53 protein-coding genes (1 of these 53 only partly in view) are annotated in these 54,684 nt (G+C 73.0%); 17 read left to right on the top strand and 36 right to left on the bottom strand.

Annotated elements, in window-relative coordinates; all coding sequences use genetic code 11:
* The 8 genes in view from ACZ4V1_RS31105 to ACZ4V1_RS31070 are tightly spaced (at most 5 nt apart) and all read right to left on the bottom strand, a layout consistent with a single transcriptional unit that may run on beyond the window.
* Positions 1-200, bottom strand: partial view of a pyridoxamine 5'-phosphate oxidase family protein gene (locus ACZ4V1_RS31105; RefSeq protein ID WP_468342828.1) — the 5' portion only. Its footprint begins 259 nt before the window's first position; 200 of the gene's 459 nt are visible here — the first part of the coding sequence; the start codon lies at positions 198-200; the stop codon falls past the left edge of the window.
* Entirely contained in the window at positions 197-1,315 is a 1,119-nt protein-coding gene (locus tag ACZ4V1_RS31100) for a threonine aldolase family protein (protein WP_468342825.1), read from the bottom strand. Before ACZ4V1_RS31100 ends, ACZ4V1_RS31105 begins: the two co-directional genes overlap by 4 nt.
* A 5-nt stretch (positions 1,316-1,320) precedes the next feature.
* Complete coding sequence (locus tag ACZ4V1_RS31095) at positions 1,321-2,724, bottom strand: aldehyde dehydrogenase family protein (protein ID WP_468342822.1); 1,404 nt, start codon at positions 2,722-2,724, stop codon at positions 1,321-1,323.
* Complete coding sequence (locus ACZ4V1_RS31090; protein WP_468342819.1) at positions 2,721-3,821, bottom strand: hypothetical protein; 1,101 nt, start codon at positions 3,819-3,821, stop codon at positions 2,721-2,723. The genes ACZ4V1_RS31095 and ACZ4V1_RS31090 overlap by 4 nt, the downstream gene beginning before the upstream one ends.
* Positions 3,760-5,604 (bottom strand): asparagine synthetase B family protein, encoded by a 1,845-nt coding sequence (locus ACZ4V1_RS31085; RefSeq protein WP_468342816.1) that lies wholly within the window; start codon positions 5,602-5,604, stop codon positions 3,760-3,762. Before ACZ4V1_RS31085 ends, ACZ4V1_RS31090 begins: the two co-directional genes overlap by 62 nt.
* A complete protein-coding gene (locus ACZ4V1_RS31080; RefSeq protein ID WP_468342813.1) occupies positions 5,592-6,590 on the bottom strand; it encodes an alpha/beta hydrolase-fold protein in 999 nt (332 codons plus the stop codon). Before ACZ4V1_RS31080 ends, ACZ4V1_RS31085 begins: the two co-directional genes overlap by 13 nt.
* Complete coding sequence (locus ACZ4V1_RS31075) at positions 6,587-7,993, bottom strand: MBL fold metallo-hydrolase (protein WP_468342810.1); 1,407 nt, start codon at positions 7,991-7,993, stop codon at positions 6,587-6,589. The genes ACZ4V1_RS31080 and ACZ4V1_RS31075 overlap by 4 nt, the downstream gene beginning before the upstream one ends.
* Positions 7,993-9,360 carry a formylglycine-generating enzyme family protein gene (locus tag ACZ4V1_RS31070; protein WP_468342807.1) on the bottom strand — a complete coding sequence of 456 codons (1,368 nt, stop codon included), beginning with the start codon at positions 9,358-9,360 and terminating at the stop codon, positions 7,993-7,995. The genes ACZ4V1_RS31075 and ACZ4V1_RS31070 overlap by 1 nt, the downstream gene beginning before the upstream one ends.
* A 311-nt stretch (positions 9,361-9,671) precedes the next feature.
* Here ACZ4V1_RS31070 and ACZ4V1_RS31065 point away from each other — a divergent pair, with 311 nt between their 5' ends.
* Entirely contained in the window at positions 9,672-10,472 is an 801-nt protein-coding gene (locus ACZ4V1_RS31065) for a phytanoyl-CoA dioxygenase family protein (RefSeq protein ID WP_468342804.1), read from the top strand.
* 37 nt (positions 10,473-10,509) lie between these two features.
* On the opposite strand, the gene ACZ4V1_RS31060 is transcribed toward ACZ4V1_RS31065, so the two are convergent.
* A complete protein-coding gene (locus ACZ4V1_RS31060) occupies positions 10,510-11,787 on the bottom strand; it encodes an ATP-grasp domain-containing protein (protein ID WP_468342801.1) in 1,278 nt (425 codons plus the stop codon).
* A gap of 77 nt (positions 11,788-11,864) precedes the next feature.
* Here ACZ4V1_RS31060 and ACZ4V1_RS31055 point away from each other — a divergent pair, with 77 nt between their 5' ends.
* Positions 11,865-13,064 (top strand): MFS transporter, encoded by a 1,200-nt coding sequence (locus ACZ4V1_RS31055; RefSeq protein WP_468342798.1) that lies wholly within the window; start codon positions 11,865-11,867, stop codon positions 13,062-13,064.
* Positions 13,065-13,151: 87 nt separating this feature from the next.
* Positions 13,152-14,477, top strand: coding sequence for a nucleotide disphospho-sugar-binding domain-containing protein (locus ACZ4V1_RS31050; RefSeq protein ID WP_468342795.1), 1,326 nt, complete (start codon positions 13,152-13,154; stop codon positions 14,475-14,477).
* 61 nt (positions 14,478-14,538) lie between these two features.
* Here ACZ4V1_RS31050 and ACZ4V1_RS31045 read toward each other — a convergent pair whose 3' ends face one another.
* A complete protein-coding gene (locus tag ACZ4V1_RS31045; protein WP_468342792.1) occupies positions 14,539-16,074 on the bottom strand; it encodes an alpha/beta fold hydrolase in 1,536 nt (511 codons plus the stop codon).
* Between the two features lie 178 nt (positions 16,075-16,252).
* Between ACZ4V1_RS31045 and ACZ4V1_RS31040 the strand changes: the two genes are divergently transcribed.
* The 3 genes from ACZ4V1_RS31040 (at position 16,253) to ACZ4V1_RS31030 (ending at position 19,136) form a co-directional block, all read left to right on the top strand.
* Positions 16,253-16,600 (top strand): VOC family protein, encoded by a 348-nt coding sequence (locus tag ACZ4V1_RS31040; RefSeq protein ID WP_468342789.1) that lies wholly within the window; start codon positions 16,253-16,255, stop codon positions 16,598-16,600.
* 176 nt (positions 16,601-16,776) lie between these two features.
* Positions 16,777-17,757, top strand: a complete 981-nt coding sequence (gene rfbB / locus ACZ4V1_RS31035) for a dTDP-glucose 4,6-dehydratase (protein WP_468342786.1) — start codon at positions 16,777-16,779, stop codon at positions 17,755-17,757.
* Positions 17,754-19,136 (top strand): NDP-hexose 2,3-dehydratase family protein, encoded by a 1,383-nt coding sequence (locus ACZ4V1_RS31030; RefSeq protein ID WP_468342783.1) that lies wholly within the window; start codon positions 17,754-17,756, stop codon positions 19,134-19,136. The genes rfbB and ACZ4V1_RS31030 overlap by 4 nt, the downstream gene beginning before the upstream one ends.
* Positions 19,137-19,210: 74 nt before the next feature.
* On the opposite strand, the gene ACZ4V1_RS31025 is transcribed toward ACZ4V1_RS31030, so the two are convergent.
* Together ACZ4V1_RS31025 and ACZ4V1_RS31020 are read right to left on the bottom strand one after the other, a co-directional pair.
* Positions 19,211-19,717 (bottom strand): carboxymuconolactone decarboxylase family protein, encoded by a 507-nt coding sequence (locus ACZ4V1_RS31025; protein ID WP_468342780.1) that lies wholly within the window; start codon positions 19,715-19,717, stop codon positions 19,211-19,213.
* Positions 19,718-19,770: 53 nt separating this feature from the next.
* A complete protein-coding gene (locus ACZ4V1_RS31020) occupies positions 19,771-20,541 on the bottom strand; it encodes a gamma-glutamyl-gamma-aminobutyrate hydrolase family protein (RefSeq protein ID WP_468342777.1) in 771 nt (256 codons plus the stop codon).
* Between the two features lie 227 nt (positions 20,542-20,768).
* On the opposite strand from ACZ4V1_RS31020, the gene ACZ4V1_RS31015 reads away from it, so the two are divergent.
* The 3 genes from ACZ4V1_RS31015 (at position 20,769) to ACZ4V1_RS31005 (ending at position 23,855) form a co-directional block, all read left to right on the top strand.
* Positions 20,769-21,695: an ABC transporter ATP-binding protein gene (locus tag ACZ4V1_RS31015; protein WP_468342774.1), complete on the top strand. Its 927-nt coding sequence runs from the start codon at positions 20,769-20,771 to the stop codon at positions 21,693-21,695.
* Complete coding sequence (locus ACZ4V1_RS31010; protein WP_468342771.1) at positions 21,692-22,531, top strand: ABC transporter permease; 840 nt, start codon at positions 21,692-21,694, stop codon at positions 22,529-22,531. Before ACZ4V1_RS31015 ends, ACZ4V1_RS31010 begins: the two co-directional genes overlap by 4 nt.
* Positions 22,532-22,724: 193 nt before the next feature.
* A complete protein-coding gene (locus ACZ4V1_RS31005; RefSeq protein WP_468342768.1) occupies positions 22,725-23,855 on the top strand; it encodes a nuclease in 1,131 nt (376 codons plus the stop codon).
* Here ACZ4V1_RS31005 and ACZ4V1_RS31000 read toward each other — a convergent pair.
* Positions 23,844-24,686, bottom strand: a complete 843-nt coding sequence (locus tag ACZ4V1_RS31000; RefSeq protein WP_468342765.1) for a helix-turn-helix domain-containing protein — start codon at positions 24,684-24,686, stop codon at positions 23,844-23,846. The two genes, ACZ4V1_RS31005 and ACZ4V1_RS31000, sit on opposite strands and share 12 nt — an antisense overlap.
* A 151-nt stretch (positions 24,687-24,837) precedes the next feature.
* Between ACZ4V1_RS31000 and ACZ4V1_RS30995 the strand changes: the two genes are divergently transcribed.
* The 3 genes from ACZ4V1_RS30995 to ACZ4V1_RS30985 are packed head-to-tail and all read left to right on the top strand — an operon-like array spanning position 24,838 to position 26,375.
* Positions 24,838-25,260 (top strand): VOC family protein, encoded by a 423-nt coding sequence (locus tag ACZ4V1_RS30995; protein ID WP_468342762.1) that lies wholly within the window; start codon positions 24,838-24,840, stop codon positions 25,258-25,260.
* Between the two features lie 39 nt (positions 25,261-25,299).
* On the top strand, positions 25,300-25,737 hold the full coding sequence (locus ACZ4V1_RS30990; RefSeq protein ID WP_468342759.1) for a helix-turn-helix transcriptional regulator: 438 nt from the start codon (positions 25,300-25,302) through the stop codon (positions 25,735-25,737).
* 5 nt (positions 25,738-25,742) lie between these two features.
* A complete protein-coding gene (locus ACZ4V1_RS30985; RefSeq protein ID WP_468342756.1) occupies positions 25,743-26,375 on the top strand; it encodes a glyoxalase in 633 nt (210 codons plus the stop codon).
* 87 nt (positions 26,376-26,462) lie between these two features.
* On the opposite strand, the gene ACZ4V1_RS30980 is transcribed toward ACZ4V1_RS30985, so the two are convergent.
* The 8 genes from ACZ4V1_RS30980 to ACZ4V1_RS30945 all read right to left on the bottom strand — a co-directional run bounded on the left by ACZ4V1_RS30980 (position 26,463) and on the right by ACZ4V1_RS30945 (position 34,929).
* Entirely contained in the window at positions 26,463-26,879 is a 417-nt protein-coding gene (locus ACZ4V1_RS30980; protein ID WP_468342753.1) for an enediyne antibiotic chromoprotein, read from the bottom strand.
* Positions 26,880-27,000: 121 nt separating this feature from the next.
* Positions 27,001-27,789 carry a response regulator transcription factor gene (locus ACZ4V1_RS30975; protein ID WP_468342750.1) on the bottom strand — a complete coding sequence of 263 codons (789 nt, stop codon included), beginning with the start codon at positions 27,787-27,789 and terminating at the stop codon, positions 27,001-27,003.
* Between the two features lie 156 nt (positions 27,790-27,945).
* On the bottom strand, positions 27,946-28,350 hold the full coding sequence (locus ACZ4V1_RS30970) for a GNAT family N-acetyltransferase (RefSeq protein ID WP_468342747.1): 405 nt from the start codon (positions 28,348-28,350) through the stop codon (positions 27,946-27,948).
* Complete coding sequence (gene purB / locus ACZ4V1_RS30965; RefSeq protein ID WP_468342744.1) at positions 28,334-29,620, bottom strand: adenylosuccinate lyase; 1,287 nt, start codon at positions 29,618-29,620, stop codon at positions 28,334-28,336. The genes ACZ4V1_RS30970 and purB overlap by 17 nt, the downstream gene beginning before the upstream one ends.
* 56 nt (positions 29,621-29,676) lie before the next feature.
* Positions 29,677-31,188: a glutamine synthetase family protein gene (locus tag ACZ4V1_RS30960; protein WP_468342741.1), complete on the bottom strand. Its 1,512-nt coding sequence runs from the start codon at positions 31,186-31,188 to the stop codon at positions 29,677-29,679.
* Positions 31,189-31,214: 26 nt separating this feature from the next.
* Entirely contained in the window at positions 31,215-32,603 is a 1,389-nt protein-coding gene (locus ACZ4V1_RS30955; protein ID WP_468342738.1) for an amidase, read from the bottom strand.
* A gap of 11 nt (positions 32,604-32,614) precedes the next feature.
* Positions 32,615-34,603, bottom strand: coding sequence for a hypothetical protein (locus tag ACZ4V1_RS30950; protein WP_468342735.1), 1,989 nt, complete (start codon positions 34,601-34,603; stop codon positions 32,615-32,617).
* Positions 34,600-34,929 carry a 4Fe-4S dicluster domain-containing protein gene (locus ACZ4V1_RS30945; protein WP_468342732.1) on the bottom strand — a complete coding sequence of 110 codons (330 nt, stop codon included), beginning with the start codon at positions 34,927-34,929 and terminating at the stop codon, positions 34,600-34,602. Before ACZ4V1_RS30945 ends, ACZ4V1_RS30950 begins: the two co-directional genes overlap by 4 nt.
* 267 nt (positions 34,930-35,196) lie before the next feature.
* On the opposite strand from ACZ4V1_RS30945, the gene ACZ4V1_RS30940 reads away from it, so the two are divergent.
* Positions 35,197-36,279: a methyltransferase gene (locus tag ACZ4V1_RS30940; protein WP_468342729.1), complete on the top strand. Its 1,083-nt coding sequence runs from the start codon at positions 35,197-35,199 to the stop codon at positions 36,277-36,279.
* 62 nt (positions 36,280-36,341) lie between these two features.
* On the opposite strand, the gene ACZ4V1_RS30935 is transcribed toward ACZ4V1_RS30940, so the two are convergent.
* From ACZ4V1_RS30935 to ACZ4V1_RS30900, 8 genes are all read right to left on the bottom strand, one after another.
* The gene (locus ACZ4V1_RS30935) at positions 36,342-37,859 is read right to left on the bottom strand and encodes an FAD-dependent monooxygenase (RefSeq protein WP_468342893.1); all 1,518 of its coding nucleotides are present in this window, start codon (positions 37,857-37,859) and stop codon (positions 36,342-36,344) included.
* A gap of 123 nt (positions 37,860-37,982) precedes the next feature.
* Complete coding sequence (locus tag ACZ4V1_RS30930) at positions 37,983-39,488, bottom strand: FAD-dependent oxidoreductase (protein WP_468342726.1); 1,506 nt, start codon at positions 39,486-39,488, stop codon at positions 37,983-37,985.
* Position 39,489: 1 nt separating this feature from the next.
* Positions 39,490-40,434, bottom strand: coding sequence for an aromatase/cyclase (locus tag ACZ4V1_RS30925; RefSeq protein WP_468342723.1), 945 nt, complete (start codon positions 40,432-40,434; stop codon positions 39,490-39,492).
* Between the two features lie 68 nt (positions 40,435-40,502).
* Complete coding sequence (gene fabG / locus ACZ4V1_RS30920) at positions 40,503-41,288, bottom strand: 3-oxoacyl-ACP reductase FabG (RefSeq protein WP_468342720.1); 786 nt, start codon at positions 41,286-41,288, stop codon at positions 40,503-40,505.
* A gap of 12 nt (positions 41,289-41,300) precedes the next feature.
* Positions 41,301-41,576, bottom strand: coding sequence for a phosphopantetheine-binding protein (locus ACZ4V1_RS30915; protein WP_468342717.1), 276 nt, complete (start codon positions 41,574-41,576; stop codon positions 41,301-41,303).
* A gap of 92 nt (positions 41,577-41,668) precedes the next feature.
* Positions 41,669-41,998 (bottom strand): TcmI family type II polyketide cyclase, encoded by a 330-nt coding sequence (locus ACZ4V1_RS30910; RefSeq protein WP_329468943.1) that lies wholly within the window; start codon positions 41,996-41,998, stop codon positions 41,669-41,671.
* Between the two features lie 102 nt (positions 41,999-42,100).
* Positions 42,101-42,796, bottom strand: a complete 696-nt coding sequence (locus ACZ4V1_RS30905; protein WP_468342714.1) for an antibiotic biosynthesis monooxygenase family protein — start codon at positions 42,794-42,796, stop codon at positions 42,101-42,103.
* A 47-nt stretch (positions 42,797-42,843) separates the two neighbouring features.
* Entirely contained in the window at positions 42,844-44,331 is a 1,488-nt protein-coding gene (locus ACZ4V1_RS30900; protein ID WP_468342712.1) for an FAD-dependent monooxygenase, read from the bottom strand.
* Between the two features lie 165 nt (positions 44,332-44,496).
* Between ACZ4V1_RS30900 and ACZ4V1_RS30895 the strand changes: the two genes are divergently transcribed.
* The gene (locus tag ACZ4V1_RS30895) at positions 44,497-44,964 is read left to right on the top strand and encodes a nuclear transport factor 2 family protein (protein WP_468342709.1); all 468 of its coding nucleotides are present in this window, start codon (positions 44,497-44,499) and stop codon (positions 44,962-44,964) included.
* Between the two features lie 11 nt (positions 44,965-44,975).
* On the opposite strand, the gene ACZ4V1_RS30890 is transcribed toward ACZ4V1_RS30895, so the two are convergent.
* The 3 genes from ACZ4V1_RS30890 to ACZ4V1_RS30880 form a co-directional block, all read right to left on the bottom strand.
* On the bottom strand, positions 44,976-45,920 hold the full coding sequence (locus ACZ4V1_RS30890; RefSeq protein ID WP_468342706.1) for a 4'-phosphopantetheinyl transferase family protein: 945 nt from the start codon (positions 45,918-45,920) through the stop codon (positions 44,976-44,978).
* 110 nt (positions 45,921-46,030) lie between these two features.
* Positions 46,031-47,842 (bottom strand): acyl-CoA dehydrogenase, encoded by a 1,812-nt coding sequence (locus tag ACZ4V1_RS30885; protein ID WP_468342703.1) that lies wholly within the window; start codon positions 47,840-47,842, stop codon positions 46,031-46,033.
* Between the two features lie 186 nt (positions 47,843-48,028).
* A complete protein-coding gene (locus ACZ4V1_RS30880; protein ID WP_468342700.1) occupies positions 48,029-48,982 on the bottom strand; it encodes an aromatase/cyclase in 954 nt (317 codons plus the stop codon).
* 592 nt (positions 48,983-49,574) lie between these two features.
* On the opposite strand from ACZ4V1_RS30880, the gene ACZ4V1_RS30875 reads away from it, so the two are divergent.
* Positions 49,575-49,799 carry a DUF6059 family protein gene (locus tag ACZ4V1_RS30875; protein WP_468342698.1) on the top strand — a complete coding sequence of 75 codons (225 nt, stop codon included), beginning with the start codon at positions 49,575-49,577 and terminating at the stop codon, positions 49,797-49,799.
* A gap of 32 nt (positions 49,800-49,831) precedes the next feature.
* Here the strand turns inward: ACZ4V1_RS30875 and ACZ4V1_RS30870 are convergent, their stop codons facing one another.
* Complete coding sequence (locus tag ACZ4V1_RS30870) at positions 49,832-50,653, bottom strand: AfsR/SARP family transcriptional regulator (RefSeq protein ID WP_468342695.1); 822 nt, start codon at positions 50,651-50,653, stop codon at positions 49,832-49,834.
* 305 nt (positions 50,654-50,958) lie between these two features.
* Here ACZ4V1_RS30870 and ACZ4V1_RS30865 point away from each other — a divergent pair, with 305 nt between their 5' ends.
* Together ACZ4V1_RS30865 and ACZ4V1_RS30860 are read left to right on the top strand one after the other, a co-directional pair.
* Positions 50,959-51,210: a hypothetical protein gene (locus ACZ4V1_RS30865; protein WP_468342692.1), complete on the top strand. Its 252-nt coding sequence runs from the start codon at positions 50,959-50,961 to the stop codon at positions 51,208-51,210.
* A gap of 142 nt (positions 51,211-51,352) precedes the next feature.
* Entirely contained in the window at positions 51,353-52,453 is a 1,101-nt protein-coding gene (locus tag ACZ4V1_RS30860) for an AfsR/SARP family transcriptional regulator (protein ID WP_468342689.1), read from the top strand.
* 37 nt (positions 52,454-52,490) lie between these two features.
* On the opposite strand, the gene ACZ4V1_RS30855 is transcribed toward ACZ4V1_RS30860, so the two are convergent.
* From ACZ4V1_RS30855 to ACZ4V1_RS30845, 3 genes are all read right to left on the bottom strand, one after another.
* The gene (locus ACZ4V1_RS30855; RefSeq protein ID WP_468342686.1) at positions 52,491-53,321 is read right to left on the bottom strand and encodes an AfsR/SARP family transcriptional regulator; all 831 of its coding nucleotides are present in this window, start codon (positions 53,319-53,321) and stop codon (positions 52,491-52,493) included.
* Between the two features lie 448 nt (positions 53,322-53,769).
* Entirely contained in the window at positions 53,770-54,387 is a 618-nt protein-coding gene (locus ACZ4V1_RS30850) for a ScbR family autoregulator-binding transcription factor (RefSeq protein WP_468342683.1), read from the bottom strand.
* A gap of 14 nt (positions 54,388-54,401) precedes the next feature.
* Positions 54,402-54,684 (bottom strand): carboxyl transferase domain-containing protein (locus tag ACZ4V1_RS30845; RefSeq protein WP_468342680.1); only part of this gene is annotated, 283 nt, incomplete at its 5' end.

Raw genomic sequence — 54,684 nt, 5'->3', positions numbered from 1 at the left:
AGCAGGTTGCGGCCGGTGACCGAGTCACGGGGCGTCGAGACGAGGACGGCCGTCCCGTCCCAGAAGTAGGACAGGGGCACGAGGTGGACGCCGCGCGAGGCGCCCGCGGTCGCCACCCACAGATCGACGTCGTTCTCGAGCCGTGCCCGAGTGTCCCGCAGCCGCGCCTCGAGTCCACGCGCCTCGGTTTTCGCTGTCATGCTTCCTCCGTTCGGGACGGGACGTCTTCCCGTCCGGGTGGGTTCGGCCGGGCGCGGGCCGCGCCCCGGGCGCCGGCCGCCACGGCCTCCAGCGCGCCGGCGGCCTCGCGCACCCCGATCATGTCGTGCGCCCGGTGGGTCACGAAGCGCACGTATCCGTTCGGCAGCGGCAGGACGCCGACCCCGTGTTCGGCCAGGCGCGCCGCGCACTCCTGGGCGGGCATCCCGGCGAGCCGCGCCAGGACGATGTTGGTCGGCCGCGGTGGGCTCATCAGCTCGGCGCCGGGCACCGAGGCCAGCGCGCGGGCGAGCGCGGCGGCCCGGTCGTGGTCGGCGGCCAGGTCGGGCAGCCGGCCCAGCGCGACCAGTGCGGGAGCCGCGAGGACCCCCGCCTGGTGCAGGGAGCCGCCCAGCCACCCCCGCAGCTCGCGGGCGCGCGCGACGTACTCGCGTGTTCCGCACAGCAGTCCGCCGGCCGGGGCACCGAGCCCCTTGGAGACGCAGAAGGCGACGCTGTCCGCCGGACCGGCCAGCTCCGCGGGAGGCACCCCGAGCGCCACGGCCGCGTTCGCGAGCCGGGCACCGTCGAGGTGGAGGTGGGCACCGTGCCGGCGGGCCGGCGCGGCCACCGTGCGCGTCGCCCCGGCGTCCAGGGCGTTGCCGCCGCGCATCATGGCGGTGTTCTCGACACAGACCACGGTCGGCGCGCCCGCCCCGGCGGCGAGCAGCGCGGCCAGGGCGCCGGGGTCGGGCAGGCCGTCGGGGCGCTGCGCCACCGGCACCAGCTCGACCCCGCCGAACCGGCGCAGCCCGTCCGCCTCGAGGAACGCCATGTGGGTGTCCACGCCGGCGATCACCCGCGGCGCGGGGGTGCCCCGCCCGCCGGTCGCGGCGAGCGGGGCGAGCAGGTTCGCCATCGTGCCGGTCGGGGTGAACAGCGCGGCCTCGGTGCCGAGCAGCGCGGCCACCCGCTCCTCCAGCAGGACGACCGTCGGGTCGTCGCCGTAGACGTCGTCGCCGACCTCGGCCGCGGCCATCGCCGCGCGCATCCGTTCGTCCGGCGACGTGCGGGTGTCGCTGCGGAAGTCGAGCCGCGGGGAGCCGGTCCACGCCATGGGGCCTACCGTCCCGGCCGGTGGGCGATCCAGACGGCACGGGGCCGGGTGTAGCCCTCCACCGCGTGGATGCCCAGCTCACGGCCGTACCCGGACTGGCCCAGGCCCGAGACGCTGACCGTCTCCTCGGTGTCGCCCCAGGTGTTGACCCAGACCATGCCGGCCCGCAGCGCCCGGGCGAAGCGTTCGGCCCGGTCGGCGTCCGAGGTCCAGACCGAGGCCGACAGGCCGTACGCGGTGTCGTGCGCGAGGGCCAGGGCCTCCTCGTCCGTGCCGAACGACGCGACGGACAGCACGGGGGCGAAGACCTCCTCCCGCCAGGCGCGGCTGTCCAGGGGAACGCGGTCCACGATCGCCGGGTGGACGAAGAACCCGCCGTCCAGGCCGTGGGGAACCTCGGAGCGGCCGGGCGGGAGGATCAGCTCCGCGCCTCGTGCCACCGCCTCCCCGACCACGTCGGCGGTACGGTCCACGGCGGCCCGGCTGATCAGCGGGCCGAGGTCGGTGGCGGGATCGTCCGGCGGGCCGACCGCGAGGTCCGCGGCCAGTTCGGCCACCCGGCCGACGAACTCCGCGTGCACGGCCCGGTCCACGACCAGACGGGAACCCGCCACGCAGACCTGTCCGGTGTTGCCGGTGAAACCGGTGACCACCGCCCGCGCGGCCGCGTCGAGGTCGGCGTCCCGGAAGACCACGACGGGGCTCTTGCCGCCCAGCTCCAGGGAGACGGGCTTGAGGCCGTCCGCACAGCGCCGCGCCACCTCGCGCCCCGCCGCCGTCGAGCCGGTGAAGGAGACCATGCCGACAGCCGGCTGGGCGCACAGCAGCCGGCCGGTCCCGGCGCCGCCGTGGACGGCGGTGAGTACGCCCTCGGGAAGCACCTCACCGGCCCGGGCGACCAGGTGGCGGACCGACAGCGGGGTCTCGGGCGCCGGTTTCACGACCACCGTGTTGCCGTACGCGAGCGCCGCGGCGATCTTCCAGACGGCGAGCAGCAGCGGGTAGTTGTTCGGGACGACGGCCGCGCACACCCCGACCGGCACCCGGTCGGTGTAGGTGCGCATGCCGGGGCCGGCCGGGTGGGTCTCCCCCACCGGGTACCGGGCCGCCGCCGCGAACCAGTCGGCCACCTCGGCCGCGAAGTCCACCTCGCCCAGAGCACGCCGGGTGGGTTTGCCCGCGTTCAGCCGCTCCAGCGCGGCGAGTTCGTCGCGGTCCTCGCGCAGGAGCCGGGCGAGTTCGCGCAGCAGGCCGCCGCGGCGGGCCGGTGAGGTGCCGGCCCAGACCTCGTGGAACGCCGCCTCGGCCCGGGCCACCGCGTCGGCGACGCCGGACGCGCCGGTGTCCGGCACATGGGCGACGGTGCGGCCGGTGGCGGGGTCGAGGACCGGCCGGCCCGCGGCGCTCACCCCAGGGCCCCGGCGTTGCCCGCGAGCCGCAGGGCGCCGTCGATCTCGGCGACCAGGCCGAGGAACGCCTCCCGTCCCAGGCCCGCCCCGGCGCTGCCGAGCAGCCGGAGGTCGTATCCGTCGGGGTGCTGCCACCAGGCGTCGCAGGCCCCGAACTCGGCGCTGAGGTGGCCGAGCCGGACCGGGCGTCCGCCGAGGTCGCGTTCCTCGGTGGCGGCGGGGTGCTCGTCCTGCTCCGGCGGGAACTCGAGCCGTCCGCCACCGGTCCGCTGGGCGGTGAGGCGCAGCTCCGCGCCGGCCGGCGAGGAGTAGACGACGTCCAGTTCCCGTACGGCGCCGCCGTCGCCGAACGTGGCGGCGCTCTCGGCGCGGAACTCCCCCGCGGCCACCGGCACCCCCTGGGCGGTGAGGAAGTCCTCGACCTGCTCCGAGGGGACCCACTCGCCCTCGTGCTCACGCCCGCGGCGGTGGAAGCGGAAGACACCGGTGGGCACCGAGACCATGTCGGCCGGGTGCCTGGCCCAGTAGCTCAGCTCGGCGAAGGGGGTGGCCAGCACCCTCGCCACCGCCTCCGGCACCGCCGGGCGCAGCGCGGCGTACAGCGCGACGATCTCCTCGTCGGAGAACTCGCCCTCCAGTACCGAGAGTTCGACCGTGGTGCGGGCCATCCGAGCGCTGGCGCCCCGGTGGCCCAGGTAGTCGGTCCCGAGCCAGACCACCCGTCCCTCGCCGATCTCCGCCGGACGGGTCTCGCCGCCCCACAGGCACGGGTGGTCGGCGGCCGGAAAGGCCCAGTCGTACAGGAACTGCTTGAGACGCAGCCGCCGGCCCCCGCCGGAGATCTCGGTGCGGTAGCCGGACGGGTTCGCGTCGCTCCACGGGGTTCGCCCCTGCGCCTCGACCCGTCCGGGGGGTGCCTCGCGGCGCAGGGTTCCGACGCTGGTGCCGCACCCCTCGGGCAGCCGGGACGGCCGCCACAGCACGAAGTTGCACCAGTCCTGGGCGCGCGCCTCGTCGATCGCCGGGGGTGCCGGGTCAAGACCGGCCGCGTGGTCCAGGCACTGCCAGCGCCACAGGGGTACGGGACTGCTCACCATGACTCCTCGGGTCGGTGCGGAGCTCCGCGAGGTGGCCGAGCCATGCGGAGGTGGAAGCAAGGAACATCCATTCGCCCACGCCCAGTTCGTCCCGCAGCGCGGCCGGGAGCGGCGGCAGGGAGAACGGGCTGCCGAGTTCGTCGGCGAGAGAGGCGAGCTGCCGGACGTACCGGGGGTCGGTGGGGGTGGGGAAGCCCTGCTTGGGGCGGTGGCGCACCGAGTCCGGCAGCAGGTCGGCGAGCGCCTCCTTGAGCAGGCCCTTGTGGCTGCTGCCCGGCTCGCCGGAGTTCTTCAGGTGCTCGGGGCAGCGGAAGGCCAGTTCGGCGAGGGCGACGTCCTGGAAGACGGGCCGGTCCTCCAGGGTGAAGGTCGCCGACGTGGCGTCCACCATGTCGTTGACGTAGACCAGGAAGCGCCGCAGCAGGTGGTGCCGGCCGCGCTTGAGCGGGGACGCCGTCTTGATCGCCCGGTACTCGTCCATGGTGCGCTCCCACACCAGGTCGGTGACCGCCGCCATGTCGACGCCGAGTTCGCGCGCCATCCACGTCACGAGCTTCGCCCACACCGGCCGTTCGTCGGAGTAGAGCTGGTGGGTCAGGTAGTGGCGCCCGTGGATGTAGGTGGGCGCGTAGGGGTCGACGACGGGGAAGTAGCGCCCTGCCTGGTAGCCCCACAGCTCGTCCGCCCCGTGGCCCGAGTACACGACCACGTTGCGGTCGCGGGCGATGGCGCCGTAGAGGTGGTGCATCGCCAGTTCGGCGCCGTGCAGCAGCGGCCGCATCAGCCGGGTGGGCAGGACGGGCACGAGTTCGGCGGCGCGGTGCCGGTCCAGGTCGCACACGGTCAGCGGCACGCCGAGGCGCTCGGCGGCCTCGGCCGCGTGCACGACGTCGTCGCCCGAGCCGCCGATGCCGTCCTGGTAGCGCAGGACGTATCCCTCGACGGGCACGCCCAGCGCGGTCAGGCCCGCGACGGCCGCGGTGCTGTCGACACCGCCGCTGAGCACCGCCGCCCGCGGGACGTCGGACGCGGCCCGCTGGGCGATCGCCCCGTCGAAGGCGGCCCTGATCTCCTCCGGGCTGACCAGCCCGTCCACCGGGGTGGGGAGCCAGTAGCGGTGGGTGCTGGTGCCGGGGCGGTCGACCGACAGGTACTCGGCGGGCTGCAGGGCGCGTACGCCGCGCAGCCAGGTGTGGTCGTCGGCCGCGTCCATCCTGATCCAGGAGCGCAGGACGTACTCCTCGGGATCCACCTCGGGGCTCACCAGGCCGGTGCGCAGCAGCACTCCCGCCTCGGACGCGAAGAGCAGCCCGCCGTGCGTGTAGGCGTAGAACAGCGGTTTGACGCCGAAGTGGTCGCGGGCGAGGACCACGCGGCCGGTCCAGGTGTCGTGCCAGGCGAGGGCGAACATGCCCGACAGCGGCCGCAGGGCGGACGCCGGATCGTCCTCGCGGCACACCTGCTGGAGCACGTACTCGGTGTCGCAGGTGGTGCGGCGGGGCCACAGCGGCGGGGCGGGTGAACGGGAGCCGTAGACCTCGCCGTTGTGCACCAGGACGACCCGTCCGGTGGGGTCGGTCATCGGCTGGTCGCCCGCCTCGGTGCGGTCGCGGACCGCCAGGCGCGTCGCACACAGCATCACCGTGCCGCAGGCCGAGACGTACGGGGCGCGGGCCCCCTCGCCCCGGTGTGCCATGGCGCCGGTCATCGTCCGGCCGAGCGCGTCCATCCAGTCGGTGTCGCGCCGTCCCTCGAAGCTGATGAATCCGGCTATGCCGCACATGCGCCGTCCTCCCGCCACAGTTCCCACAACCGGGCCAGCGCCCCGGTGAACACGTGCTCGATGCCGTGGTGCCCTCCCTCGTGCTCCCGGTAGCCGTGGGGAACGCCGTGCGCGTCGAGGGCCGCGTGCAGCGCACGGGCCCCCCAGTGCATGCCGTAGTCGTCGCGTTCGCCGACGGTGACGTGGAGCAGCCCGAGCGCGGCGAGCCGGCCGGCGTGGCCGGGGAGCATCCGCACCGGGTCGTGGCGGAGCCACCGCCGCCACACCTCGTCGCGGAACAGACCGGTGGCGGGGTCGCACGGCAGCGCGTCGCCGGGGGTGGTCCCCGGGGTGTCGGCGTAGCACATGCCCATGGCCACGATGCTCATCGCGACCATGAAGGGGACGTCGTGCGGGCCGGTGCCCCGGCGGGCCAGCAGCTCCTCGACGCCGCCGGCCGCCCGGACGGTGTCGAGCGCGGCGGGCAGCAGTGGCAGGTAGCAGTGCTCGAACCCGGCGTCGGGCGAGAAGGCGAGCACCGCCGCGAACAGCCCGGACGTCATGCCCGCCACCAGCGCGCCGTAGCCGCCGCTGGACTTGCCGGCCACGGCGCGCCCCGTGGGCTCGGCCAGCGTCGCGAAGCTCCGGTCGACTTCGGCGACGACCTCGGCGAGGTGGCCGGCGTACCGGCCGCAGGCGGCGGAGTCGATGTACTGCGAGCCGCCGTAGGCGGTCGTGCAGTCGGGCACCACGAGCAGTGCGGGGGGCACCACGCCGTCCGTCATCGCCCGGCGCAGCCGGTCGGCGACGGACCCGCCGAAGGCGAGCGCCCGGTTGCCGAGGCTCGGGTGGGCACCGAACCCGGGCAGCCAGTACACGACCGGGAACCGCCGTACACCGTCGTACCCGGGCGGCAGGTGCACCTCGATCCGGCGGCGGTACGGGTCGCCCAGCGGGTTGCCGCGCAGGCAGGTGCTCGCGTGCTCCAGCACGAGCGGTTCGCTCATGCCCCGCTCGCCTCCCGCTGGGCGCGCTCCACGTGGCGTGTGTAGAACGACGGGTGATGGAAGACCGCGGAGAGCAGCACGCCGTCGCTGGCCCACAGGCCGAAGGAGCTGCCGAACAGCAGGTCGGCGCCGAGCATCGCCTCCAGCGTGGAGGCCGCGATCTCGGTCCAGCCCTCACCGCCGGCGAGATGGCCGCGGGCCGGTCCCGGTCCGAGCCGGGTCACCCTGCCCGCCACCGGGTCGAGCAGGAAGGAGGTCTCGGTGCCGTCGTCCTCGTACAGCGAGACGACGTGGCGTCCGGCGCCGTGGTCCAGCGCCCGGTACCAGTAGTCGGTCGCCACCAGCCGGTCCAGCAGCTCGCCCAGCATGCCCTCGCAGTCACGGGTCTGCCGCCCGTACCGGTCGAGGGAGGCGTCGAACGGCGGCACGGGGGTGTCCGGGTCGAGGGTGACCGCCGCGTACACCTCGTCGAAGTCGTATCCGCCGGGCGGGACCGGGCCGTCGGCCGGGGAGACCTTTCCGCCCTCGATCTCGATCACCTGTCCCGGGCCCCACAGCAGGCCGTCGCGGTCGCGCTCGCCGAGGCGGCGCAGGGCTTCGGCCGGGGTGAAGGGGAAGATCGCGCGGTTGCACCAGTCGTAGTCCCGTTCCCCGTCGCCGCTGATCCGCCATCCGAAGGAGGAGGGGACGGTCACGGACGCGGGGAGCGCGTCGACGTACCGGTCGAAGTTGGCGACGGCGCGTGCGCGCACCGCGTCCGGGTCGGTCAGCGGCCGGCGTTCGGTGAGCACACCGGGCGGGGAGATGCTGTGCGCCGGCACGAACAGCGCGTCGAGCCGCGGTGCGTCAGAGCGGCGGAAGGCGGCCACGGTGTCCTCGTGCAGGAGCGCGTCGCCGCACAGCATGACGGCCGCGTCGCCGGTCTGCACCAGCACGCTCATCTCGGGGAAGGACACGGCCGAGGGGAACGTCCGCAGGGTCGCTCCTCCCAGGGTCACCGTGTCGCCCGGCGTCACCGGCTGGAGGTTCTCGTAGCCGAAGCGGCGCAGCGTCCAGGCGATCGCCTGGTGTCCGAGCCCCGACGCGGTCAGCTGCGGCGGCACGGGGCCCGCCGGGTAGATGCAGGTGACCCCGGAGCTCTGGCGCGGGCTGTCGTCGAAGTCCACGTCGGCGCCGTCGACCAGTCGCAGCAGTGAGGGGAAGTGGTGGTGGTCGAAGTGGTGGTGGCTGAGCACCACGTAGTCGATCCCCTCGTCGAGCACCTCGCGGACCAGCTGGTCCGGCAGCGGCGGGTGGTGTTCCCAGAAGCGGTCCAGGCGCTGGGTGAGCCACGGGTCGAAGAGGATGCGCTCCGTCCCCGTATCGACGAGGACGGCCGCGTGGCCGAGGGAGGTCAGTCGCATCACAGGCTCGCTTCGTACACGCAGCGGAAGCCGACCTCGTTGTGCCGGTCGGTGATCAGGTCCTTGCCCCGGTAGAACGTGGTCAGGCAGGAGGGCGGGGAGGTCCAGGTGCCGCCGCGCAGCACGTGGAAGGCCTCCTTGCGGTTCATGAAGTCCAGCGGGTGGCGGCCCTTGAAGAAGGGGTCCATGTCCTCGCCGGTGTAGAAGTTGGTCCGCGTCAGCTCCCAGACGTTGCCCGACATCTGCAGGACGCCGTAGGGGCTGGCGCCCTGCGGGAGGGCGTCGGCGGGCAGTACCGGGTGGGCGGGGTTGTCGCCCTGCGAGACGGTGACCAGCAGAGCCTCCAGGGAGTCGAGGTCGGCCACTTCCTCGCCGAACGACCGCTCGACGTAGTTCACCCGGTCCGGGTCCCACTCCTCGCCCCACGGGAAGCGGCGGCCGTCGACGCCGCGTGCGGCCTTCTCCCACTGGTCCTCGCCGGGCAGCTCGCCGCCCGCCCACTTCGCGAAGGCGTACGCGTCGTACCAGTCGACGCCGACGACGGGCAGGCCGGGTGCGTTGAAGCGCGGGTCGTGCCAGTGCACCGGGCGGTGCGACCGCTGGAGCGGCTGGTCCGGGTGGTCGAACTCGCCGCTGTCGCCCACCTCGTCGAGGAACTCGCGGTAGCGCGCGTTGGTCACCGTCGTCCGGTCGATGAGGAACGCGGGCAGGTCCACGGCGCGCAGCGTGCTGTCGTCCTGCGCCATGCGGAAGGCGTCGGGCTGCTCGTTGGCGCCGATGACGGCCGGGCCACCGGGCACCAGGACGACGTCGGTGGTGCGCCGGGGGCGCTTGCGCGCGGCTTCGAGCCGGGTCCGCATGTCCGAGAAGTACTCGTCCTCCAGGCGGCGGAGCTCGGCGGGGTCACGGGTGCCGAAGACGGCGATGAGAGCCCGCTTGGTGAGCGCCGCGCCGCAGCCGACGGGCTTGCGCGTCCAGTCGGGCCGGGTGAAGTTGCTGGGCCAGCCGGAGATGCGGATGAGGTCGGGGACGGCGGCGGAGATCCGGTGCTCCGCTATGACCTTGAGTGCCGTGAACGCGACCCAGTCGACGACGTCGTGGGTGGCCGCGGCCACGGCGGAGTCGGCGGCCGGGTCGCCCGCGTGGTGCCGGGCCAGCAGGCGCACCACGCCGGCCCGCACCGGCCATTCGGGGTGGGAGACCGCGACAGACGCCAGCAGCGGTACCCCGTCGGCGGCCCGCCCCCGGTCCTCGGCCAGCGCGACGACGCGTTCCACCGACGCCCAGTACCGGTCGTCGGAGGAGTCGTCGGTCGCCAGCAGATCGGCGGGAATGTCGATGACTTCTGAAACGCGATTTCCTACCATCTCAGCCTCTCTCGGACGACGCGCCGCCCGTACGGATTGAGTTCCATACGGGCGGCGCGTTTCGCTGGTCAGGGGATTACCACTTGCTGGTCTCCTGATCAGCGTCACGGGTCTCGATGAAGTCGCGGTCGCTCATTTTTCTCTCCCTCCGCCGTATCGAGTTCTGTGGGCCAATCCTCACGGCCCGGAAGCATAGGGAAAGCCCGGAAGGCACGGCAACGGCCCTTGAAGAACGGGAGTTGAACATGAACATTCCCGTGATATGTGCCGGTAGGTTCGCGACGGTCCGACGTGTGGAGAGGGAGAGCGAAATGGGCGACACCCATGACCGTGAACTGCGGGAGAACGGATTCGTGCGCCTGTCCGGGGTGGCGGCGGGCGACGCGCTCGCCCGGCTCCGGAGCGCGGTGGCGCGGCTGGAGGAGATCGCCCGCGACCGTACGGTCTCGAGCGACGACTTCATCCTGGAGGCACCCGGCATCGGCGGCTGGGCGGCCTGGCAGCAGGACTCCGAGGCCCTGACGGGTGTGCTCCGCTCGGCCGACCGCATCCACGAGCACGTCCCCGAGTTCGACTCCGTGCAGCGGTCGCTGGACCTGGCCTACGGGCCGGTCGCGGGTGCCGCCGGGAGCCCCGGGGCCCTGGTCAACGCCTTCCTGTGGGCCAAGCCGCCCGTGGTGGGTTCGGCCAAGCCCTGGCATCAGGACATCGCGTTCGCGCCGCCCTCCTTCGGATCCGAGGAGAACGGCATCGTGACGGTCTGGATCGCTCTGGAACCCGCCACCCGGGACAACGGCTGCCTGGAGTTCATCCCCGGCTCGCACCTGCTCGGGCTCTTCCCGCACACCGGGGACCGCGAGCGGCTGCCGGGTGATCCGCCGCTGACGGGGGCGGTGGAGCCGCACGTCGCGGACCGGCACCTGCCGCGTGCGGCCGAACCGGTCGCCGTGCCCCTGGAGCCCGGTTCGGCCGTCATGTTCGACGGCATGGTGCTGCACCGCTCGGCACCCAACACGACGGCGGCGCAGCCGCGTACGGCCGTGAGTTTCGTCTACCGGGTGCCGCGGCCGTCCTGGACGCGGATGGAGCCCGCCGCCGTCGCCCGGCTGTGATGTTCGACCGCGGCAGGTCGGCAGTCGAACGGCGTGCTCAGGGGCTCGCCGCGTGGTCCAGGGCGTAGAACGCGGCGCCGTCGAGATGGCGGATCGTGTTCAGGTCCCGCTGCACGACCTCCTCGAGGTCGTGCAGCAGCGTCACGATGACCGGGTAGGTGAGGTCGTCGACCGTCCGGGAGATCTGCTGACCCGGTTTCACCAGGGTCGCCAGGCCGTGGAAGCTCTCCAGCCGCTCGATCTCCTCGATGCCCCGGTACTCGCCGAGCACCCCCTCGGCCGGTGAGACCATGCCGGCGATCGCGCTGTAGCGCCGCACCCGGTACGGCGTTCCGGCCCTGGCGTGGAACCGGTCGGGGCGCAGGTAGGCGTCGACGGTCCACTCCAGCTGCGATTCGCCGATGCCGAGCCCCGCGCAGGCCGGGATGCCACCGCCGGCGACCCGGGCCCCGACCTCCACCAGACACGGCCCCGCCGGAGTCATCCGGATCTCCAGGTGCGCCGGGCCGTGACGGATCCCGAGGGCGTCCAGCACCTCGAAGGCGTACTCCCGCAGGGGCTCCACCACCCGGCTCGCGGAGTCGATCAGCATCAGGGCGTCGCACAGGTCGACGACACCGTTCGCGCTGAGCCGGCCGGTCCGCCAGACGTCGCACAGGTGGTGGCGCCCGTCCCGGCTGACGGTGTTCACCATGTACTCGGTGCCCGGCAGGTACTCCTGGGCCACGGCCCCGTCGTTGGGCCGGGAGAAGACGTCGTCGGCACCGGCGAGGGACTCGAAGGCCGCGACCGACTCGTCGGGCGTGTCGCAGAAGAAGACTCCCTGGCTGCCCGCGCTGCGGGGCGGCTTGACGACGACACGAGAGCCGAGCCGGCGGTGCCAGGCGGCGAGTTCGTCCCCGTCCGTGGCCCGCAGCTGCCGGGCGGCGCGCAGTCCCGCGGCGCGCACCGCCTCGACCATGAGGTGCTTGTCCCGCCGCGCGGCGCTCAGCTCGGTCCCGTTCCCGGGAAGGCCCAGACGCTCCGCGAGCAGGTCGGCGAACTCGACCCCGCTCTCGCCGCCCGAGACCACCGCGACCGGCTCGTACGCCGCGACGGCCGCGACGGTGGCGTCCAGATCGCCGTCGTGCACGATGTCGGCGATGAAGTCGTCGGGAACGAACGGGGCCGTGCGGTAGACGTAGGGGACTTCACGAGTGCTCTGCACGCGGACGATGGAGCATCCCTGCTCCAGGAATGTCAAAACAAGTGAACGGACCGCGGCGTAGGCGTCGACCATTACGATGCACGGACGGCCCTCGATGGGTGCTGTCATGTGTTCAAAGTAGAGAGACCGTCGTCTCGCGGAAAGCCGTTCAACTCTGCGATCCTCCCCCTTCGGAGGAATACCTGATGACGTCCCTTTCCGCGAATTTCCGCTCGCCGCACTGCACTCCGGTACTGCTTTTCGTCAACACCTGTGGAAGCTTTCTGGTCCTGGTGAGCCTTTCCACGCACGTGGGGTCGGCCACCGGGTCGGGGCTGCTGGCCGGGGCCGTGCTGAGTGCGCCGTGGCTGCCCGCGCTGCTGCTGGCCGGCCCGCTCAACCGGCTGCTCGCGCGGCACGCTCCGCAGCGCCTCGTCCGGCTGGCCGAGGCGACGAGCCTGGTGCTGACGGCGGCCGCCCTCCTCGCGCCGGGGCGCTCGCTGCTCGCGGTCGCCGTCGTGCTGCTCCTGGGCCGCGGGTACTTCGAGGCGGTGACCCGCGCGGCCACGGCGGTCGTCCTGCGCGACACGGTCCCGCCGGACCGGCTGGACCGGGCCAACACCGTCGCGGAGATAGGCAAGCTGACCGGGCTCAGCGTCGGTGCCGCGCTGGCGGGTCCGGCCGCGTCCGCCCTGTCGCTGCGGGGACTGCTCGCGGTGAACGCGGCGACGCTGGTGGTCTCCGCGCTGCTCGCCTGGGCGCTGCCGGCGGCTTCGAAGCCGGCCTGCGCGGGCACCCCGGACGGAGCCCGGGCCGCGGCACCCGCGCGCCCGCGCGTCGACGACCCGGTGCTGCGCAGACTGTTCGCCCGTTTCCTGCTGGTGTCCTTCTGGCAGGGCTTCCACACGGTGGCCGTCACCGTCGTCCCGGTCCAGTTGCTCGGCGGCGGCACCCGCCTGGTGGGCGTGTTCGTCGCCGTCTCCTCGGTGGCCCTGTTCGCCGGTTCCCTCGCCGCCCTGCCGGCCCAGCGGTACCTCGACCGGGTGCCCTCGGCCGCGTGGGCCGTGCTCCCCATGCCGCCCCTGCTGGCGGCGATGCTGGCCGGCGGCACGGCCCCCACGCTCGCGCTGTACGCGCTCTTCCTGGTCCTGTTCGAGATGGCCTACGTCCACTACAACAACCGGCTGCTGGCCACGGCCTCCGACGCGCAACTGCCGTCGGTGGTGACGTTCCGGGCCACCCTGCTCCCCTCCGGCGTGGCGGTCTCCATCCTGGTGACGGGCGCGCTCTGCGACCTGGTGGGCCCGCTGGCCACCGCCTTCGCCGTCGCCGCGGTCACCCTCCTGGTCACCGCCTCGACCGGCACCGCACGGCACGCACGGAGAAGACACATGCAGGACGCGTGATCAGGATGGGCTGGGGCTGGAGGGCCGCGAGGTGCGGCCCTCGCCCCGATTCCCGTCCGTGATCCCCGACGTCAAGGAAGTGCCATCGTGCGGGTCCTCATCGTGCCGTTCCCGTGGAAGACGCATGTGTTCAACCTGGTACCGCTGGCGTGGTCGCTCCAGACCGCCGGACATGAGGTGCGGGTGGCCGGCTGGCCCGACCTGCTCGACGCCGTCACCGGAGCGGGGCTGACGGGCCTGGGTGTCGGGCCCGGGGAGACACCGGAGGTACGCAGGAGGCGGGACCGGCGTCAGGCCTCGGACCGCGCCGCGGCCGCGCGCCGAGCCCCGCAGGACGGGCCGGGTCTGGAACCGCTGTTCGACATCCGGCCGGACCGCGAGCGGCTGAGCTGGGAACAGGTCTCCAGGGTCGTCGACGACCTGGTGCTGCCCCAGGCACGGCGGTCGAACGACCCGATGATGGAGGACCTGGTCGCCGCCGCCCGCGCGTGGCAGCCGGATCTGGTGCTCTGGGGCGCGAAGGCGTTCGCGGGGGCGGTGGCCGCCGCCGCGGTCGGCGCGGCACACGCCAGGGTGCTGTACTCCGTCGACGTCTACACCCGCCTGCGTGCGGACTTCCTGCACGCCAAGGCCCTGCAGCCGCCGGAACGGCGCGTCGACAACCTGCGCGACTGGCTGGCGGGCTGGGCCGGGAGGTACGGCGTGGAGTTCTCCGAGGAACTGGTCAACGGGCAGTTCACCGTCGCCCCGCTCCCCGAGTCGTTCCGTCCCGATGTCCGGCCGGCCACGCTCCCGGTGCAGTTCGTCCCCTACAACGGCCCGGCCGTCGTGCCCGAATGGCTGGCCCGGCCGCCGCGGGCACCGCGCGTCCTGATGACCTTCGGCGACTCGGTCGACGACGGGCCGGTACGGCTGCCGCTGCCCGTCGAACGCATCCAGCAGATCCTCGACTCGGTGGCCGGCCTGGAGGTGGAACTGGTCCTGGCCCTGCCGCCGCACTCGCGGAACGAGCTGCGCGAGGTGCCGGCCAACACCCGCCTGGTGGAGTCCGTTCCCCTGGCCGAGGCGCTGCCGACCTGCTCGGCCGTGGTGCACCACGGCGGAACCTGGTCCTTCGGCTGCGCCCTGCGGCACGGCGTGCCCCAGTTGCTGATCGGGCGGGCCTTCGACGCTCCGCTGAAGTTCCGCTGCCTGGAGCGTGCGGGCGCGGGCCTGGCCATGACTCCCGCGCAGGCGGACGGGCCCGCGGTCCGTGCCGCACTCGTCCGCCTGCTCCAGGACGCGACCCTGCGCGCGAACGCCCGGCGGCTGCGGGAGGAGACGCTGGCGATGCCCACGCCCAACGAACTGGCGCACACCCTGCGGGACGTGGTCGCCGCCCACCGCAAGCGGGCGGCACCCGTCCCGCACTGACCCGCGGACCACGGCCGACGGGCCCCGCACGGTGATCGTGCGGGGCCCGTCCGGTGCGGGGTCAGGACGCGGGGACCGGGTCCGGTGACGCCTTGCAGACGGCGTCGACTCCGTGGCGGGAGGCGGGGCGGGTGCCGTCCCTCAGGAAGTCACCGACGTACTCGTTGAGGCAGACGTTGTTGTTCGCCGACAGCGCCGCGCCGACGTTGTGGCCGCCCCTCTCCAGGACCAGCCGGGAGTTCGGGAACAGCGCGTGCGTCTCGACGGCGCCGGCGGTGCCGTGCGCGGTGTCGTACTGCGGCTGCACCAGCAGGACGTCCACCTCGTCGTTGCCGACCTCGCGCGGCTCGCTCCTGGCGGGCTCCGGCCAGAAGGCGCAAGGAGCGTTGTACCAGGCGTTGGTCCAGGTCAGGAAACGGTTACCGGCGTCGTACTGGCGGGTGTGGGCGCGGTGCCACCGCTTCCAGTCCCGCGGCCAGGGGCCGTCCAGGCAGTTGACCGCGTTGGTCATCGCGTGCCGGTTCTGGTGGGGGAAGCCCGGCGGCGAGTAGCCGGCCCGCAGCGAGGACGGGTCCTCGTTCACCACCCAGTCGGAGAGTATCCGCGCGCGGGACAGCCAGGTCCAGTCGCGGTAGACGACCGGTTCGAAGACGTCCGCCCACTCGGACGGGCCGATCCTGCCGTCGACCGGCGCGGCGCGGAGCGCGTCCTGTCCCGCGTAGTAGTTCGCCTCGACCTCGGCCGCGGTGGTGCCCAGGTGGTAGACGGCGTCGTACTTGGCGACCCAGGCGAAGAAGATCTCGGCGTTCCGCTCGGACGTCACGTTCTTGCGGAGGCTGTTGCGGAAGCCCACCGTGCTGGGACGCACCACGCTGTCCAGCACCATCCGGTCCACGCGGCCGGGGAACATCGTGCCGTACACCGAGCCGAGGTAGGTGCCCCAGTCGGTGCCGAAGTAGGTGATCTTCTCCTGGCCGAGCGCGACGCGCATCCGGTCGAGGTCGCGCGCGGCCTCCTCGGTGCCGAGGTGTTCGAGCACGTCACCGTACTTGTCGCCGCAGCTCTCGGCGTACGCGCGGGCCCGCTCCGTCCATTCCCGCTCGGCGGCGGGCGTGGCCGGCACCGGGTCGGGCTGGGCGTGCCCGGGGTCGAGGTACTCGTTGTCGCAGACGACGGCCGGCTCGCTGGCGCCGACGCCGCGCGGGTCGAAGCCGATCCAGTCGTAGGCGTCACCGACGTCCTTCGCCAGCCCGGTGGTGCCCTGGGCGTACCGGGTGGGCAGGTCCCGGCCGATGCCGCCGGGCCACTGGCCGCGGTTGAGCACGACGACGCCCTTGTACTCGCTGTCGGGGACGGTGTGCTCGGCCCGGGTCAGCGCCAGGCTGATCTGCCTGCCCTCCGGGTCGTCGTAGTCGAGCGGCACCTGCACCGTGCCGCACTCCAGGCCCTTGAGCATGTCGCCGAGGACCGGGTCCCCGCCCGGGCACGGCGCCCAGGCCACACTGCCGGCGGCCGGCCCGGACGACGACTCGTCCGCCACCGCGACCGGGGCGACGGCCGAGCCCACCAGGCCGGTGGCGATCACTGTCGAGACCAACGCAAGTCTTCTCACAATTCCCCTCCAGAATTCAGCGCGCTGGCAGCGTGGCACCGGCCTGTCGGCTCACGGTCAAGAACGCCTGGAAAACCACTCGAGGCGGTATGCGCGAAGATGCAGCGGATTCGCGGACCTCCCTAGCATGGGGCTACGAAATCCCAACCCCCCGGGAGTGAAAATGGCTGACTCGGCCATCCAGGGAATCAAGACCGTGCTGCATCCCGTGGCGGACGTGGCGGCGGCCAAGAAGCTGTACACCGCCCTGTTCGGCATCGAGCCGCAGACCGACTCGGAGTACTACGTCGGCTTCGACGTCGCGGGCCAGCACGTCGGGCTGGTGCCGGCGGGGGCGCAGGACGCGCAGGTCGCCTACTGGCACGTGGCCGACATCGAGGCGAAGCTGGCCGAGGTGACCGCCGCGGGAGCCACGGTGACCAGCCCGGCCAAGGAGGTCGGCGGCGGCCGTCGGGTGGCCACCTTCACCGACCTGGACGGCAACGTCCTCGGACTGCTGCAGGACGGCTGACGCCTCCCGCGCCACCGGCCGCCCCCGGAGCTCTTCGAGTCCGTCTCGATCGGGTTTCGAGGGCGGCCGTTCAGCCTCACCGGACGGGGACGCCCGTCACGAGTCCCCTCGTCGAAAGGGGAGAAGGACATGCTTCGAGCGTCGTATTCCGACTGCGGTGACCGCGGTGTGGTCTCATGAGAATTCTCGTCACAGGCGGCGCCGGATTCATCGGCTCGCATTACGTACGGACCATGCTCGACGGCGGTTATCCGGATTTCGAGGACGCGCACGTCACGGTTCTGGACGAGCTGACCTACGCGGGAAACCGTGACAACCTGCCCGCCACGCACCCGCGGCTCACCTTCGTGCGCGGGAGCATCCTCGACCGGGACCTGCTCGCAAGCGTGCTGCGCGGTCATGACGCGGTGGTCCACTTCGCGGCCGAGAGCCACGTCGACCGCTCCATAGCCGGCGGCGCGGTGTTCGTCCGCACCAACGTGGAAGGCACCCAGGCGCTGCTCGAGGCCTGCCTCGCGGCCGGTGTCGAGCGGGTGGTGCACATATCGACGGACGAGGTGTACGGCTCCATCGAGGAGGGCGTGTGGACCGAGGAGTCCCCCCTCCTTCCCAACTCGCCCTACGCCGCGTCCAAGGCGGCCTCCGACCTGGTGGCCCTGTCGTACGTCCGCACCCACCGGCTGAACCTCTCGGTCACCCGCTGCTCCAACAACTACGGCCCCTACCAGCACCCCGAGAAGTTCATTCCGCTCGCCGTCACCAACCTGCTCGAGGGGCGCCCCATCCCCGTCTACGGGGACGGCGGCCAGGTCCGCGAGTGGCTGCACGTGGACGACCACTGCCGGGCGGTGCACCGGGTCCTCACCAAGGGCCGGGCGGGCGAGGTCTACAACATCGGGGCCGGCACGGCGGTGCCGAACCTCACGCTGGCCCACCGGATCGCCGAGCTGTGCGGAGTGGAACCGGACATGATCCGGCATGTCACCGACCGCAAGGCCCACGACCGGCGCTACGCCCTCGACCAGGGCAAGATCGAGTGCGAGCTGGGCCACCGGCCGCTCACCGCCTTCGACGCGGGCCTGGCCGAGACCGTCGCGTGGTACCGGGACAACCCCCGCTGGTGGAAGCCGGTCAAGGAGAGCGGTGGTCGGCCGTGAGCGCGTCGGCCGTGCTGGTGCCCCGCTCCCGGGCGGGCACCGCCGAGCGGCTCGCGCGGTCCGCCGCGACGGCCGCGGGGGCGCACATCGCGACCTCCGAGGTGCCCGACTGGCTGGACCGGCACCGCAGGGCGGCCGGGACGGTGGTCCGCCGGATCCCCTTCGCCGAGCTCGGCCACTGGTCGTTCGCCGCGGACACCGGCGACCTGCGGCACAGCAGCGGGCGGTTCTTCACCATCGAGGGACTGCACGTCACCCGGCCCGGGGCCGATTGGCAGCAGCCGATCATCGTGCAGCCGGAGATCGGCATCCTCGGCATCCTCGCCAAGGAGTTCGACGGGGTCCTCCACTTCCTCATGCAGGCGAAGATGGAGCCGGGCAATCCCAACCTGGTGCAGCTCTCCCCCACCGTGCAGGCCACCCGCAGCAACTACACCAAGGCGCACGGCGGGACGGAGGTGAAGTACCTGGAGCACTTCCTCGCCCCCGAGCACGACCGGGTGCTCACGGACGTCCTGCAGTCCGAGCACGGCGCCTGGTTCTACCGCAAGCGCAACCGCAACATGATCGTCGAGGTGGACGGCGACGTACCGGTCGACGACACGTTCCGCTGGCTCACCCTCGGGCAGATCCTCGAACTGCTGGGGCGCGACAACGTCGTGAACATGGACGCGCGCACCGTCCTGGCGAGCGCTCCGGCGGTCCCGGACGGGACGAGGGCGCTGTCGTCCGACTCCGGTCTGCTGACCTGGTTCACGGGGGAGCGGGCCCGGCACGACGTCCACGCCCGTCGCATGCCGCTGCGCGAGATCGCCGGATGGCGGACCGGCGAGGACTCCGTCAGCCGGGACGACGGCAGGTTCTTCCGGGTGGTGGCGGTGTCGGTCGAGGGCGCCGGGCGTGAGGTCGCGGGCTGGAGCCAGCCGATCATCGAGCCGGTGGACACCGGGGTCGTCGCTTTCGCCTACCGGGTGTTCGACGGGGTGCCGCACGTCCTCGCGCACGCGCGGGTGGAGGGCGGCTTCCTCGACACCGTCGAGCTGGCGCCGACCGTGCAGTGCGCCCCGTCGAACTACGCCCCGCTGCCGGCGGAGCACCGCCCGCCCTTCCTCGACGCGATCGCGAACGCCTCCCCCGACCGCGTCCGGTACTCGACGGTCCACTCCGAGGAGGGCGGCCGGTTCCTCAACGCCGAGAGCCGCTATCTGATCGTGGAGACCGACGAGGCGACGACGCCCCGCCAACCGCCCCCGGGATACCTGTGGGTCACACCGGGCCAGCTGAACTGGCTCGCCGGGCACAGTCGTTACGTCAACGTGCAGGCCAGGACGCTGCTCGCCGTCCTCGGTACGGTCACGGGGGGCGACGGCGCCGGCTGAGCCGGGTGTGTCCGCGACGACTTCGGGCCCTGACCGGCGGCTCATCGCCGGTCAGGGCCCGAAGTCGTCGCGGGTTACTGCGCCGGGGTGAGCCGGCTGGTCATCGGGGTCCACGTCTTCGGGTTGATCCGCCAGTCCACCGGCTCCTGCTTGGTGGCGACGTTGACCCGGTTCCAGAGGTTGACCAGGCCGATGTGCATGACGACGGCGGCGAGCTGCACCTCGCTCCAGTGCCGCGCGGCCTCCTCCCACACCTCGTCCGACACGGGGTCCTCGCGGTCGTTGATGCGCGTGGCGGCCTCGGCCAGCGCCAGCACGGAGCGCTCGGCGTCGGTGAAGCAGGTCTGCTCCCGCCAGGTCTCCACCACCGGCAGACGGTGGTCCTCCTCCCCCGCCTCCTCGAACTCCCGCTGCTTGCGCGGCAGTTCGACCGTACGTCCGTTGATCTGGCTCACCCTCAGATGGACGAGCACGAGCGTCTGCAGCGGCACACCGACGCTGTTGACGGCCTTGACCAGCGCGCGCATGGGCGGAAGAACGTCGGGAACCACCAACGAGGGGTTGGGCATACGCGGCGACATGATTCTCCTTCGCATGGGGATCGAAAACAGTTTGCTCATGGGGGGCGCCTTTCTCAATTACTCAGGATTTCGGCGACCGGTTGATTATTCGCACGCCCGGCTGCTCCCGCGAGCGCTTGGTGAAGTCGTTTGTCGGCCGTTTGCCCGGACTCCCACTGCACACCGATCGCGAAGGGATGGTCCGTGACTTCGATGACCTCGACGGTCCCGTCCTCGGCCCAACCGGTGGCGCTGAGGCCGTCGCCGAGCCGGTCCACCGCCTGGTGGTGGTGGCAGGCCGTGACGGGTTCGGCCTCGTCGAGGATGCCGGCGATCCGGCTGCCGGGCCGCACCTTCAGCGGGCGGCGGCCGAGAGTGAAGGACGGCGTTTGCGGACGGTGGCCGTCGTGGCCCGTGACGTCCGCCAGGTGCTGGTGGAGGGTGCCCCCGTGCAGCACGTTGAGCAGCTGCATGCCACGGCAGATGGCCAGTACCGGTACCTTCGCGTCGAGCGCCCTTCCGACCAGGGCGAGTTCGACGCGGTCGGCGTCCGGGTCCATCGCCCGGGTCGCCGGATGGGCGTCCGCGCCGTAGAGCGACGGGTCCAGGTCGGGGCCGCCCGGGACCAGCAGTCCGTCGAGGCGGCCGGCCAGGCCCTCGGCTCCGGGCAGCAGCGGGAGCAGCAGGGGCGTACAGCCCGCCTCGGACAGGAAGGCCACGTGCGCCTGGAGCGCCAGGGAGACGACCAGGTCGCTGCCCTGGAGGGTGACGGGTGCCGTCCGGGCGCAGATCCCGACCACCGGCCGCCGTCCTGCGCGCACCGGCCCGTTCGCGTCTGAATTCATGACCAACCTCGTGGTTTCCGGGTTCAACTGAGGAAAGTCAGCAGATGAAACACGGGCTTCCCCAGACAGTCGGAGCTGTCAAAGTATCTGCGCCGTGATGGCCGGGCCATCGTTCACGGCCACTCCAGACTGCGACTACTGAACAGATAGCGATCCTGCTATCACAGGTGGCCGGGGAGTTTTTCTGCCCCAGCGAAACTCTCGCAGGCCATTCAACCGAGGTGACCATGATCGAGGCCAAGAACCTCACGAAACGCTACGGCGACAAGACCGCCGTGAACGACCTGTCGTTCACGGTCGAGCCCGGCCGGGTCACCGGCTTCCTGGGCCCCAACGGCGCAGGCAAGTCCACCACGATGCGCCTCCTGCTGGGGCTCGACAGGCCCGACGCCGGCGAGGCCACCGTCAACGGTGTGCCCTACCGCGACCTGTCCCGGCCCCTGCGGGTGGTCGGGGCGCTGCTCGAGGCACGCGCGATCCACACCGGGCGCAGCGCCTACGACCACCTGCTCTGCCTCGCGCAGACCCAGGGCCTCGGCAGGCGCCGGGTCGAGGAGGTCATCGAGCAGGTGGGGCTGACCTCGGTCGCCCGCAAGCGCGCGGGCGGTTTCTCGCTCGGCATGGGCCAGCGGCTCGGCATCGCCGCCGCGCTGCTCGGCGACCCCGCGGCGCTGGTCCTGGACGAGCCGGTCAACGGGCTCGACCCCGAGGGCATCCTGTGGATCCGGAACCTGATGAAGTCGCTCGCGGCGGAGGGCCGGGCCGTCTTCGTCTCCAGCCACCTGATGAACGAGATGGCCGTGACCGCCGACCACCTCATCGTCATCGGACGCGGCAGGCTGGTCGCCGACTGCTCCACTCAGGAGTTCATCGAGCGCAGCACGGAGCAGTCGGTCCTGGTCCGCACGCCCGACGGGACGAAGCTCGCCGCACTGCTGCGGGGCAAGGGCGCCACCGTCACCACCACCGACGAGGGGGACCTGGACGTCACCGGGCTGGAGGCCGCGCGCATCGCCGAACTCGCCGCCGCCGACGGCCTGGTGCTGCACGAGCTGTCGACCCGACGCGGCTCCCTCGAGGACGCCTTCATGGAACTGACCAAGGACGCCGTCGAGTACGACGCCGGCGTGCCCACCGCCGGAGGTGTGAAGTGACCGCCACGTCCGTGCCCACCCGCGCGTCCGCGTCGACCGCGCAGGACCGCGCGCCGGGCTTCGCGAGCCTGATGCTCTCGGAGTGGACCAAGATCCGCTCCGTCCGGTCCACCGTCTGGTCGCTCGCCGTCCTGGTCGTGCTCACCCTGGTGTGCACCGCGCTGTTCATGCAGATGGGCATCGCGAACTGGGACAAGACCGATCCGTCCCAGCAGGCCGAGATGAGGATGGACCCGACGGGCACCATCCTGGGCAGCGGCATCCTGCTCAGCCAGCTCGCGGTCTGCGTGCTGGGTGTGATGGCGATCGCCTCCGAGTACTCCACCGGCATGATCCGTGCCAGCCTCCTCGCGGTGCCCCGGCGGGTGCCCGTGCTGGCGGCCAAGGGCACGGTGTTCGGGCTGCTGGTCCTGGTGGTGGGCGAGGTGACGGCGTTCGGCTCCTTCTTCATCGGCGCGCCGATCCTCGACGGCAAGGCGCCGGTCGCGATCGGCGACCCCGGCGTCCTGCGGGCCGTCGCGGGCTGCGGGCTCTACCTGGCCCTGCTCGGCCTGTTCGCCCTGGCCATCGGCGCGATCATCCGGCACACGGCGGGGAGCATCACCGTCGTCGTCGGATTCGTCCTGGTGATCACCCCGATGGCGGGCCTGCTGCCCGGCAGCGTCGGCGAGCACGTGCACGCCTACCTTCCGACCGAGGCGGGCTTCGTGATCACCCAACAGCACGCACGCGCGGGTGATCTGCTGGGACCGTGGGAGGGCATCGGCGTCCTCGCGCTCTGGACGGCCGCCCTGCTGGCAGTCGCGGCGGTGCAGCTGCGGCGCCGCGACGCCTGATCCCCCGTGGGTGCCCGCCGGTTCGGCGGGCACCCGCGGCTCGGTGTTTCCAGGCGACGTCGACCTGCTCTCCACTGCGGCTGGAGACCCTCCTGCGACCCTCGTCGGCAGCGGCAGCAGAGAGGGAGTTACAGGAATGGCTCAGAGCAATGCGCAAGCTGTCTCGATAACGAGTGCATTCGGTCCTGTCCGATTGGAGGGCGTCGGAGCGTCGGCGTACCGAGAATTCGACCTGAGCAATTTCGATAAACTGCCGGCGCGCGAGGTTCCCGTCGCCGCGCTCGCTCCCGGCGTTTCCCTGCGCCAGGGCGGCACGGACGCCGCTCATGTCCGGCTGCTCGTCGACGCGGCGGACTCGGCGGGGCTTCCCCCGATCCTCGTCCAGGTGGACGGCTGCCGGGTCATCGACGGGCTGCACCGCCTGGAGGCCGCCCGGCTCATGGGCGACGACAGCATCAGGGCCCGCTTCCTCGACTGCTCCAACTCCGAGGCGCTCGTCATCGCCATGCAGGCCAACGGCTCGCACGGCCTGCCGCTGTCGAAGGCGGACCGCGTCGCCGGCGCCCAGCGGGTCCTCGGCTCCCACCCCGACTGGTCCGACCGCGCCATCGCCGGCGTCACCGGCCTGAGCGCGAAGACGGTCGCGTCGCTGCGCGAGCGGTCGGCGATCGCGGCGCCGCTGGGCGGCAAGCGCGTCGGTCAGGACGGCAGGCGGCGCCCGGTGGACGCGGGCGAGGGCAGGCGGCGGGCCGCCGAGTACATCGCCGCCCACCCGAACGCCCCGCTGCGCCAGGTCGCCAGGGCGACCGACGTGTCGCTGGGCACGGTGCACGACGTCAGCGCGCGGCTCCGGCGCGGGGAGGGGCCCGAGCGCAGCGGGCGCCAGACGTATGCCGCGCGCCCGCAGCACGTGCGTCCGGTGCCGTGCGTGCCGCCGCTCGACGATCCGCAGGAGCCGGCCGAGGCGGTCGCCGACGGCGTTCACCGGGCACCGCTGCGGGTGGCCGGGCAGGTCGAGGCAGCCCCGCCGCAGCGCAGGAACCACACCGACACCCCGCCCACTTGGGCGACGGTGGCAGCCAAGATGGCCACCGACCCCGCCATTCGCTACACCGCCGGCGGCCGGGAGCTGCTGCGCTGGATGCAGACCCACGCCACCGAGCCCGGCGAGGACTGGCGGCGGCTCGTCGACGCCGTCCCGCCGCACTGGCTCGGCGTCATCGCCCCGATCGCCGAGCACATCGGCAAGGAGTGGTTCCTGCTCGCCGAACGGCTGAAGGCCCGGCAGGAGCTGTGCCGCAACCCGTCGCCCTCAGGGTCCTGAGCGCACCGGCGCGGCGGACACCACCCGCAGCCGGCCGGCCGCCTGCGGCTCCGTGGCCGCGGCGGCGCATCCGGGGTGCGGCACGACGGTCTCCGGTGGCCGGAGACGGGGCAGGGCGAGCAGGACCGGCGGATCGGCCGGGCGTGCCGGGCGCAGCCGCACCGCCGCGCTGGTGACGGTGTTCGCGGTGACGGTCACGGTCGCTGTGCCGTGGTTGCCGACCAGCGGCGTCCGGTCGGCCCGCGCGTCGTGACCGGTACCGGCGGCCACCGCCACCGCGAGCAGGTGCCACTCCCCCTCGGGCACGTTCTGCAGGGAGTAGCACGACGGCCGGTCGCTCGGCACGTCGATGACGGCCGCGGCGACAGCCGGATACTGGACGACGGGCGTGGCGAAGGCGCCGAGATACACCCGTGCGTTGCCGTGCCCCTCCGGCAGCCGGACCGTTCCCGCGACCGCGCCGAGGTCCGGCCGCGGTCCCGGGTCCGGCCCCGGCGGCGTCTGCTCCATCTCGCGGCACAGCCTGCGGAACCGGCCGGGAGACAGCCCGACGCCGGCCGTGAAGGAGTCGGTGAACGAACCCAGGCTGCTGTACCCGACCGCGACGGAGACCTCGGCGATACTCAGCGAAGAACGGTCGATCAGCCGCTTGGCCTCGTGAATGCGCACCGCGGCGAGAAATCTCCCGGGGCTCAGCCCCGTCTCGTCCTTGAATACGCGCGAGAAATGGAAACGGCTGAGCCGGGCCCTTTCGGCGATGTCGGAGACGGTCAGCGGATCGCCGAAACGCTCGCGAATGCAGTCGACCGCCCTTTCCACTGCTGCGTCCATAGCCACCTCACCACGTGTCGGTCCACTCGACAGGGTGGCTCGTGAGCATCGCGGTCCGCTCGAGCCTCGCTCGGGATCCGGTACAGGCCCCTCCGGAAGGGGTCAGGAACGGAGAAGCCCGCCCGACGGGGCCGCGGTTAGCGTGCGGTCCATGGACCTCACCCTGCATACGAGTTCCCTGCCGCACGACGATCCGGACGCCGCTGTGGCCTTCTACCGGGACGTCCTCGGCTTCGAAGTCCGCAAGGACGTGGGGCGGGGCAGGACCCGCTGGATCACGGTCGGTCCCGTCGGCCGGCCGGACACCTCCCTGCTCCTGGCCCCGGCGGCCGCCGACACCTCGATCACCGACGCGGAGCGCAGCACCGTCCTCGAGATGATGGCCAAGGGCACCTACGGCTGGATCGTGCTCGCCACTCGGGACCTCGACACCGCCTTCGCCCGGGTGCTGGCCGCCGACGCCGAGGTCGTCCAGGAGCCGTTCCGCCATCCGTACGGTGTCCGCGACTGCGCGTTCCGCGATCCCGCGGGCAACCTGGTCCGTATCCGGGAACTGCCGTCCGACGCCGGCTGAGAGGGGTCCGTCATGTGCCACCCGGGGTGGAGGCAGGCGATGATCGCCGCGCAGCGTCTGCTCGACCTCGCGCACGTGCGACGCGTGCGCGACCGCATCGACCGGGAACCCACGCGGCCGCTGGACCTCGAGGCGCTCGCCCGCGAGGCGGGCATACCGTCCGGTCGGCTCGCCTCGCGGTTCCGGGACGCCTACGGCCTGTCGCCGTACGCCTACCTGACGGTGCGCCGCGTGGAGCGTGCGATGGAGATGCTGCGGCACGGCGACCACAGCCCGGCCGACCTCGGCCTCGCGGTCGGCTGCCCGTCCACGGCCGTCCTCGTCACCCGTTTCACCGAACTGGTCGGCATGCCGCCCGAGGTCTACCGGCGCCGCGCGGCAGCCGGGTCCGCCGGGCTGCCCTGGTGGGTGACGGCACCGGTGCCGTCATCGAGCAGGATCGAAGAAGCCGCGGAGAGCGCACCGGGGCTAGCGTGATCGCCATGACCTCCCTCGCATCCGTCACCCTGGAGGTGGCCGACCTCACGGCCGCCGACCGCTTCTACACCGCCGCCTTCGGGCTGGGCTCGCAGGTACGTCTGCGGGCCTGCGACGAGCCGACGACCGGCTTCCGCGGCTTCACGATGTCGATCACGGTGTCCCAGCCGGCCGACGTCGACAGCTTCATCGGCTCCGCCCTCGACGCGGGTGCCACGACCCTGAAGCCGGCCTCGAAGTCCCTGTGGGGCTACGGCGGCGTCGTCCAGGCGCCGGACGGCACGATCTGGAAGATGGCCACCTCGGCGAAGAAGAACACCGGTCCCGCCACCCGGAAGATCGACGACCTCGTACTCCTGCTGGGAGCCGAGGACGTCAAGGCGAGCAAGCACTTCTACGTCGAGCGGGGTCTGACCGTGGCGAAGAGCTTCGGCGGCAAGTACGTCGAGTTCGCCTCCGACGGCTCCGGGTCCGTCAAGCTGGCGCTGTACAAGCGCCGGGGCCTGGCCAAGGACGTCGGCGTGCCCGAGGAGGGCAGCGGTTCGCACCGCATCGTGCTCGGCGGCACCACCGGTGCCTTCACCGACCCGGACGGTTTCGCCTGGGAGCCCGCGCCGGTGACGTCCGCGTCCGCCTAAGAGGTGCGGCGGGACGCGGGCGAGCCCACCGGGCGGTGCCGGTCGCGGGCACCGCGCGGTGGGCTCGAACCCTCGGGTGGGGTCGTCTCAGCCGAAGGAGATGCCGGTGCCGATCGGACCGGTGCCCTCCTGGTAGGCGACCAGCTGGCACTGCTCGGCGGCGCAGTCCACGGTCACGGTGGAGCCCGTGCCGGTGCTCCAGTCGGTGGCCGTGAACTGCTTGCGCACGGTGTAGGCGGTGCTGAAGCTGCCGTCGGCGCCGACGGTGGCCGTGGCCAGCGTGTCGGTGCAGGTGGTGTTCTCCCGGCACTGCGACACGGCGACCTCGGAGCCGGCCGGGAAGCCGGTGCCGGACACGGTGACGGACTGGCCGTCGGCCAGGCCGCTGCCGGGCGAGGCGGTCACCGCCGGGGCCGCGGAGGCCGGGGCCGCGGCGAAGGCGAGGGCGGCGACGGCGGCGGCGCCCAGCAGGCCGGACTTGGTCAGACGCGAGCGGATCTGCATGTTCGTCTCCCCAATTGGTGCGGTAAGCGGAACGGCGCGCTCTGGTGATCACGCCTCACTCAGAGTCGGCCGGAACGCATGAGACCGGCTTGAGAACCGCTCGAACTCCCGCCGACCACCGCTAGGGATTCCCCAGCATGAAGCCCACGCCCCGCACCGTCACGATCCAGCCGCTGTCGCCCAGCTTGCCGCGCAGGCTGCTGACGTGGGTGTCGACGGTGCGCCGGGACCAGGAGTCGCCCCAGACCTGCTGGAGGAGCTGCTTGCGCGGGATGACCGTGTCGGGGTGCGAGGCGAGCAGGCACAGGAGGTCGAACTCCTTGCGGGTCAGGGCGACTTCCTCGTCCCCGACCAGGACCTCGCGGGAGCCCACGTCGATGTGCAGGCGGCCGTGCCGGATCTCGCGGGCGGCGGCGGGCTGCCACTCGGCCCGGCGCATCACGGCCTCGATCCGGGCCATCAGCTCCCGCAGGCCGTACGGCTTGGCCACGTAGTCGTCGGCGCCCGCCTGGAGGCCGAGGACGCAGTCCAGTTCGGAGGCGCGGGCGGTGACGATGATGACGGGCACCCGGCTGACGGCCCGCAGCGCACGGCAGACCTCCAGGCCGTCCAGGTCGGGCAGTTCGAGGTCGAGGAGGACCAGATCGGCGTCCTCGTGGGCGCTCAGCGCGTCTCCGCCGCGCCGTACGCCGAGGGCCTCGTGACCGTGCCGGCGCAATTGGGTGACCAGGGAGTCGGCGCAGGCGGCGTCGGCGTCGACGACGAGAACGCGACGCCCGGAGGGCATCGAGACGGCCGCGCCGTGGCCGGTGGCGGCCGGCTCGCGCTCCTGGGCGGTCCGTGGGACGGCCGGAGCGGCGCCGGTGTGCGGGCGGGTGTCGAGCAGGGCCTGTGCCGATGTCTGGGACATGCCTCCCCCGGGGGTCCGGTGCGGTGCGTGCGGCCGTGGGGCGGCACGACGCGGACCACCCGTGGCGCCGCGGACGCGTGAGCCCGCCCCGACCGTGAATCTAGGCAAGCGCGGTGGAGCCCCGGTACAGCCCTGCTGACCCGGTGGAGGCGGGTGCTACGGGTTGCGCACCCAGGCCGACGCGTGGCGCGTGAACCCGATGTGCGGGTAGTAGTCGACGGCCGCGGGCGCGGACAGGAGCACGAGCTTGGCGGCCGGGGCCGCGTCCCTCGTGGCGTCGATCAGGGCGCGGCCGACACCGGAACGCTGACGGTCCCGGACGACGGCGATGTCCGAGACGTAGGTGACGTAGGAGAAGTCCGACACCGCGCGGACGATGCCGATGAGCGTCCCGTCCTCGTCTCGGGCGACGAGCACCAGGTTGGCGTTCTCGACCATGGCCGCGAACCGCTCGCGGTCGGCGACCGGGCGACGTTCGCCGAGTCCGGAGGCGTGGTAGACGCCGAGGACCTCGTCCAGGTCGAGCGCGGCGCCCTCGACGCGGTCAGTCTTCCAGCTCATGCAGCTTCTCCAATCGGGTGCGGATCACATCGTGGTGGGCGAGGAAACGCTCGGGACCGAGACCCGCCACGTCGATGCCCTGCTTGGCCAGGGACGCGCCGAAGTGCTCGCCCGTCGCCAGGGTGTGGTTGGCCGCGGCCTGCACGCCGCGGTAGGCGCGCTCGCGCTCCATGCCGCTGCCGAGCAGGTCGGCGAGGACCGAGGAGCTGTGGACGAGCCCGTCGGTCTGGTCGATGTGCGCGCGCATCCGTTCGGTGTCGACGGTGAGCGAGGCCACCAGGTCGGCGGCCTTCGTCACCTGGAAGTGGCCGACGCAGAGGCTGTCGGGCAGGATCACCCGTTCCACGGACTGGTGGGCGAGGTCGCGTTCGTGCCACAGCGCCACGTTCTCCAGGGCCGTGTCGGCGTAGCCGCGCAGCAGGCGGGCGAGGCCGCACAGCCGTTCACTCGTGGTGGGGTTGCGCTTGTGGGGCATGGCGCTGGAGCCCTGGTAGGCGCCGGTGCGCGCCTCCTCCACCTCGCGGACCTCGGTGCGCTGCAACAACCGCAGCTCCAGGGCGATCTGTTCCACGCAGGCGCCCAGCGTGGCCACGGCCTGCAGGAGCTGGGCGTGGCGGTCACGGGCGACGACCTGGCTGGGCGCGGGTTCGGCGGCCAGGCCCAGCGAGGCGAGGACGTGCTCCTCGACGCGCGGGTCGATCAGCGCGTAGGTGCCCACGGAACCCGACACGGTGCCGACGGCCACGGCCTCGCGGGCGGCGGCGAGCCGGCGCAGCGACCGGTCCACGGCGAAGGCGTGCCCGGCGAGTTTGTGCCCGAAGGTGGTGGGCTCGGCGTGCACCCCGTGGGTGCGGCCCACCATCGCGGTGTCCCAGTGCTCCAGGGCCCGTGCGGTCAGCACCCGGCGCAGTCGCCGGGCGGCGCCGGTGAGCAGGTCGGTGGCCCGGGTCAGGGTGTGGCCGAGCGCGGTGTCGACGAGGTCGTAGCTGGTCATGCCGTGGTGCACCCAGCGCGCCGAGGACTCGGGAAGGTCCTCGCAGTAGGCGGCGAGGAAGGAGAGCACCTCGTGGTCGCGTTCCCGCTCGATCTCGGCGACCCGCTCCGGCTCCGGCACGCGGGCGCGGCGCATGTCCTCGACCACCTCCCGCGGCACGCGGCCCAGGGCGGCCTGCGCCTCGGAGGCGAGGATCTCCACCCGCACCCAGGTGGCGTAGCGGAACCGGTCGGAGAAGAGGTGGGCCATCTCGGGCAGCGTGTAACGGGGAATCATGCGACGCCTTCGTCAGGGGGCCGGTCGGGACGGGAACGGCGGAGCAGGGGCGGAGGTCAGTAGACGCCGAAGTACTCGCGCTGCTCCCACTCGGTGACCTGTCCGGGCGTGGGCGCGGTCTGCCGGCACCAGGCGTCGAAGCGGCGCAGTTCGCTCTCCTTCAGCTTGGCGAGGCAGGCCGCGAGCGGCTCGCCGAGCAGCCGGGCGGCCCGGCCGGCGCGGAAGGCGTCCAGGGCCTCGCGCAGCCGCTGCGGTACGAGGCCGGCGTCACCCGGCCCCGCGGCCTCGGTGACGTCCACGGGCGCGGCCGGCGCCGCGATGCCCTCGAGACCCGCGAACAGCTGGGCGGCGATGGCGAGGTACGGGTTGGCGCACGGCTCACCGATCCGGTTCTCGATGTGCGCCCCGGCGCCGTGCCCGACGACGCGGAGCATCGCGCTGCGGTCCTCCTGGCTCCAGCCGAGCCGCGTGGGCGCCAGGGTGTGCTCGGCGGCGAGCCGCCGGTAGCCGTTGACGGTGGGCACCGAGAGCAGGAACAGCTCGCGCGCCCAGGTCAGCAGCCCCTCCGCGTACGCCTTGCCGTGCGGGGACAGCCCTCCGGAGGGACCCTCGGTACCGAAGAGGTTGCCGCCCGAGGCGAGGTCGGTGACCGACTGGTTGAGGTGCCAGCCACTGGGGTCGGCGGCGTCCAGGAGCGGCTGCGACATGAAGGAGGCGTGGTGCCCGCGCCGGGCACACCAGCTCTTGGTGACCGTACGGAAGAGCAGCATCGCGTCGGCGGTGTCCAGCGCGGACATCGGACTGAACGTCGTCTCGACCTGGCCGGGCCCCGACTCGTGCTCCATCGACCTCAGCGGCAGCCCCAGGGCGAGCAGGTGCAGGGCGAGCGGATCGGTGAGCGGAGCGACGGTGTCGTAGTAGGCGTCGAGGTTGAACTGGTAGCCGGCGTTCAGGGCGGACACCCGCGGCGCCCCGCCCTGCAGTCCGAAGCCGTTGCCGGTGTTGCCGGGGACGTCGTCGAGGCGCCGGGTGAGGTACCACTCGACCTCGAGACCGAGGACGGGGGCGAGGTCCCGCTCGGTGTAGCGGTCGACGACGCGTCGCAGCACGGCTCGGGACGAGAGCGGATGCGGGCTGCCGTCGCGCAGGTACTCGTCGCCGATGACCCACGCGGTGCGCGCGTCGCCTCCCGGCAGCGGGTGGAAGGTGAGCGGATCGGGGACCAGGACGAAGTTCCCGGCGCCGGCGATCTCGTCGACGCCGATGCCGTGGTCGCCGAGGAAGTCGACGGCGACGGCGTGCCCGGTGTCGAAGACGAACGGCCCGGGACTGAAGTTCATGCCGTTGCGCAGCACGGTGCGGAACGCCTCGGCGGTGAGCGTCTTGGAGCGGGCCAGACCGTGCGGGTCGCCGAAGACGAGGCGCACGAAGTCGAGGTCGGCGAGGCTCGCCTCGACCCGCTCGGCGGCGACGGTCCGGGCCTCGTCCCACAGCCCGTGATCGGCCACGAACGAGGGCTGCCCGACACTGCCCTCCGCTGCGGGCGAGGACCATGACCTGGCGTACATGGGGACGTCCTTTCCACGGGCGTGAGTCATCGGGCGATCGCGGGTTCCAGCACGCGGGCACCCGGCGGCACCGGCGTGCCGAGGTCGGCCTCCAGGCGCCCGGCGAGCTGGACGACCAGGTCGTCGGCGCCGACGGGCCCGACCAGTTGCACACCCACCGGCAGACCGGCGCGGGTGAGACCGGCGGGCAGCGACAGGGCCGGCTGGCCGGTCATGTTGAAGGGGTACGAGGCGGGTGCCCAGGCCAGCCACTGCAGGTCCCGGGCGTCGGCCGCCCAGGGCGGACCGACGGCGTCGGCGGCGAACGGCTCGACGGGAACGGTGACCATGGCGAGGACGTCGTAACGGTCCATGACCGTGCGCAGGGTGGCGCGCAGGTTCTGGCGGACCTCCTCGGCACGGATCACGTCGGCGCCGCCGAGGGTGCGCCCGTGCCGGATCACCTCCAGACGGCCGGGGTCGGCCCGCTCGTCGTCCTCGGGGCGGGCCCCGGCCGCCTCCGAGGCGGCGAGGAGGTCGACGAGCGCGGGATACAGGTGGGTGCAGCGCACCTCGACGTCCTCGACCAGGTGCCCCTGGCCCGACAGGGCCAGGCGGGCCTGCGCGGTGACGCGCCGGACGTCGCCGGCGGTGCCGTCGTACTCGATCCAGCCGATCCGCAGCGCCCGTGCGGTGCGTGGCGCGTCGAGGGAGCCGAGGCCGGAGTCGGGGTCGGCCGGGTGCGGGCCCGCCATGACCTCCGCGAGCAGCGCGGCGTCGGCGACGGTGCGGGCGAGGGGGCCCTGGTGGGCGAGCCGGTCGGCGCTGTTGGGCACGTACGGGATGCGGCCGAGGGACGGCTTGTAGCCGACGACGCCGCAGAACGCCGCCGGTATCCGGATCGACCCGGACCCGTCGGTGCCGAGGGCGGCGTCGCACAGGCCCGTGGCCACCGCCGCCGCGGCGCCGCCGCTGGAGCCGCCCGCGGTCAGGCGAGGATCGTAGGGGTTGCGGGTGGGCGGGGCGACGCGGCTGACCGTCGAGGCGCTCCAGCCGTACTCGGAGGTGGCGGTCTTGCCGACGACGACGGCTCCGGCGGCACGCAGCCGGGCGACCGCGGGCGCGTCCTCGCGGGGCCGGTCGTTGGGCAGCAGCGAGCCGCGTCCGGTGGCCAGGTGGCGGGTCTGCAGCAGGTCCTTCACGGAGACGGTGACCCCGAGCAGCGGCATGGTGCGCCAGGCATCGGCGCCCAGTTCCCGGATGCGGGCGTCCGCGCGCCGTGCCGCGCGCAGTGCCTCCTCGCCCGCGACGGCCACGTACGCGTCGAGCGTGTCGCGCTCTCGCGCCGCGTTCAGGACGGCCGTGGTGTGTTCGACGGCGGACAGCTCGCCCCGCCGCAGGAGTTCCCTGGTGTGGCTGACGCCGCGGGCGGTCATCGGTTCTCCTTTCACGACGCTCGGCGGACCTGGCCGGCCGCGGACGCCGCGGTTGCCCGGCCGGTGACGGCGTTCCAGTGCCAGCCGGCGTCGAACGCGGTGACCTCGAGGTCCGTCCCGGCCGCGACGAGCCCGGCGGCCAGCGAGGTGGCGCGGGCGATGAACCCCGACACCCGGTGGGCGGCGAGCAGGTCCTGCTCGCCGAACGGGTCCCCGGCACAGCGCAGCAGTCTGAGGTCCATGAAGCCGTCGAAGCGGCGGCCGTCGACCTCGACGGGCTGCGGGGAGCGCAGCGAGAAGCGCACGTTGTTGCTGACATGCCCGTGGTGGTGCTGGTCGGAGAAGAACGCGACGTCCGGGACGACGGGCGGCACGAAGTGGTCGCGGGCCGCCACCTCGGGCACCGGCGGCAGATTGCCGGCGACGAAGTGCCAGGAGTTGTACTGCATGCGCGAGGACATCGCCCAGGCGGCGTCGGCGAGTGCGGCCTCGGAACCGCCGAAGTGGGCGGCGGCCCCCGGCCGCGGCACCACGCAGCAGAAGAAGTGCGTGATGTCCCAGTCGCAGATCTCCGCCCAGCTCTCGCCGCGCAGCGCCCGCACGAGGCCGGGCAGCGAGCGCATGCCGCGGCTCATCGCGAAGTCGGCGCCGAAGGCGTCGACCGTGGCGGCCACGGTCTCGTGGACCACGGACTCCAGGCCGGTACCGAAGGAGCCGTGCGGTTCGGCGAGCCAGCCGGGTGCCGCGGCCAGGTCGCGGCCGAGTTCGGCGAGCGTGCCGCCGGCCAGCGGCAGCCTCGTGCGCAGGCGTTCGACGACGGCGTCCTCGCGGGCCCTGGCGACGGGGCCGGGGGCGGCGGCCACCCGCTCCACCTTGTGCATCAGGGCCCCGTGGATCTCCCGGTACAGCTGGGCGTGCCGGCCCGTCTCCCGGCGGCGCTCACGCAGCGCGACGGCCAGCCGGTCCAGGTCGGCGACGCGCCGCGAGGCCGCGGCGGGCACGGGTTCGAGTCCGGCCACGGTGCTGTAGGCGCGACGCACCCGCTCCAGCGTGTACGCGACATGGTCGACGGTCAGCTGGGTGCCGTTGGCCTCCTCGACCCGGCCGAAGCCGGCCGAGTGGATGAGCAGGGTCAGGCAGACGACGAGCTGGACGTCCTGGTCCGACCACAGGTCGAGCGGGAGGTCCCGCAGCGCGCTGAGCGCGCAGTCGGGGTGACCGGGCCACAGGGTCTTGCCGGTCAGTGTGTTCTGGCCCCGGAAGTTCGTGTACTGCGTGTCCTCCTGGTGGAGGACGAACGGGGCGGTGCGCAGGGCCGCCTCCGTGGCCTGGGCGATCAACGCGGCCCGGCCCTCGGGGCCCTGCTCGGCCAGCCAGGAGCGGCAGTCGGCGACGCTGTCGGCACTCCGCCGCCGGGCCCGGCCGAGTTCCCGCCGGTAGGCGGCGAGAGCGGCGCGGTCGTACGGCACGCGGAGCACTCCACCGACCAGGTCGCGGGGGTCGAGGGGGCGGGCGCCGGGGGTGCGCAGAGCGATGCGGCCGTGCGTGGTGAGCCCGATCTCGCCGGGGAAGGCGGGAGGCCCGGACGGGCCGGGGGCCGGCCGCGCGGGCTCCGCCGCCCCGGTCCCCGGCGCGCCGGTCCGGGTCCCCGGTGCGTCGGTGAGGCCGTCGCCCAGGTCGTCCGGGTCGCGCCAGCTCAGGCCGAACAGCGCGACGAGGGCCGCCTGTTCCGCACGGTTCAGGGCCCGCAACTGGATGTCGCCGGGGACGTGTCCGTCGAGGGTGAGCAGGACGTCGAGTGCGGCTCGCGGGTCCCCGGCCTCGGTCGCCCGCCGCCAGACGCGCCGCAGCAGCCCGGGGAACCCCGCGTCGGGGTCACCCACGCGGTCCGGCTTCGCCGTGCTGCCCGCGGGGGTGCCGAGCCGGCTGGGACGGCGGCTGATCCGCTTCCTCGCGTTGGCGGCGCGGCGGGACTCCTGGCGCCCTGCGGGCTCCTTCATGCGGCCCTCTCGGCGGTGAGCTCGACGTGGTTCCACATCGCGTCGTCGGTCGGGGACCAGTCCTCGTCGACGTAGATGCAGTCGACCGGGCACTCGAGCACGCAGGCGGGGCAGCCCGAGCACAGCTCCGGGACGATCACCACGTCGAGGCCCCGGTCGAAGATCGCGCCGAACTCCGCGGGACAACCGCGCAGGCAGCTGTCGCAGGTGATGCACTCGGACGCCTCGATGCGTCGCGGGGGCTTCTTCCAGTTGCCGGCGCGGGAGCGTCCGGCGATGCGATCGGCGCGCTCCGACAGCGCGGCGGACGAAGCAAGCTTCTTCACGGGAACGGCCCCCTCCGGGACTCTGCTCGGCCAAGCCGAGCCGGACGGTCCCGATCGTCACCGGGCTGCCTCGACTGCCCCCTGAGCGCGGGTGGGGACCAACTGGAGGGGCGCGGCGCCCGCTCGAGTCGGCTGCGAGCGCGGCCCGTCCGCGCCGCCGGACCGTTGGTGTCCGTCACGCACCCAGGCCGTTGCGCCCGCTGCGCGTCGCCCCGTCCGCCCGCGGGCCGGCCCCCCGGCCGCCCGCCGCCCACCACGGAGGAACCCATGCCCCTGCCGCCCGCCCGCGTCGTGCGGGTCGTCGAAGGCGTGCGAACCGGTCTGCAGCGGCTGGCACGGAAGCTGGCCCCCGCGCCGTTCTCGCTGCTCGAGATGGTCCAGGGCGCCATGCTCAGCCAGGCCGTCTACGCCGCCGCGGAACTGCGCGTGGCCGAAGCGCTGAGGGACGGCCCGCTGTCCGCCGAGCGGCTCGCCGAGCGCGTCGGCGCCCACCCGCAGACACTGCAGCGGCTGATGCGGCTGCTCGCCTCGAACGGCGTGTTCGCCGAGCGGAAGGACGGCGCCTTCGAACTGTCCCCGATGGGAGCGGCGCTGCTCGAGGACGCACCGATGTCCATGCGCGGCATCGCCGTGCTCATGGGCCACCCGATCCACTGGGAGGACTGGTCGCACTTCGTGGACGCGGTGCGCACCGGCGAGCCGAGCCTGCCGAAGCTGCGCGGCATGACGGCCTTCGAGTTCATGGAGGCCAAGCCCGAGTACGGCGAGGTGTTCATGAAGGGCATGGGCGCCATGTCCACCACCGAGACGGAGCCGGTTCTCGCGGCGTACGACTTCTCGCGCTTCGGCACGGTCGTCGACTTCTGCGCGGGCCGGGGCGAACTGCTCGCCGGGATCCTGCGCAAGTCGCCGGGCGTGCGCGGGATCCTGTCCGATCCGCGGGTGGGCGAGAACGGTGCGGCCGGCTATCTGGCCGAGCAGGGCGTCGCCGACCGGTGCGAGGTGGTGTCCGCCGACCTGTTCGGGCCGGTGCCCGAGGGCGGGGACGCCTACGTGCTCAAGCACATCGTGCACGACTGGCCCGAGGAGCAGGCCCTTCGGATCCTGCGCAACGTGCGGGCCGCGATGCGGCCCGGCGGGCGGCTGCTGCTGATGGAGATGGTCGTGCCCGACAAGCCGAACGCCGCGCACTCCTCGAAGCTGGTCGACCTGTGGCTGATGCTGCTCGTGGGCGGCAGGGAGCGGACGGCCGCGCAGTACGGGGAGCTGCTGGCGAAGGCCGGCTTCCGGCTGGAGCGGGTGGTGCAGACGCCTGCTGCCATCTCGGTCGTGGAGGCGAGCCCGCGGTAGGGGCCCGCGCAGCGATGAGGGGTGCCGCCCGGTCCAGCGGGCGGCACCCCTCACTGCGTACGTCATCCTCCGGCGGGTGCGCCGAACCAGCGGGCGAGGGCGCTGCCGAGACCGTCTCCGCCACCCGCACCGGTCCACGCGACGTGCCCGTCGGGGCGGACCAGCACCGCCTGCGCGCCCGCGAACACGGCGCCGCGGTCGGCCGTGCGGGCGGTGGCGGTCACGACATCGACGCGGCCGGCCCAGGGCGCGGCGGCCGCGCGCAGGGCGGGGTCGCCGACGAGGTCGAGCAGGACGCCGTGCCCGGCGTGCAGCAGGGCGAAGGTGTCGGTCTCGCCGTCGGGCCCGGTCAGCGGGAGTTTGCCGAGACGGCGCCCGAGGAGCGGGTGGGCGGATTCGCCGTCGCCGGACTCGCGGTCGCCGATGCCGTCGTAGCGGATGTCGAGGTGGGAGACGATGCCCGCGAGATGGCGGCGGACCGTGTCGTAACCGGTCAGCTCGGTCAGGACGCGGCGCAGCGGCTCGGCCTGGTCGCCGCCGAGGAAGACCATGCCCTGGGCGCGGGTGTTCATCAGCAGGCGGCGCCCCACGGGGTGGCGCTCGCCGTGGTAGGTGTCCAGGAGGGCCTCGTCGGCGCGTCCGGTGACGACGGCGGCGAGCTTCCAGCCGAGATTGGCGGCGTCCTGGACGCCGGTGCTCAGGCCCTGGCCGCCGGCGGGCAGGTGGATGTGGGCCGCGTCCCCCGCCAGCAGCACGCGGCCGCGCTTGTACTCGGCGGCCTGGCGGGTGGCGTCGCTGAAGAAGCTGACCCACTCCGCGCCGCCGCCGCTGATGTCCTCGCCGGTGATGTGCTCCCAGGCCTTGGCGACCTCCTCGAAGGTGACGGTGTCGTCGGCGCTGCGGGCGGCGGCGCCGTGCGGGCAGACGATGATGCGGTGCACGCCCTCCTTGAGCGGGGCGGCCATCACCATGCCGTTGGGGAGCGTCTCGCCGAGGTAGCGGGGCTTGAGGTCGAGGCCGGTCACGTCGGCGAGGAACATCGCGCGGGTGGCCTCGGTGCCGGGGAAGTCGATGCCGGCGAGCTTGCGCACCGTGCTCTTGCCGCCGTCGCAGCCGACCAGGTGGGAGGCGCGCAGCTGCCGTACGCCGTCCGCGGTCCCCACGGTGACCTCGACGTGGTCGCCGTCCAGGAAGCCGTCGGTGACGGCGAGGACCTCGCACCCGCGGCGGATCTCGGCGCCGAGGTCGGTGGCCCACGCGGCGAGGACGGCCTCGGTCTGGCTCTGCGGGATGCCGCGGGCGCCGAAGTGGGCACCTTCCAGGGCGGTGAAGTCGAACTGGACCCCGCCGAAGTGGCCGACGGGGCTGACCTCCAGGGTCTCGCCCTGCCCGAAGCGGGGCAGCAGCCCGCGCTGGTCGAAGACCTCCATGGCGCGGGCGGTGAAACCGAGGCCGCGGGACTGGCCGGTGGGCTCGGGCAGCTTGTCGAGGACGATCACCTCCGCCCCGCCCAGGCGCAGTTCCCCTGCGAGCATCAGTCCGGTCGGGCCTGCGCCTACGACGATGACGTCGGCGTCCATCGTGGTGTCCTGCATGGTGGTGGGATCCCTCTCACTCGTCAGTGGTCCGTGCTCGGTGGGGGCCGGGAGGCGGGGGCGGGGGGGGCGGCGAGAACGGGAAGTGTGCGGCCCGGGGACGATGGCTCAGGCAGTGCCGAACCACCGTCCGACCGCCTCGGCGAGCCCCTTCGCGTCCCTGCCGCCCGCCCAGACGACGTGGCCGTCCGGCCGGGCCAGGAGGGCCGGCGTGCCCGCGAGCGGTGAGCCGGGGGCCGCCTGTGCGGTGACCGTGTCGACGCGGTCGGCCAGGGCGGTGTCGATCCGCGGCGGTGGGGCGCCGAGACCGAGGAGCAGCCCGCGTCCGGAGCGCAGCAGTTCGGCCGTGCCGCAGACGATCTCGCCGACGCGCAGCCGCACGTGCGGCAGCCGTGCGCCCCGCAACGGGTGCTCGGGGCCGCCGACGTCGTACCGGACGTCGAGCCCGCTGATCATTCCGGCGAGGCGGGTGCGCACCTCGTCGTGGGCGACGAGTTCGGCGAGGACCGTGCGCAGCGCTTCCACCTCGGGGCCGCCGAGCAGCAGCAGGGCCTGGGCGCGGATGTTGCCGAGGACGGCGGCACCGACGGCGGCGCGTTCGGTGTCGTAGCTGTCGAGGAGTCCGCCGGGTGCGGTGCCGTCGACGGCGGCGGCGAGCTTCCAGCCGAGGTTGTAGGCGTCCTGGAGGCCGAGGTTGAGTGCCTGGCCGCCGATGGGCATCTGGCGGTGGGCGGCGTCTCCGGCGAACAGGACGCGGCCGTGCCGGTAGCGGGCCAGGCGCCGGTTCTCGTCGTCGAAGTGGTTGACCCACAGCGGGGTGCCGCCGGAGATGTCCTCGCCGGTGACGCGCTTCCAGGCGGTCGCCATCTCGTCGAAGTGCGGAGCGCCGGCGCGTTCGCGGACCGCGGCGCCGAACTCGTGCACCATCACGCGGGTCACGCCGGCCGGGTTGCGGGCGGCGACGGCGAGGCCGCCGGGGAGGCGTTCGAAGCGCCGGTTCGGGATGTCGACGCCCTCGACGTCGGCGCGCAGCAGCTCGCGGGCGGCCGGGGTGCCGGGGAAGTCGGCGCCGATCAGGCGGCGCACCGTGGAGTCCTGGCCGTCGCAGGCGACCAGGTGGGCGGCGCGCAGCGTGAGGCGGTCGCCGTGGCGGCCGGTGGCGGCCGCCTCGACGTGGGAGCCGCGGTCCCGCACGGCGTGCAGGGTGTGGCCGCACCTGAGGTCGGCGCCGAGGCCGAGGGCCCACTCCTCCAGGACGGACTCGGTCCTGGTCTGGGGGACCTTCCACTGTCCGGGGTAGGGGCCGGGCAGCGTCAGGTCGAGGGGGATGCCGCCGAAGTGGCCGCGCGGCTCGCACGGCGGGCTGCCGAGGTCCGCGAGCAGACCGCGGCTGTCGAGCAGTTCCATCGTGCGGGCGTGCAGGGTGGAGGCGCGGGACTCCGTGGTCGGGCCGTGGCGCCGCTCGACGAGGGTCACCTGGATGCCGCGCAGGGCCAGTTCACCGGCGAGGAGCAGGCCGACGGGGCCCGCACCGACGACGATCACCTGGGTGTCGACCGTCTCGGCGGGCCCGGTGCGCGCTGTCCGGCCGTCCGGGTGCGGGGCGCCGGCCATGTCAGCGGTTCCGCTCCGCGTGGTCCTTGGCGTGGCCGAGGGTGGCGAGGCTGTTGGTGCTGAGCGCGCCGTGCACATAGGTACGGGCGTCGGCGACGGTCGCCTCGGGGCCGAGGATCCGGGCGATGTTCTCGGTGTTGAGGGTGACGGTGTGCTGGGAGCTGGCCGTCGTACCCGATTCCTCGGTCTCCTCGAAGGTCCACACGCCGGTGTGCAGGGTCATCAGGGCCGGCAGCGTGACCTGCTTGTAGGCGATGCGGTGGTGGCCGAGGACGACCCGGTACGACTTGGTGGTGTGCGTGGAGCCGTCCTTGGCGCGGGTGTCCATCTCCAGCTCCTGCAGGCCGGGGGTGTCCTCGGTGAAGCGGACACGGGCCACGTGCGGCAGCCGCTCCGGCCACAGCCCGGCCTCGTTGACGAAGGCGAAGGCGTCCTTGGCCGAGCCGTCGATCGTCACGGTGTCGGTGAAGGAGAAGGTCAGTTCCTGCGCGTCGGCGGCGTGGACGCGCTCGACGTTCTCCTTGAGGGCGGCCAGTTCGCCGGTGCTGTTCTTGTCCACGGCCCGCTCGATCCACAGCAGGTCGTGGGGGTCGTCGCCGACGGCCCGGTAGTCGTGCAGGAGCCTGACGCGCGAGGTACCCGCACCGAGGGGTTCGACGATCCAGGTGCCGCCCATCGCGGCGACCGGCGGGGCCGGCACCTCCTGGCGGAAGGTGATGCGCAGGGCCTCGGGGTCGAGGGTGCGGCGCGAGGTCCAGGTCTTGGGCTCGCCGTTGGCGGTGGCCCAGATGCGGATGCGCTCCTCGTTGCCGCCGGTCTCCTCGCGTTCGACGTGGATGGTGGGCGGGAAGATCCGCGGCCAGTTGGTCACCTCGGCGAGGAGGCGGTACACGGCGGCGGCGGGCGCGCTGATGGTGATCTCGTGCTCGACCTCACGAGTCGTCATGACGGCTTCTCCTCGGTGGTACTGGCTGTGCGGACGGCGGGGAGCGCGGCTCCCGGTGGACGGGCGGCCTAGAAGTTGCCGAGGCCGCCGCAGACGTTGAGTGCCTGGGACGTGATGGACGCCGCGGTGTCGGAGGCGAGGTAGCCGACGAGGCCCGCGACCTCCTGGGGCGTGGAGTAGCGGCCGAGCGGGATCTTGGCCTGGAACTTCTTGAGGATCTCGTCCTCGCTCGTGTCGTACGCCGCGGCGTAGCCCTGCCGCACCCGCTGGGCCATCGGCGTCTCGACGTATCCGGGGCAGACGGCGTTGACGGTGATGCCGGTCGGTGCCAGTTCGTTGCCGAGGGCCTTCGTGAAGCCGACGACCCCGTGCTTGGAGGCCGAGTAGGGGGCGCCGAGGACGACGCCCTGCTTGCCGGCGGTGGAGGCGATGTTGATGATCCGGCCGCGGTCCTTGGCGCGCATGCCGCCGGTGGTGAGGACCTCCCGGGTCATCCGGAACACGCTGTTGAGGTTGGTGTCGATGACGTCGTCCCACAGCTCGTCCGTGATGTCCGCGGTGGGACCGCCGCCCGAGCGGCCGGCGTTGTTGACGAGCACGTCGACGGTGCCGAACGCGGCGACGGCGCTGCGCACGAACTCCTTGACGGAGGCGGCGTCGCGGACGTCGAGCTGCCGGCCGTCCACGTCCAGGCCCTCCTCGCGCAGCGCCTTGGCGGTGTGGGCGACGTTGTCCGCGTCGCGTGCGCCGATGAAGACCCGGTGCCCCTGCTGCGCCAGCAGCCGGGCGGCCTCCAGACCGATGCCGCTGGTCGCACCGGTGACGAGGGCGACCCTGCGGGTGGTGTCGGACATGGGGTGCCCCTCTCAGGCGGCCCGGGCCCCGGACAGGGCCAGCTGGGCGTTGACGATGTCGAGCAGGTCGCGCGGCGTGATGTCGTCGCCGAGGTCGTCGTCGTCCAGGACGATGCCGTACTCGCGCTCGATGCGGCCGCCGGTCTCCAGCAGCGCGATGGACTCGTAGCCGAGGACCTCGAACGTGGTGTCCTGGATGTCTCCGTCGAGGTCGACGTTCTCGTCCGCACCCGCGGCCTCGAGAAGTACGCGCCGGAGGTCGTCGAGGGTGAACTGGGTACTGGCCATGGGTGCTTCCTTCGGTCTCGGGGCGGTGGCGCCCCAGCTGATCGTTTCCGGTGCTCACGGGCCGTCCGGCCCGCCGGCGGTACGCCGTCCGCTCAGGCGGACGCCTCCCACCGGTAGAAGCGCCGTGCCATGGCGTCGGCCGGGGAACGCCAGGTCGCGGGGTCGTAGGGGTCGATGAACGGTTTGAGGTCGTCGCTGATCCGCACGAAGCGCGGGTCGTCCTTGGCGCCCTGGATCAGCTCGCCGCCGTTGTCCTCGTCGAAGTCCTGCAGGTGGAAGTAGAGGCCGTTGAAGGCGAACAGCTGGCGCCGCCGGGTGCCCATCCGGTGCGGCATGTCGGTCGCGTCGAACTCGGCGAACAGTTCGGCGACGTCCGCGCTCGAGCCCGGCGCCATGCGGGCCACGATCAGCGTGCTGTGCATAGGTTCTCGCTCCTTGGCGGGGTCCGATGGGTTGCGCGGGGCACGGATGCCGCTCGGCGGCCGGCGCCACGGCCGGTGCCCGCCGCCCGGCGCGCGGGCCGGCTACTCGCCCGCCGCGCGCGTGTGCACGACGCGGTAGGTGTTCGCGTCGCACTCGATCTGCAGCTCGGCGATGCGCTCGTCGTTGGCGCGGCGGGGTCCGGGCTTGCGCTCGTGGGGCAGGTCGCGGAACGCCTCGTAGCTCTCCTTGCTGTCCCACTGCGAGTAGACGACGGCGAAGGCGCCCTCGACGAACATGGCGCGCAGGCCCTTGAAGACGCTGTGCGAGCGGTAGCCGGGGACGTTCACCAGCCAGTCCTGGCCCTCGCCCAGGAGCTTGACCAGCTCCGCCTGGTCGGCCTCCGCGACCCGGTGGACCTCGATGGCCGTGTAGTCGTCGCGGTCGGGCGAGACCTCGACGCGTCCACCGAGCCCGGAGCGGGTCTGGGAGAAGGCGATCTCGTTCTGCAGCAGCCGGATGGCCGTGGTGATCTCGCGGAAGACGGGCAGCGTGCGGTGCTTGAACTCGTCACCGGCGTAGCGCCTCTCCAGGTCCTCGCCGCTGCGCCACTGGATCAGGTTGGCGGTGCCGGGGGTGTCCTGTCCGGCGTGCACGGTGGAGGAGATCCACCCCTCGTAGGCGGCCGTGTCGACGATCTTGCCCATCTCGGTGAGCAGCTGTTCCTGGTGTTCGGGGGTGTCGGTGGTGAACAGGTTGAGGACGGTCAGGTAGTTGTCCTCGGCGGAGATGATCGGCATGGTTCCTTCGCTTCCTCGGGGTACGTGCGGGCGGTCGGGGCCCGTGGTCAGCCGGCGGGGCCGAACCAGCGGGCGAGCGCGTCGGTGAGCGGCATGCCCGTGGCACCGGCGGCCGGCCCTTCGCCGGCGCCGCCCACCCAGGCGATGTAGCCGTCGGGACGGACGAGCAGGGCGGCGGGGCCGTAGCCGTCTTCGGCGTCCTGCACGGTGACGGTGTCGACCCGGTCGGACCAGCCTTCGCCTGCGGCCCGCAGCTCTTCGCTGCCGGCGAGGTCGAGCAGCAGGCCGCGCCCCGGCTCCAGGAAGGAGAAGACGCTCTGCTTCACGCCGTCCCGGGTGACCTGCTTGTCCTCCAGGCGGCGGCCCAGCAGCGGGTGGCGGTCGCACCCGACGTCGTGGCGGATGTCGAGCCCGGTGACCATGCCCACCAGGTGGCGCTGCACCTCTTCGTGCCGCACCAGCTCGGCGAACACCTGCCGCAGCGGCCCGGCTTCCTCACCGCCGAGGTAGAGGGTGCGCTGGGCGAGGGTGTTGGCGAGGATGCGGGCACCGACCGGGTGGCGCTCGGAGTGGTAGGTGTCGAGCAGCCCCTCGGGAGCCCGGCCCTTGACGTCCAGCGCGAGCTTCCAGCCCAGGTTGACGGCGTCCTGGATACCGGCGCTCATGCCCTGCGCGCCGATCGGCAGGTGGATGTGGGCGGCGTCGCCGGCGACGAAGACGCGTCCCTCGCGGTACTGGGCGGCCTGCCGGCTGACGTCGGTGGTGGAGGAGACCCACAGCGGTGTGGCGCCGCTGATGTCCTCGCCGGACAGGCGGTGGAACGCCTCGGCGACCTCGTCGAAGGTGATGGGGTCCTCGCCGGTGCGCATCGGCTGCGCGCGGTCGTAGTAGATGACGCGGCTGCGGTCGGGACCGAGCGGCAGCACCATGACCATGCCGCCGGGCACCGGCTCGCCGCTGAAGCGCGGGCGCAGCTGTACGCCGGTGATGTCGGCGAAGCGCAGTTCGACGGTGGGCGCGGTGCCGGAGAAGTCGATCCCGGCGCTGGTGCGCACGACGCTGCGGGCGCCGTCGCAGCCGACGACGTGGCGGGCGCGGAGCGTGCCGGTGCCGTCCGCGGTGGCCACGTGCACGCGGACCTCGTCGTCGTCCTGCTCGACGCCGGTGACCTCGACGCCGCGGCGCACCTCGACACCGCGCTCCGCGATCCAGCCGGCGAGCATGGCCTCGGTCCGTGACTGGGGGATTCCGCGGGCGCCGTACGAACCGTTCACAACGACCCGGTAGTCGAGCGGAACTCCACCGAAATGACCGAACGGAATGACATCGACATCGCCGAGCCGGGATATGAGTCCGCGCTGCGCGAATTCCTCGATCGTGCGCGCGGAAAAGCCGAGGGCTCGGGATTCCCTGATGGGTTCGGCAAGCCGGTCGACGACCAGGGCGGAGACTCCGTTGAGACTCAACTCGCCTGCGAGCATGAGTCCGGTGGGCCCTGCTCCTACTATGATCACGTCCGCGTCAAAGGTGTCCATCTGCCCTCTTCCGACTGGTGTTTGATGAGTATTGCCGGACCACGGAGGAACGGTAAAGCGAGTTCGGTACAGGCTTTGCGCAATCCATTACAGAACTCTGCCGAGAATGTCAGATCTCTGGCAGGGGCCTGGTCCCCCGACCGCGCCCGGCGCCATGCTCGGGCGGTGACTTCCAATCTTTCGCCCGCCGATTCGGCCGCGGCCGCCGATTCCGCGGACGCCGTTGTGGTCGCCGAACTGCTGGGCCGCTATCTGGTCACGCTCGACGACGAGGAGCCCGACGACGCGTGGGCCCGGAGCCTGTTCACCGAGGACGCGATCGTCACCTTCCCGATGAGCCGCCACGAGGGGTGCGCCGGACTCGCCGAGTGGCACCGCGCCTCGCTCGCGGCGTTCGCGCGCACCCAGCACCTGGGCTCGCCGGCGGTGGTGGCGGTCACGGGCGACGGGGCGGCGTTCCGCGCCAACGTGCTGACCACGCACGTGCACCATCCCGGCGGGGACCGGCCGCCGCTGTTCCGCGCGGGGACGCTCGCCTCCGGTGAGGCCCGCAGGACGGCTGCCGGGTGGCGGATCCGCGAGCTGTCGTTCCGGGTGCTGTTCACCGAGGGGGAGCCTCCCGCACGGGGCTGATCACCCGGTGCTCAGATGTCCACGACGGGGCCCTCGTCTCCGGGCGGGGTCATCGCCGTGAGCAGCCGCGGGTCGAGCATGGTGCCGACCGAGGTGTCGCCGGCCGGGTCGAGCCCGGCGTCGTGGCAGGCCGCGCTGACCAGGTAGCGGCCGAGCACCGGGTGGGTGGCGAACGTCCACTCGTCGCCGAGCGCCGCGGCACCGTCGGGGGTGCGCAGGCCGCCGAGGGCGAGGCCGAAGCCGAATTCGGTGAAGGCGAGCCGCATGCCCTGCCCGAGCGCCTTGGTGTACGCCTCCTTCAGGGTCCACAGCCGCAGCACGCACGCCGCCTGCTGGTCCGCGGACAGCGCGTCGAGTTCGGCGACCTCGGCCGGGGTGCACATCCGGCCACGCATCAGCTCCAGGTCGAAGCGCCGGTCCGCGCACTCGGCGTCCAGGCCGACCCGGCCCACCCGGCTGATCCCGACGGCCATCAGCTCACCGGTGTGCGTCAGCGCCACCTCCACCTGGTCGAGGCCGCGCAGGTACGGACGGCCACCGAGACGGTAGGCGATGTCGATGTCCTCCGGGCTGATGCCGAGCGCGGCCGCCGCGGTGTACTTGATGAGCAGCCGGGAAGCGGCGAACCGGCTGCGGACCGCGGGGTCGTGGGTGCCGGCGTAGCGGTTCCAGTCCCGGCCCAGCAGCGCCTGTAGGCGCGGGGTGGTGAGCACCGCGGGAAACCACTCGGTCCACGTCGCGTACGCCACCGTCGTCCCGTGGTCCAGGAGGTCCTCCCGGATCCGCAGCCAGGAGCTGTCCGGCCGCGGGATGTGCACGGGCGGCGCGACCGCGGACCCGTGCGCGGTGGCGACGACACCGAGCGCGCTCAGGCGCCGCAGGGTGTCGAGGACACCCACGGCGTCGCGGGCGTCGATGTCGTCCGTGACGCGGCCGTCGCCTCCGCGCACGGCCATGGGCTCCCTGTGGTGCACGGCGTTCGCCTCCCAGCGTCGTCCTGCGGGTCCGGCGGCCGGTCCGGACCGGCGGACCTCCCGGGCCGAATCGTTTCTGCCGCGTTCGGGGCTCACGCGAGCCGCATCCCGTAGAGGTCGAAGCTCCGCCCGTCGCGGTACCGGTCCACGAGCCGGGCCGCCAGGTCCTGTGTGATGCCGTCCGGCAGGTCGGGCACTTCCAGACCGAGGCGGCGGCCGAATCTGGTCAGGGCGATCAGCGCCCAGTCGGGCTCGGCGAGCAGGCCGCCGTCCGGGGTGCCGGGGTCGGCGTTCTCGCAGACCCCGAGGCAGGACGCGGCCGCGAGCAGCAGGCAGTACCGGTCGACGAGGACGTACGCGGCCGGCGCGAGCGCCCCGGTGTCCGGGCGCCCCAGGAGCGTCGCGCACCGCTCGGCGAGGCTGTACACCTCGGCGGCGAAGGCGTGGGCGAGGTCGGCGAGCGCCGCCCACCTGGGGCCGCGGTCCCGCTTGCCGTCGAGCCGGGCGGCGGCCCCGAGCAGTGCGGCGAGCAGACCGTCGCAGCCGCTGTGCGGGTCGCGGGGTTCCGCGTCGAGCCGCCGGAAGTCGAGCGCGCTCCGGCCGGCACCGGGTGTGAAGAGCGCGCCGGGTGCCTCGTGTCCGTTCCCGCCGTCGCGGGTCGCGTGGGCGAGGGTGCGCAGGTGCGGGACGAGTACGGCCTGGGTGTCGGCGGTACCGGCGTGCCCGAGCCCGGCCACCGGCAGGTCGCGCACCAGTTTCTGGAAGCCGCCGTAGGTGGGCCCGCGGTCGTATCCGCGCGCGCCGAGCACCGCGGCGAGTTCGTCGAGGTCCTCGTGGAGCAGTGCGGACACGGCGTACTTGACGGCGGCGGAGGGGATCAGGGCGTGCTCGGGCGCCAGGTCGAGCAGTCGCAGGCCGGCGACGGCGAGGCTGTCACAGGCGAGCAGGTCGGCGAAGACCCCGGCGAGCACCCGGCCCCGGCGCCCGCGCAGCACCAGGCCGCGCCGGGACTCGCTGACGGCGCGGACGGCGTATCGCAGCGCGCTGTCCATCCCGCCGACCAGAGCGCCACCGGACACCAGCGCCCGACTGACCTGGAAGGTACGCAGGGAAAGGCTGACGCCCTCGCCGAGCCCTCCCACGAGGGCGTCGGCGGGCACCGGGCAGTCGTCGAGCCGCAGCCCCGCGTAGTGTGCGCCGCGCATGCCGTGGGTGCGGACGCGCGGCAGCCGGTGCACGACGTGCGTCGGGAGCCTGCCGGTCTCGAGCAGGAACACGGAGTGGCTGTCCGGGCCGTCGCCGGGCGCGGTGCGGACGTAGGCGACGAAGGTGTCGGCGCGGTCGGCGTTGATGACGACGTCCTTGCGGCCGTCGACCACGTACCCGTCGGGGGCGGGCCGTGCCGTGTACTCGCCGCGCAGGATCGCGTTGGCGTGGGCGAACTCGCGGTGCAGGATCGTGATCCGGCCGCCGCCGAGCAGCAGCGACGCGGTCTCCCGGCGCTGCCGCTCGTCCCCCGCGGTCCACACCACGGACGCCGCGAACAGGGCGGTGACCCCGGCACCGAAACCGAGCGCGACGTCCCGCCGGAAGACCGGCCGCAGCACCTGGGCGAGTGCCTCGACACCGGTGAACCGGCCGCCCAGAGCGGTGGGCACGAACTCGGCGGCGAGCCCGAAGCGGCCGAGCAGTTCCTCGGTGGCGGCGGGGATCTCACGCCGTTCGTCGGCGGCGAGCAGCGCCTGCTGGCCGTGCGGGTTGCCGGTGGCGAAGGGATCACCGAGCAGGTCCTCGACATGCCGGGCCCGTGCGGCTCCGTCACCGGACACCCGGGGGGCGCGGGAGTCCGGGGCCGGGCCCGCGGCCGCGGATGCGCCGGCACCCGCGGTGAGGCTGTTGTTCACGTGCGACCTCCAGCTTCAGCCCGTCCGGCGGGTGCGGACGGGTGGGGACAGCGCGATGAGCGGGGACGGTGCGGCCACGGACCGGCGGTGCGGCTCAGGCCCCGCGGGCCGGCGGTGCGGCCACGGACCGGCGGTGCGGCTCAGGCCCCGCGGGCCGGCGGTGCGGCCACGGACCGGCGGTGCGGCTCAGGCCCCGCGGGCCGGCGCGCACTCGGCGTGCTCCTTGGCCAGCCGCAGCGCGACGCCGCTCTCCCGGGCGAGCCGGGAGAGCAGGGCCTCCCGGGCGACACGCACCGCGTCGGCGCCGTCGCCGTACCGCTCGCGCACACCGTCCTCGTCCAGGACGGCGTGGTGGCGCGCGACGACGGTGACTCCCTCGCCCCAGGCGTTGGGTTCGACCGCCCACTCCCCCGCGTGCGCGGCGAGCAGCGCCGGCTCCTCGGTGTCCCGGACGTCCTTGTAGACGATGCGCCCGGCGTGCGGGAAGCCGATCCGCACCGACTCGGTCGTACGCACGGTCCCGTCGGCGCCGGCCAGCTCCACGGTCATCAGCTGTACTCCCGGCCCGCGCTCGGCGATGTCGATCCCCCGCGCGCCGGGCACCGCGTCGGGCCGGTCGCCGAACCGGTGCAGGAAGTCGTACACCGGCTCGACGGGTGCGTCCACGGTCACGGCGTCCTCGAAGGAGAGGACGAGGTCGTCCAGGCGGCGCCAGCGCTCGGCGAGCTGCCGGAGGTTGGCGAGGGCGGCCCGGCTGTTGGCGGTGGTGGCCCTCTTCACCCAGTCCACGTCGGCGCGCGCGTTGTCGGCCACGGCGAAGTCGTTGCTGAGGGTGACGAGCGAGCGCTCGGGACCTCGCGGTTCGACGGTCCAGCTGCCGCCCATGGAGGTCACCGGCCGGGGCAGGACCTCCTGGCGGAAGTCGACACGGTGCGCCACGGCGTCGAGGACGCGACGCGTGGTCCAGGACTTGACCTCGCCGTTGGCGGTGACCCACATCCGCAGCCGCTCCGACTCGCCGTCGAACTCGAGCTGTTCGACGTGGAGGGTCGGCGGCAGGAAGACGGGCCAGCGCAGCGCGTCGGCGATCAGGCCGTAGAGCACGCCGGCGGGGGCGTCGACCTCCGCGTGCTGGGCCATACGGTGTACGGGCGCGAGATACATCCCCACACCCCTCTCGTCTCGGCGTCCGGAAGGCGGGGCGGGCCGCCATGGGACGCCGCCCGCCGGTTGGTACAGGCTCGCCATGGACTGTGTCCTGATCCGGTGGAGAACGACTCGCCCGTTCCTCGAACACCGCTGGAATCCGCAGCGGAGCGCGGCGCTGCGCGCGGACGCCGACCGTGCCGGACGCCGGGTCGATCCGGACACGACCACGCTGCCCGACCCCGCGGACCGCCGCTTCACGCACCGGTGTCCGGCCCCGCGCCGGGCACCCGCGCCGAGGCCGCGGCGGTCACGGGCGCCAAACCCGAGCCGTTCCGCCGGCACGACGGGTGACACCCGTCGGGACATGGAGGACCGACCTCCGGTGGTTGCCGCCAGGCCACCGAAACGGTGGGCGCGGCCGGTGCCCCGACGGTGCACGGCACACCGGCGGGCAGGCGGCGGGAGCTTCCCGCCGGGTCACCGGGCGCTCGACCCGGAATCAAGAGAACGTCAGACGGTTCTCGAGCGGCCGCTCCCAGCCTGACCGGTGTGGGACGACGATCCGCGGACTGAAGGAGGCCTGATGGCGTTCGCCCGGCGTGTGCTGCGGTTCACCCGCGCCCTGGCCACCACTGTCTGGCAGTCCCTGGTCGCCGTCGGCGCCGTCCAGCTCGCCGGTGAGACGGCCCGGGCCGACACCCGCCTGGCGGACGCGCCTCCGCCGGGCCACCCCGAACGCCTGCGTCCCGACCTGCCGCTGACCGCGTTGGAACGCGCCCTGCTGAAGGACATCGGCTCGGCGCGCTGACGGTCGCCGCGCCGCCGCCGGCCATCGCGGGGTCAGGCCGCGTACAGATCGAAGGTGGAGGAGCGCCGCGGCCCGGACGACAGGTCCAGCTGGGGGTCCACGGCGAGTATCGCGTGATGCAGCCGCTGCAACTGCGGTGAGGGCTCCACGCCCAGCTCGTCGACCAGGCGACGGCGCAGCCGGTGGTAGACGTCCAGGGCGGCGGCCTGCCGACCGGACCGGTACAGCGCCACCATGGCCTGCGAGTGCAGCCCCTCGTGCTCGGGATGCCGGGCGATCAGATCCGTGAGTTCGGCGGTGACCTCGGCGTGCCGGCCGATCCGGAGGTCGGCGTCGATGCGGCGCTCCCGCGTGACCAGCCGGCTCTCCTCCAGTCTCATCGCCTCTATCCCCAGGACCGGACCGACGGGTACGTCGACCAGTGCGGGCCCCTGCCAGAGGTTCAGCGCCTTGCGGTAGCTCTGGGCGGCCCGCTCGTCCTCACCGTTCTCGAAGGCCTGCTGGCCCTCGGTGACGAGGCGTTCGTAGGCGTGGACGTCGACCGCGTCGGCCGGTATCTGCAGCAGGTAGCCGCCGTGCCGGGTGGCGAGCACGTCCTTGGCGGTGCCCGGGGCGCCGGGCCCCATGGCGGTGCCGAGCCGGCGCCGCAGCTGGAGTATGTAGGTCTGGAGCGTGGTGAGGGCGCTCTGCGGAAGCGCGGTGCCCCAGATCTCCTCCATGAGCGTGGGCACGGGCATGACCCGGCCCGGGTAGAGAGCGAGCAGGGCCAGGATCTGGCGCGGCTTCCCGGCCGTCGGGACGATCGACATCCCGTTGACGTCGGCACTCAGTGGACCCAGAACACGAATCTCCATGGCTTCCCTCCCCGTACCTCGACGGCTGACCTCGACCTCCGAGCCGGTGTTCGAGTCGGTGCCCGAGATCCGTCGATATTGCGCCACGCAGGGACCCGGTGTCCTTACCCCACGATGTATGCACGAGGCGCACCGTATCCCCCCACAATCACGCCCTGGGAAATCATCGAGGAGTCTTCGAGCGGAATTCTTGCGACCCCTCGCCCAGCTGTTCCTGACGCATCTCTGACACTCTCCTGACTGCTACGGAAATAATGTGCCGCGCGTCTTCAGCGGATCCGTGCGCACTGTTAGCTTTCTGCGCCATGGAGGCCACCGAAAGCACCGGGCGCGACGGCGGGCGGACGACGGCCGGGGACGCGGATCCGCTGACGCTCCGGCTCCTGCGCCTCGTGGCCGCCGATGGCGCCCCCCTGGACTCGAGCACCGCCATGGAAGTCCTCTCCGCCTGGCACCGCCGCGGCGTGGAGGTCGGGTTTCCCGAACTGATGGCGCGCCCCGCTTCCGGTCCTGGGCGACCGCCCTGTTCCTGTCACCGCGAGCACCGCACCGGCTGAACTCCAGAAATCCCGGAAAAACGCTGGAACAGAACTCGCGCCGCCGCGCCCCCGTCACTCACACCGTCTATCGTCCGACAGCCGGGTAATGCAGTATTCCCTTTCCGGCCGACAGGAATCGGACCACGAGACGGAGTCGTCCATGGAAAACGGCGCCCACTCCATTCCGGTCATCGGCCCGGACCACCGGAGCACGAGCGGACCCGGCGCCCCGGGCGCGGAAGCCGCCGGACCCGCCGGGCCGGAGACGGAGTTCCGCATCCTGGGCCCCGTCGAGGTCCACGACGCGCGTACCGGGCTCGGGCTGCTTCCCACGGGGGCGAAACAGCGCGCTCTGCTGGGGGCCCTCGTGGTGAGGTCGGGGCAGACCGTCTCCGCTCACCGGCTCATCGACGAGCTGTGGGGCGGGTGCCCGCCGGCGAACGCCGGGAACGCCCTGCAGGCCCATGTGGCCCGCCTGCGGCGGCTGCTGGCGCGACCGTGCCCCGGCCCCCGCGAACCGTCCCCCGGCCCCCGCGAACCGCACCCCGAGTGGATCGCGACCCGGTCGTTCGGCTATGTCCTGCGCCTCGGCCGGGCCACCACGGACGCGGAGCGCTTCAACCGCCTGGCGGCCGAGGGCCGGGCGGCCGCCGTCGGGGACCCCGGCCGCGCCGCCGATCTGCTGCGCCGGGCGTTGGCACTGTGGCGGGGGCCCGCGCTGGAGGGCAGCGTGCGCGGGGCCATCTGCGCGGCGGAGGCGGCGCAACTGGAGGAGAACCGGCTGACCGCCCTGGAAGCGCTGTACGACGCGTGCCTGCGCGCGGCCCGGCATGACGAGATCACGGGCGAGCTGGAGGAACTGACCGCCGACCATCCCGTACGGGAACGCTTCTACGACCTGCTGATGGTGGCGCTCTACCGCTGCGGACGCCAGGCGGAGGCCCTCGGCGTCTACGACCGCGCGCGCAAGCACCTGGTCCGCGAGCTCGGCGTCGAACCCGGCCCCGCCCTGCGGGACCGGATGGAGGCGGTCCTCCACCACGACCCGGCGCTCGCGGCACCCGGACCCGCCGGTCCGTTCCCGGCGGCCCCCGCCCGCGTTCCGCCCTTCACGACCGTGGTGGACCAGGAGGCGGCCGTCATGACCCTCACCCACGAGATCGCCCGCCTGCGGGGCCACGTGGAACGGCTCTTCCTGGAACAGGAAGAGCTGATCCGCCGCTTCGACAGCCTTCGGGTCGCGTCCCCCCGGGCCCGGTGACCGCACCGCCCGCCCGGTCCGCACGCCGGGGGCGGGGTCAGCCCACCCGGGCCACGGTGCGGCCGGTGACCTCCGGACCGCCGCGGGGCGGGACGGTCTCCGGGTTGGCCGTGAGGATGGAGCGCTGCAGCCGGCCTATCGTCGCCGACGGCTCGAGTCCCAGCTCGTGCACGAGCGTGGCACGCAGCCGCTGGTAGACGCTGAGCGCCTCGCCGCGCCGTCCCGAGCGGTGCAGGGCCACCATGAACTGGCCGTGCAGGCTCTCGTGCATCCGGTGTCGGTTGACGAGGACGGTCAGTTCGGAGAGCAGTTCGCGGTGGCGGCCGAGCCTCAGGTCGGCCTCGATGCGCTGGTCCAGCGCGCACAGCCGGGACTCCTCCAGACGCCTGACCTCGAGGTCGAGCCGGCCGCCTGCACTCACGTCGGCGAGCGCCGAGCCGGTCCACAGCGACAGGGCCTCCCGCAACCGCCGTGCGGCTCCCGTGAAGTCCTCGCCGTCCATGGCCCGGTAGCCGGCGCCGGCCCGCTGCTCGAACTCACGGAAGTCGACCCGGCCGCCACGGCTGTCCAGGCGGTAACCGCCGGGCAGGGTGACGAGGATGTCCTTGGCGGTGACGCCCGTCTCGCCGCCCGCGGCCAGCGCCGCACCGATGAGCTCCCTCAGCTGGAGCACGTATGTCTGCAGGGTGGTGCGGGCGCTGCGCGGCGGCTCGTCGTCCCACAGCTCCTCGATCAGGGAGGAGACCTGGACCACCCGGTCGGCGTGCAGGGCGAGCAGCGCCAGCACCTGACGCGGCTTCGGGGCGGTCGGTGTGATCGAGACGCCGTGCTCGCGTACTGACAGCGCGCCAAGAACTTCGATGTCCACTGTCTTCTCCCCCTCGGAGTTGCATGCCGGTTGCGTGCGGATCCATGCCGCGAGGGCCGCCGCTTGGACACCTGGAGGGCATCCGACGACTCTGGCTCGAAGACGATTAAAAAAACAGCACAGTCGGTTTGTCAATGGGGAGGTGCATATTCGGCCATGCGAGCCGTCCTCGGCACCGCGGGGAACCACCCCTCGGCAACCACGCTGAAGTGCCGATAGAGCCCTCCCGGAGCCTTACTTGACTCTGGGAGGGCTCTACCGGACAGGCCGGGTCAAGACTGTGGCGACACGGCGGGAAGCGGCACCCGAGGGCTCGATCCACGCAACTCGGAAGTCCCGGCAAAAGTTATGAAAGAGGCATAGCCGACATAAAAACAAACCATGCGGTCTTCTTATTGATCATCCCCTGCACGCCGAGTGCCGCCCCGAAGCCCGGCCGTCGTCGTGATCACGTCGAGCGGCTGCCTCCCGGGACTAGGTCACCGAGTACGGAGGGCGCTGCCAGCCTCGGCAGCAGCAGCTGCCAGAAACGGGTGACGGTGCCATGTGAGAGCCACTGCGGGTCCTGCGTGCCCAGCACCTCGAAGCCGGTGGTCGCCGCCACCACGGAGGCCGCCACCGCCTCGGGGGTGACCTCGCTGAGCAGCCCCTCGCCGTCCGCACGCTTCAGCGCCGCCCCGACCCACTCGTGCCACTGGTGGTGCAGTCCCTGGCTGCCCCCGCGAACCTGGTCCCGGCTCAGCTCGAAGCCGGCGCGCAGCACCACGTCCTCGGCGAGCAGGTGCGCGAGGTCGTGCGAGGTGTCCACCAGCAGCTGCAGGGAGTTGCTGACCACCCCTTCGCGGGCCGTGACGATGCGGTCCAGCCGTTCCGCCGCCGCCTGCTCCACCGAGTCGGCCAGCGCGGCCTTGTTCACGAAGTGGAAGTGGAGCGCTCCGCTGCTCACTCCGGCCAGCGAACTGATCGCGTTGAGAGAGGCCACGCTGAAGCCGTCACGGTTGAAGACCGTGGCAGCCGACGAGATCAGCGCCTCTCGGGTGCGCAGGGCTCGTTCCTGTTTGACCATTCAAATTGCTCCGTCTACTGCGGTGGGTTGCCGTGCTTGCGGGAGGGCAGGTCGGCGTGCTTGGTGCGGAGCATCGCGAGCGACGTGATGAGCACGTCGCGGGTTTCGGCGGGGTCGATGACGTCGTCGACCAGGCCGCGCTCGGCCGCGTAGTAGGGGTGCATCAGCTCGGCCTTGTACTCCTTGACCATGCGGGCCCGCGTGGCCTCGGGGTCCTCGGCGTCGGCGATCTGACGGCGGAAGATGACGTTGGCCGCGCCCTCGGCGCCCATCACGGCGATCTCGTTGGTCGGCCAG

The sequence above is a fragment of the Streptomyces sp. NPDC028991 genome, from assembly GCF_055564775.1.
This window is presented reverse-complemented; position numbering and strand designations above follow the sequence as displayed.

What these genes read in the sequence shown, in the direction of transcription:
- ACZ4V1_RS31100 (WP_468342825.1), bottom strand. Translation starts at nt 1,315, where the DNA reads ATGGCGTGGACCGGCTCCCCGCGGCTCGACTTCCGCAGCGACACCCGC.
- ACZ4V1_RS31090 (WP_468342819.1), bottom strand. Translation starts at nt 3,821, where the DNA reads ATGGTGAGCAGTCCCGTACCCCTGTGGCGCTGGCAGTGCCTGGACCAC.
- ACZ4V1_RS31085 (WP_468342816.1), bottom strand. Translation starts at nt 5,604, where the DNA reads ATGTGCGGCATAGCCGGATTCATCAGCTTCGAGGGACGGCGCGACACC.
- ACZ4V1_RS31080 (WP_468342813.1), bottom strand. Translation starts at nt 6,590, where the DNA reads ATGAGCGAACCGCTCGTGCTGGAGCACGCGAGCACCTGCCTGCGCGGC.
- ACZ4V1_RS31075 (WP_468342810.1), bottom strand. Translation starts at nt 7,993, where the DNA reads ATGCGACTGACCTCCCTCGGCCACGCGGCCGTCCTCGTCGATACGGGG.
- ACZ4V1_RS31070 (WP_468342807.1), bottom strand. Translation starts at nt 9,360, where the DNA reads ATGGTAGGAAATCGCGTTTCAGAAGTCATCGACATTCCCGCCGATCTG.
- ACZ4V1_RS31065 (WP_468342804.1), top strand. Translation starts at nt 9,672, where the DNA reads ATGGGCGACACCCATGACCGTGAACTGCGGGAGAACGGATTCGTGCGC.
- ACZ4V1_RS31060 (WP_468342801.1), bottom strand. Translation starts at nt 11,787, where the DNA reads ATGACAGCACCCATCGAGGGCCGTCCGTGCATCGTAATGGTCGACGCC.
- ACZ4V1_RS31055 (WP_468342798.1), top strand. Translation starts at nt 11,865, where the DNA reads ATGACGTCCCTTTCCGCGAATTTCCGCTCGCCGCACTGCACTCCGGTA.
- ACZ4V1_RS31040 (WP_468342789.1), top strand. Translation starts at nt 16,253, where the DNA reads ATGGCTGACTCGGCCATCCAGGGAATCAAGACCGTGCTGCATCCCGTG.
- rfbB (WP_468342786.1), top strand. Translation starts at nt 16,777, where the DNA reads ATGAGAATTCTCGTCACAGGCGGCGCCGGATTCATCGGCTCGCATTAC.
- ACZ4V1_RS31025 (WP_468342780.1), bottom strand. Translation starts at nt 19,717, where the DNA reads ATGTCGCCGCGTATGCCCAACCCCTCGTTGGTGGTTCCCGACGTTCTT.
- ACZ4V1_RS31020 (WP_468342777.1), bottom strand. Translation starts at nt 20,541, where the DNA reads ATGAATTCAGACGCGAACGGGCCGGTGCGCGCAGGACGGCGGCCGGTG.
- ACZ4V1_RS31015 (WP_468342774.1), top strand. Translation starts at nt 20,769, where the DNA reads ATGATCGAGGCCAAGAACCTCACGAAACGCTACGGCGACAAGACCGCC.
- ACZ4V1_RS31000 (WP_468342765.1), bottom strand. Translation starts at nt 24,686, where the DNA reads ATGGACGCAGCAGTGGAAAGGGCGGTCGACTGCATTCGCGAGCGTTTC.
- ACZ4V1_RS30995 (WP_468342762.1), top strand. Translation starts at nt 24,838, where the DNA reads ATGGACCTCACCCTGCATACGAGTTCCCTGCCGCACGACGATCCGGAC.
- ACZ4V1_RS30990 (WP_468342759.1), top strand. Translation starts at nt 25,300, where the DNA reads ATGATCGCCGCGCAGCGTCTGCTCGACCTCGCGCACGTGCGACGCGTG.
- ACZ4V1_RS30985 (WP_468342756.1), top strand. Translation starts at nt 25,743, where the DNA reads ATGACCTCCCTCGCATCCGTCACCCTGGAGGTGGCCGACCTCACGGCC.
- ACZ4V1_RS30980 (WP_468342753.1), bottom strand. Translation starts at nt 26,879, where the DNA reads ATGCAGATCCGCTCGCGTCTGACCAAGTCCGGCCTGCTGGGCGCCGCC.
- ACZ4V1_RS30975 (WP_468342750.1), bottom strand. Translation starts at nt 27,789, where the DNA reads ATGTCCCAGACATCGGCACAGGCCCTGCTCGACACCCGCCCGCACACC.
- ACZ4V1_RS30970 (WP_468342747.1), bottom strand. Translation starts at nt 28,350, where the DNA reads ATGAGCTGGAAGACTGACCGCGTCGAGGGCGCCGCGCTCGACCTGGAC.
- purB (WP_468342744.1), bottom strand. Translation starts at nt 29,620, where the DNA reads ATGATTCCCCGTTACACGCTGCCCGAGATGGCCCACCTCTTCTCCGAC.
- ACZ4V1_RS30960 (WP_468342741.1), bottom strand. Translation starts at nt 31,188, where the DNA reads ATGTACGCCAGGTCATGGTCCTCGCCCGCAGCGGAGGGCAGTGTCGGG.
- ACZ4V1_RS30955 (WP_468342738.1), bottom strand. Translation starts at nt 32,603, where the DNA reads ATGACCGCCCGCGGCGTCAGCCACACCAGGGAACTCCTGCGGCGGGGC.
- ACZ4V1_RS30950 (WP_468342735.1), bottom strand. Translation starts at nt 34,603, where the DNA reads ATGAAGGAGCCCGCAGGGCGCCAGGAGTCCCGCCGCGCCGCCAACGCG.
- ACZ4V1_RS30940 (WP_468342729.1), top strand. Translation starts at nt 35,197, where the DNA reads ATGCCCCTGCCGCCCGCCCGCGTCGTGCGGGTCGTCGAAGGCGTGCGA.
- ACZ4V1_RS30935 (WP_468342893.1), bottom strand. Translation starts at nt 37,859, where the DNA reads ATGGACGCCGACGTCATCGTCGTAGGCGCAGGCCCGACCGGACTGATG.
- ACZ4V1_RS30930 (WP_468342726.1), bottom strand. Translation starts at nt 39,488, where the DNA reads ATGGCCGGCGCCCCGCACCCGGACGGCCGGACAGCGCGCACCGGGCCC.
- ACZ4V1_RS30925 (WP_468342723.1), bottom strand. Translation starts at nt 40,434, where the DNA reads ATGACGACTCGTGAGGTCGAGCACGAGATCACCATCAGCGCGCCCGCC.
- fabG (WP_468342720.1), bottom strand. Translation starts at nt 41,288, where the DNA reads ATGTCCGACACCACCCGCAGGGTCGCCCTCGTCACCGGTGCGACCAGC.
- ACZ4V1_RS30915 (WP_468342717.1), bottom strand. Translation starts at nt 41,576, where the DNA reads ATGGCCAGTACCCAGTTCACCCTCGACGACCTCCGGCGCGTACTTCTC.
- ACZ4V1_RS30910 (WP_329468943.1), bottom strand. Translation starts at nt 41,998, where the DNA reads ATGCACAGCACGCTGATCGTGGCCCGCATGGCGCCGGGCTCGAGCGCG.
- ACZ4V1_RS30905 (WP_468342714.1), bottom strand. Translation starts at nt 42,796, where the DNA reads ATGCCGATCATCTCCGCCGAGGACAACTACCTGACCGTCCTCAACCTG.
- ACZ4V1_RS30900 (WP_468342712.1), bottom strand. Translation starts at nt 44,331, where the DNA reads ATGGACACCTTTGACGCGGACGTGATCATAGTAGGAGCAGGGCCCACC.
- ACZ4V1_RS30890 (WP_468342706.1), bottom strand. Translation starts at nt 45,920, where the DNA reads ATGGCCGTGCGCGGAGGCGACGGCCGCGTCACGGACGACATCGACGCC.
- ACZ4V1_RS30880 (WP_468342700.1), bottom strand. Translation starts at nt 48,982, where the DNA reads ATGGCCCAGCACGCGGAGGTCGACGCCCCCGCCGGCGTGCTCTACGGC.
- ACZ4V1_RS30875 (WP_468342698.1), top strand. Translation starts at nt 49,575, where the DNA reads ATGGCGTTCGCCCGGCGTGTGCTGCGGTTCACCCGCGCCCTGGCCACC.
- ACZ4V1_RS30870 (WP_468342695.1), bottom strand. Translation starts at nt 50,653, where the DNA reads ATGGAGATTCGTGTTCTGGGTCCACTGAGTGCCGACGTCAACGGGATG.
- ACZ4V1_RS30865 (WP_468342692.1), top strand. Translation starts at nt 50,959, where the DNA reads ATGGAGGCCACCGAAAGCACCGGGCGCGACGGCGGGCGGACGACGGCC.
- ACZ4V1_RS30860 (WP_468342689.1), top strand. Translation starts at nt 51,353, where the DNA reads ATGGAAAACGGCGCCCACTCCATTCCGGTCATCGGCCCGGACCACCGG.
- ACZ4V1_RS30850 (WP_468342683.1), bottom strand. Translation starts at nt 54,387, where the DNA reads ATGGTCAAACAGGAACGAGCCCTGCGCACCCGAGAGGCGCTGATCTCG.